Raw genomic sequence first — 46,344 nt, 5'->3', positions numbered from 1 at the left:
ATAGCCAGGGGTTTTCTAAACCATTAATAAAACCGGAGATACAATCCTTTTTACAAAGGTTGTATCTCCGGTTGACCGGTCAATACTAATATTCTTGCTCTGTTAAGTTAAATAGGATTATACATACTTATCAAAATCCTGTCAACAATTAAAAGAGAAACGTTTCAATATTTCATTCATAATATATAGGATATTTTGTTTGAAATCTCTACTGAAAGCCGCTCAATGTACGGAAGAAGTCTTTCAGGAATTTATGAAAAAGGAGCTCTGTCGGCATCAGCTTCCGATTGTTCGGAATGATCATTCCTACTGTCCGTGTGACATTCTGTTCGGCAAGCGGGATCTTGACTGTTGTACGCGGAAGACTGTCCACAAGAGTAATTTCCGGGAGTAAAGTGACCCCAAGACCTGCAGCGACCAGTCCTTTGATGGCATCAATGTCTTTTCCTTCAAAAGAGACTTGCGGCTCAAAACCGTATTGCCGGCAGGCATTTTCAACGATATTTTGCAGTATATATCCTTTAGGGGATAAAATGAACGGATCATTTCGGAGTTCATCCAACTGCAGGGACTTTCTTGAAGCAAGCGGATGTTTTGCGTAAAGCAGGGCTACGAGGTTTTCCACAAATAAAATTTCACTTGTCACCCTTGCATCATTTTTAGGGACCGGCCCGAGCAAAGCCAAATCAATATCGCCTATTACGACCTGTTCCACCAAATGGCGGTATGAGTCCTGGTGAAGCTGGATATTGACAAAGGGATGGCCTTTTCGAAAAGCGGAGATGACGGTTGGAAGCAACGATGCCGCCAGGCTGCTGGGAAATCCGATTCGGACTGTTCCACGTTCGGGGTCCAGCTGTTCCTCGATTTCTCTTTTTGCTTCATGAATCAAATCCATGGCGGTCTCCATCTTTTCCAAAAACATTTTTCCAATGTGAGTCAGGCGGATGTTCCGCCCTTCCCGAATAAACAGGTCGACCCCCAACTCCGCTTCCAGGTTGACGATTTGCCGGCTGACAGCAGACTGGGCAACGTGCAAGGCTTCTGCTGCTTCTGTCATATGCTCTCTATGGGCCACTTCGATAAAATACTGGATTTGTCTTAATTCCATCAGCGAATTCCCCCTTTTCCATCGATTGATATCAAAAAGGCATCAAATTTATCTCAAATCCATATTGTATAGATTAATTGTAAAGGATAGAATGAATTGTACCAAGTTTAAGGACGTGGAAATTTTTTGAAAATCAAATACAGGTGAATGGGAGTGATAATAAATGGCAATGATTATGGAAATGGAAGCTCATAAATTGCAAACAGCCAAAAAATATATTAAAAGTGTGTATGATACAGTAAAAGAACGCAATGCGAACGAACCTGAATTCCTCCAGGCTGTCCAAGAAATTTTCCACTCTCTTCTTCCCGTATTAGTGAAAAATCCAAAGTATATGGAAAACGGAATATTAGAAAGAATCGTAGAACCGGAACGCATGATTTCCTTCCGGGTACCTTGGGTGGACGATAAAGGGAAAGTGAGAGTTAACCGCGGATTCCGCGTTCAATTCAATGGTACTCTTGGACCTTACAAAGGCGGACTCAGATTTCATCCTTCCGTTAATGCGAGCATCATCAAGTTCTTGGGATTTGAACAAGTTTTTAAGAACGCTTTGACGAACCAGGCGATCGGCGGCGGCAAAGGCGGATCGGATTTTGACCCAAAAGGAAAATCAGATGCGGAAATCATGAGATTTACACAAAGCTTCATGACCGAATTAAGCAAATATATCGGCTCCGGCATTGACGTTCCTGCAGGTGATATCGGGGTAGGAGCTAGAGAAATCGGTTATCTGTTCGGTCAATACAGAAGAATTGCCGGGCATTACGATGCAGGAGTTCTTACCGGAAAAGGCATCGGTTACGGCGGAAGCCTCGGCAGAACCGAAGCAACAGGATATGGACTCATTTATTTTGTCGATGAAATGTTAAAAGACAAAGGCATGAGCTTTGAAGGCCAAACGGTCATCGTATCCGGATCCGGAAATGTATCCATCTATGCGATTGAAAAAGCACAGGAGTATGGGGCTAAGGTCGTTGCCTGCAGTGACTCCAACGGATACATCTATGATGAAAAAGGCATTTGCCTTGATACACTGAAACACTTGAAGGAAGTCGAGAGATCCAGAATTTCCGAGTATGTCAACGAACATCCTCATGCAAAATATATTGAGGGAAGCGAAGGCATCTGGACTATTCCTTGTGATATCGCACTTCCTTGCGCTACTCAAAATGAGCTTGACGAAAAAGCTGCAAAAACTCTTGTGGCTAACGGCGTAAAGGCAGTCGGAGAAGGAGCAAACATGCCGACAACTCATGATGCGGCTGAAGTCTTCCTTAAAAACGACATCCTCTATGCACCAGGAAAAGCATCCAATGCAGGCGGGGTAGCAGTTTCAGCCCTTGAAATGGCGCAAAACAGCTCCCGTATTGCATGGTCACTCGAAAAAGTCGATGCAGAACTTAAGAAAATCATGGTTGATATTTATCGAAACAGCGTCGAAGCCGCTGATAAATACGGAATGAGCGGCAACCTTGTTGCCGGAGCGAACATCGCCGGATTTACAAAAGTGGCTGATGCGATGATTGTCCAAGGAGTTATTTAATAATCACCGACTTTAATAAAAAGACTTTGAAAAGCGGTTCGATCGGATCTGATCAAACCGCTTTTTCCTATTCTTCCGGGAAAATTTTTCCCGGGTTCAATATTTGGTTGGGGTCCAATGTACGCTTTAATGCCAGCATGATTTCCATTGCTTCCCCGTGTTCTTCCCTTTGAAAATCAATTTTTCCAAGGCCGACACCATGCTCGCCGGTACATGTGCCTCCTGATTTCAGAGCAAGCTTAACCATTTGATGGTTGAACTCGACGGCCTTTTCAAACTCACCTTCCACTTTTGGATCATACATGATCATCGTATGGAAGTTGCCGTCCCCAACATGCCCGACAACCCCTCCCTTGAATCCGTACTCATCCAGCTTATTGCTTGCAAACTCAACGTTTTCCGCCAGCTTTGAAATAGGTACGCATACGTCTGTCGTCATGCAGGCCAATTGAGGATTTCCATGTCTATAGGCGTAATTCAATTCGTGGCGGGCCTTCCATAGAGCCGCCCGCTTAAGAGAATCGGTTTCAAACAAAAATTCAAGGCAGCCTGCTTCTTCCACTATGGCCCGGACAAATTCGATGTCTTCTTTGTTTCCCCCTTTATTGCCGTGGAATTCAAAAAACAATGATGGGGCTTCCACATAATCCGTGTCGGAGTATTCATTCGCCTGGCGGATGCTCCGGGCATCGACAAGCTCCATGCGCGCCATCGGGACACCCGCTGTCAAAATAGCGGTTGCGGCTTCCACACAGCTTTTTACGGAAGGGAATGAACATCTTGCAGCAACAATATCTTCCGGAATACCGTGCAATTTCAAGGCTATTTCCGTAAAGACGCCTAAAGTTCCCTCTGATCCCACAAATAAGCCATTCAGGTGAAGTCCCGATGAAGACTTTTTCGCCAAGCTGCCTGTTTCTATGATCCGGCCGTCCGCCAAAACAACTTTCAAATTCAAGACCTGGTCACGCATTCCCCCATAGCGGACAGTCATCGTACCGCTTGCATTCGTTGAGGCCATTCCGCCGATAGTAGCATCTGCCCCCGGATCTACCGGAAAAAATAACCCATGCCTCTTTAACTCTTCATTCAGTTGAATACGTGTGATGCCGGGCTGCACAATGACAACAAGGTCCTCGGGCCTCACTTCAATCACCTTATTCATTCTTTCAAAGTCAATGGAGATCCCTTTATTGACCGGGATGGCCTGCCCTTCCAATCCTGAGCCCGCCCCAAAGGGAACAACAGGGATTTTATGTTTATTTGCATATCGTAAAACTTTCTGTACGTCTTCGCTGGATTCGGGAAATACAACGACGTCAGGCTCACTCGCCGCATGATCGGACTCATCTTTACTATGGTTTCTGAGGATCGTTTCATTGACGGATGTTTGATCCGCCCCGATCAGCCTGCATAAATCTGTATATATGTCCATGTCATTTCTCTCCCCATTAATTTGATCTTTTGCTTAAATGATAACACAAACAGATAAAGAAAAGCGCAAGCGCCCGTTTAGCGACGTACAAACTGGAGCACTCCGCAATGAGATAAAGGAAACACGGCGAGGTACGAGCCGATGTTGACTTATCGTAGTGGAGGAGGGCGAAGTTTGCTAGTCGCTGGGCGCTGGAGCTGGACATATCCATATCATTCCATATAAAAATTTGGCCAAATTTTAAACTTAAACAGCAAAAAAGTAACCAAGGAAAATCCCTGGTCACTTTGGGTTACTCTTTTGCTTTTTCTGGATGCTGCATATAGTATTTTCGTCCAATGTAAGTCTGGATGATGAGGAAAATACCGCCAACCGCCCAATATAACGGCAAAGCTGCAGGAGCATTCAAGGAAATGAAGATAATCATAACGGGAGACATATATGAAAATAATCTCATTTGTTTTTTCTGTTCTTCCGGCACTGTCGCAAGCGAAACCTGCGCTTGAGCAAAATAGACTAAGCCGGCAAGGATTGTCATGATCATATCCGAATGACCGAGATTAAACCAAAGAAAAGTATGCGACGCTATCTCCTTTGAACTGCGGATCGCATAATACAGCCCCATTAATATAGGCATTTGAATGAGTATCGGCAAACATCCCATATTTAATGGGTTCACTCCGTGTTTTTTATAAAGCTCCATCATTTCCAGTTGGATTTTCTGCTGTTCCTCCTGGTTTTTTGCCTGCTTGGAACGTTTTTGAATTTCTTCCATTTCCGGTTTCAGTTTATCCATCTTCACTTTCATCAACTGCTGGTTTTTATACGTTTTCAGCATAAACGGCATCAAAACCAGACGAATCAACAATGTGATGATGATCAGCGCCAGGCCGAAGTTACCGCCAAGAGCGATTCCGATCTCATGAATAAGCCAGGCAAACGGCCGAACGAAGAAATCATAAAAGAATCCGGTCTGATTCGCAACTCCTGAACAGCCCCCAAGCATTGCGGCAGTGATAACAAGCATAAAAAAGAGAAATAACTTTTTCTTCAATTGCACTCACCCTTCTATTTAAATTTTTATTTAAATAGAAGGTGGACATGTTCATCCCCATCATCAGGACATACTTTCCTCCTGACAGTTTTAATGAACTGGAGACAGATACGTGGTATAAGTTCATCATAAACTCTGGTTATAAGAAAGATATTTTCTTTTTTGATATTTTGATAGTAATTTTGTTTATTCACAGGACGGGACAGGGAAATAATGCCCAAACTGAGAATCCACATAATGAGGATAGTCAGCGGTATAAACCATTCCGTGTAAGAATCCTGAAAAATTAGTTCAAGCATATTCAGCACCTAATTTCGATTCGTTATTTCCAGTATAACGATAAACGGCGGTAAATAAAAATGGTTTTTCAAAAAAATGAATAAAACCAGGCGGATTACCGCCCGGTTCGATTTTACGTCAAAGCTTTTGCTGTTTCGCGATTTAAAGGCTCCAAATCCACTTCAAAGCCCATGTCCTCAAGCATTTTCCAGTCCTTCGATCCCTCTTGTCCTCCCGTTGTCAAATAGTCGCCGATGAAAATGGAATTTGCCGGATACAATCCGAGCGGCTGCAGGCTCCGCAAATTGACCTCCCGTCCGCCCGAAATCCTGATTTCCTTTGTCGGATTGATAAAACGGAACAGACAAAGCACTTTCAAGCAATAGCGCGGATCCAGTTCGTTGGTCCCTTCGAGGGGAGTGCCGTCCACGGCATGAAGAAAGTTCACCGGAATGGAGTCAGCATCCAGCACCTTTAAACTGCGTGCCATATCAATGACATCTTCCTTCGATTCTTTCATGCCGATAATGACGCCGGAACAAGGAGAAATCCCCGATGCTTTTGCCGCTTCCACGGTGTTGACCCGGTCATCGTATGTATGGGAAGTCGTGATGTTCACATGATGATTGCTTGATGTGTTGATATTATGGTTGTAGCGGTCAACCCCCGCTTCCTTCAATCGCTCCGCCTGTCCCGGTTTCAAGATGCCGAGACAGGCACAAACGGTCATGCCTTTATGCTTGCCTTTGATTTCTTTTACCGCATCCACGACGATATCCAATTCCCTGTTCGCAGGTCCCCTTCCGCTCGCCACGATACAATATGTTCCGGCGTTCAGCTCCGCTGCGCGGGCTGCCCCTGCGACAATCTCATCCTTTTTCATCATGGAATATTTTTCAATCGGAGCCTTCGATACAATCGACTGCGCACAATAGCCGCAATTTTCGGGGCAAAGTCCCGATTTTGTATTGATGATCATATTCAGTTTCACTTTATTGCCGTAAAAGTTCTTTCTTACCCTATACGCAGCATGCAATAGGGGCAGCAATTCATCATCCGGACAGTCAAGCACTGCCATGGCCTGTTCATCCGTCAACTCTTTTCCCGCTAGAGAAGCTTCTGCAATCACATCATATAGATTCATCTTTTCCTCCCCTTTATCTAGACCTTTTTACAATTCCCTGCATCCGATGTGCAAATAACCCTGCCAAAATGGCGAGCAATATGTCTTTGGGAAGCGGAACTGCCATCCACATCCATGCTACTTTATAAGAAAAAGCATCCGGTGCCGCCGCCCATAATTTATAGGCTCCGTACATCCAGTTTGTCCCGAATAAATAGCTGAAAGCCGTCCCAAGCAAAGCTGCAATGACATATGAATGGACCTTGCTGTTTTTTTCAATGATTTTCCCTGTAATATATGCTGTAAAAATAAATGCAATGATAAATCCGAACGTTGGGCTGAGCAGCTGCCCGATCCCCCCGTGAAAACGGGCGAACACCGGCGCTCCCGCAAGGCCGATAAACGCATAGACCGCCATTGAAATGGCCCCAAGGCGGCTGCCAAGAAATGCTCCTGCCAAAACGGCAAAGAAAGCCTGGAGCGTAATGGGAACTCCCCCAATGACCATAAATGGAACAAAAGAAGTGATATTTGCTCCAATCATCATCAAAGCTGAAAATAAGCTGATATAAATCATATCCAAGGTCTTTAGCCTGCTTTTTGTCTTTATTGCTTCACTGCCCACTATTATCACCTCTGTTGTTTAATATATTTAGAGGATACTTGATAACAAACTAAATTGTCAACTTAATTTTTATTTTGGTTTACAATCAAGTTAAACTTTTTCTGCAACAACATGAATTCTCAATGAGAGCTTTGAATTCATTTTATCGTTCGCTATTTTGGGATTTGTTAGTGACAGGTCTGTTCAGTAATGAAAAATGGACAAATAAAAGGAGTCCAATGCTGCATTGGACCCCTTTATTATAGTAGAAAGCATAAATTTTTCATGGTTATTCATATAAAAGTGTCGTTGCTTTGTCCAGCTCCAGCGCCCAGCGACCTAGCAAACTTCGCACTCCTCCACTACAATAAGTCAACATCGGCTCCTCCGTCGCCGTGTTTCCTTTATCTCATTGCGGAGTGCTCCAGTTTGTACGTCGCTAAACGGGCGCTTGCGCTTTTCTTATAGTCTGTATTATTTAAATACCTTAAACCTTTCATCCATGCTTTGGAATTGTTTTTCCCCTGGAGCAGCCGTCGGTTTGCCAAATGGCATCTGCGCCAGCAATGTCCAGCTTTCAGGAACATTCCAAATTTCTTGGACAGCCTCATCAATCAGCGGCTGATAATGCTGCAAGGTAGCGCCGAAGCCTTCCAACTCCAATGCTGTCCAAACGATGTATTGAAGCATTCCGGATGATTGCAAGGCATAATCCGGGAATTTATCCGCATAGGTTGGGAATTGCTCCTGCAAACCTTTTACAACCTCTTGATCCTCGAAAAACAAGACAGTTCCATAACCGTTGCGGAAACCTTCCATTTTTTTCGCGGTTGGCTCGAATTGGTCTTCAGGAACTATCTCCCTTAATACCGCTTCCGTTATATTCCAGAGTTTATCATGGTTTTCCCCAAGAAGAAGCACCACTCTGGCACTTTGTGAGTTAAAAGAAGACGGCGCATGCTTGATGGCATATTCAATCAATTCTTCAATCTTTTCATCGGAAATCGGTGATTCCTTGCTGATTCCATAAATCGAACGTCTTTCCTTGACAGCAGTATAAAAATCCTGTTTTGTTTTAATCATGGTGAAATTCCCCTTTTCTTTATAGATTCCTGATGGATCTTTCATTTTTATTGTTCCACTTTCCTTGGAAATCCAAGCATTTTTTTGTGGGATCAAACCCCTCAACTTACTTTACGTAAGCAACTATAAATTAGTTTATTTTGTCTGTCAAGAAGAAACAATTAATGATATAATTTAATTATCGAGGTGAACAGTATGAACGGAAACACATGTCCTAGATTTGAAAAAGCCATGAGCATATTGGGACAGCGTTGGACCGGACTGATTATATACCAGCTGCTGAACGGCCCGCAGCGCTTTTGTACGGTGGAGGCGTCGATGCCGATCAGTGCGCGTGTCCTGTCTGAGCGTTTAAAAGATCTGGAAAAAGAGGGAATTGTCAAAAGACAGGTATACCCCGAAACACCGGTTAGAATTGAATACTCTTTGACCGAAAAAGGGATGGCACTCAAGCCGCTTATGAATGAAATTGCCTCATGGGCTGAAAAATGGGTTGAAATTCCTGCTGAATAAATGCCGATTGCTCAGAATGAGTCAATCGGCATCTTTATATTGTGTATTATCCCCCATTAAGATAAATAATAAAGGGAAAGGAGTTTTTCAAAGTGAAAAATGATATTATTGACAGGTTTACTTCGTATGTAAAAGTGGATACGCAATCCAATGAGAACAGTGACACATGCCCTTCCACACCTGGACAACTGACATTGGCCAATCAATTGGTAAAAGAATTGGAATCAATCGGCATGAAAGAAGTGACGATCGACGAAAACGGATACGTTATGGCGACCCTTCCGGCCAACACGGAAAAAGAAGTGCCGACCATCGGATTTTTGGCGCATATCGATACAGCGACAGATTTTACGGGAAAAAACGTAAATCCTCAAATCGTGGAAAACTATGACGGGAAAGATATCATATTGAATCAAGAAAAACAGATCGTCCTGTCGCCAAAAGCATTCCCTTCGCTTGCTGAGTGCAAAGGCCATACGCTTATCACAACGGACGGGACAACGCTGCTTGGCGCAGACAATAAAGCCGGAATCGCAGAAATCATAACGGCGATGGATTATTTGTTGAAGCATCCGGAAATCAAACATGGAAAGGTAAGAGTCGCTTTCACTCCGGATGAGGAAATCGGAAGAGGCCCGCACCGCTTTGATGTCCAAGCTTTCAATGCCTCATTCGCCTATACTGTTGACGGAGGAAAAATCGGACAGCTGGAATATGAAAGTTTCAATGCCGCAAGCGCCAAGCTGACTGTCAAAGGGACAAATATCCATCCGGGAACTGCGAAAGGGATCATGGTCAACTCTCAAGCCATCGCCATCCAATTCCATAACCGCCTCCCCGCCGATGAAGTCCCTGAATTAACTGAAGGATATGAAGGCTTTTACCACCTCCTTTCTTTTGAAGGCAATGTGGAAGAAACCGTGCTTCATTACATCATCCGGGATTTTGACAGGAAAAAGTTTGAGAAAAAGAAAGCATTCATGGAGCAGATTGCCGAGGAACTGGGAGAAAAGTATGGACAAGACAGGATCCGGTTAGAATTGAAAGACCAATATTACAATATGCGGGAGAAAATCGAGCCCGTAAAAGAAATTGTCGAAATTGCTTCAGATGCGATGAAAAAATTGGGCATCGAACCGGACATCTCACCAATTCGCGGCGGAACCGACGGATCCCAGCTCTCTTTTATGGGACTGCCCACTCCGAATATTTTTACCGGCGGAGAAAACTTCCACGGTCCTTATGAGTTTGTGTCAGTCGACGTGATGGAAAAATCGGTGCAGACGATTGTGGAAATCGTGAAGCTGTTTGAGGAACGTGCAGAAGAATTTAAATAGGAACGGACATATTTTGATATTTTTGACAAAAACGATTGACTTTCAATCGGACAGCTGACATAATATTTTTGATAATTATATCTAAAAATACCTTTAAACCAGTCCCGTGAGGCTGACAAGGTGCGCTACGCATGAGAAACTTTTCGCGCGTCAATTTTGCTGTGGAAATGTAGCCAAGCACCTTGCCTTTGAGGTAAGGTGCTTTTCATTTTCAAAAATAACATGAATTGGAGAGAAAAAGATGAGTCAAAGAGAAATCCAGGTGGATGAGCGTTTGCCCATCCTGCAGAGCCTTCCGCTCAGTTTCCAGCATTTATTTGCCATGTTCGGCTCCACTGTCCTGGTACCGCTCCTGTTTGAAGTGGACCCCGCGACGATCCTGCTGATGAACGGTCTTGGCACACTGCTTTATATTTTTATTACAAAAGGGAAAATCCCTGCTTATCTCGGATCAAGCTTTGCCTTTATCTCCCCTGTTTTTGCTGTATTGTCCAAATATGCAGGAGGGGAAGGATATGCTTATGCACTTGGAGGCTTCCTTGCGGTCGGAGTAACGCTCGTCATTATTGCATTGATAGTCAAACTTGTAGGAACCGCCTGGATTGACGTGATCTTCCCGCCAGCAGCCATGGGCGCCATCGTAGCCGTCATCGGATTGGAGCTTGTTCCTACCGCGGCTGACATGGCAGGACTGTTGAAACCCGCCGATGCCCCCGACACATGGGCAGCCGATCCGAAGGTAATTACCGTCTCGTTGCTGACATTGGCCATCACGATTATTTGCTGGGTGACCATGCGCGGCTTTTTGAAAATCATCCCGATTCTCATCGGCATTGTTTCAGGGTACATCATAGCTCTTGCCATGAACATGGTGGATTTGACGGCCGTTCGGGATGCAGCCTGGATTTCCGCTCCGACTTATTATGCGATGAAATTCAACTGGGCGGATGTCCTGCTGATTCTTCCAGCTGCCCTGGTGCTTGTTCCGGAACACATCGGCCACCTTGTTGTAACGGGCAATATTGTAAAAAAAGATTTGGTAAAAGATCCCGGTCTCGACCGGTCATTAATGAGTAACGGTATTTCAACGATCATCTCAAGCTTTGTCGGATCCACTCCGAATACGACATATGGGGAAAATATCGGCGTTCTGGCTATCACCCGAGTATACTCAACTTGGATTATCGGAATTGCCTCGGTTATTGCTGTCCTTCTATCTTTTTGCGGAAAATTGGCAGCTCTGATCTCTTCCATTCCGACTCCGGTCATGGGCGGCATCTCGCTGTTATTATTCGGAATCATTGCCGTCAGCGGCATCCGCATGCTTGTTGAGGCAAACGTAGATTACAACGTGTCTTACAACATGATTTTGACTTGTGTCGTCCTTGCCATCGGAATCAGCGGAGCATCCATCAAGATCGGAACCGTTCCGTTGTCGGGAATGGGACTTGCAACCGTTGTGGCGATCGTTTTGAGCCTGTTCTTTAAGCTGTTGGAAAAATTGAATTTGACGAATGAATAGGACCCCGGTTTTTACTATAAAATGCATTGTTACGGGATCTAAAACGGCGCAGGGAATTCCGCTTCCCTGCGCCGTTTTTTCATATCCCTCAGGCCCCTTTCTTGATCGCCGCATCAGGCTTCCCGCCTTCCACCACGACACATGCTGAGGCATCCCCCACAATATTTACCGAAGTTCTCAGCATATCAAGAATCCGGTCGATTCCCGCAATCAAGGCGATTCCTTCCAAAGGCAAATTGACGGCTGTCAGCACCATCGTCAGCATGATCAATCCTGCACCCGGCACACCCGCCGCTCCAATGGAAGCCAATGTTCCCATTAACGCCGCGATCAGAATTTGAGCCACTGTCAATTCCACACCAAAATATTGCGCGATGAACATGACGGCAATCCCCTGATAAATCGCTGTGCCGTCCATATTAATCGTTGCCCCGAGCGGCAAGACGAAACTGCTCGTTTCTTTTGAGACTCCTAAATTTTCTTGAGTGTTTTTCATCGTAACCGGCAGTGTGCCTGAGCTGCTGCAAGTAGCAAAAGCAACCGAGGCAGCGGGGAAGATCCCTTTAAAAAATTGATAAGGATCCATTTTTCCAAGTGCCTTGACTGCTGCCGAATAGACAAGTGCCACATGTACAATCACAGCAACTACCATGGCAATGATCACTTTGATCAACGGCATCAATACGGAAGCGCCGTACGTTCCAACAATAGGAGCAAGCAATCCGAAGATGCCAATCGGAACGAGCTTCATGACAATGCCCGTAATTTTATACATCACTTCGGACAATCCTTCAAAAAACCGCTGGACCGGAACGGCCTTTTCCCCGACAAGCGAAATGCCGATCCCGAGAAAAATCGCAAAGAAAATGATCTGCAGGACTGCTCCGGTTGTCAGCGCTTCGACCGGATTCTCAGGAATAATATTTAATAAAGTCTGAATGACACCCCCTGATTCAGGAGCTTCCACTTCAGCTCCCTGTACAGCAAGGTCCACACCGGCCCCCGGCTGAAAAACAAATCCGGCAAACAGGCCAAGGGCAATGGCAATAAAACTCGTCACCAGAAAGTACCCAATCGCTTTTCCACCCAAGCTGCCCAGTTTTTTCATACTTCCTGCGCTTGTCACACCGACCACAATGGTCGAGAGGATCAAAGGAACAATGATAAATTTAATAAGCCTTAAAAACAGATCGCCCAATGGCTGGACAACTGCCGCTTTTTCGCCGAAAATGATTCCGGCGATAATGGCAAGGATAAAGGCCGCAAAAATTTGAAGCATGAAGTTCTTTTTCATAGACAAGCCCTCCTCGTATTGCTGATGAGGGAAGAACGTTACGGCAATACTGGGAGACTGTCAATGGACTCATCAGGCTGCAGTACAGGAAGGTTTATCTCTTCATTGTCCATATATTTCAAGCCTATACCAGTATTGATGACAATCACTCTCTCATTCTCTTTTATCCAGCCAATTTTCCTAAGCTTTCGCGCTGCCAAAAACGCTGCCGCCCCTTCCGGACATATAAAGGCTCCTTCTTTCCTGATTATGTTTTTCTGTTCTTTTAAAATATCTTCATCTTTGACAGCCAATGCGCACCCGTTTGTTTCATAGATGGCCTGGAGAACCAGAAAATCGCCCAAAGCCTTCGGAACATTGATCCCGAACGCCACCGTGCGTGAATCAGGCCAAAATTCTGATTCTCTTTTTCCCTCTTTCCAGGCTTTGACGATGGGGGCACAGCCTTCCGCCTGCACTGCAACAAACCGGGGCATTTTTTTGCTGCCAACCCAACCAAGCTCTTGAAGCTCCTTAAATGCCTTATAAATGGCTATAAGTCCGACTCCACCGCCTGCCGGGTATAAAATGACATCAGGTGTTTCCCAGTGAAGCTGCTCCGCGATTTCAAACCCCATCGTTTTCTTCCCTTCGATCCGGTACGGCTCTTTTAACGTTGAGACATCATATAAATGGAAATCAGCGGCAGCCTTTGCAGCAATTTTTCCTGCATCACTGATCACTCCATTGACTAAATATAAATGGGAGCCCGCGGAAGCCACTTCGGACCGGATCATGGCCGGTGCACTCCCAGGCATGATAATCACCGCTTGAATACCGGCCTTGGAAGAATAAAGCGACCAGGCGGCACCTGCGTTTCCATTCGTCGGCATCACCAGTCCTTTAACGCCCAATTCCTTCGCTTTCGATACACCTACTGCAGCTCCCCGCGCCTTAAATGTGCCTGTTGGCGCAATCCCTTCATCCTTCATATACAAATGGGCGATGTCCATATCGGAGCCAAGCTTTTTCATCGTAATCAAGGGGGTCATCCCTTCTCCGAGCGATACGATGTTTTCGGGACTTTGAACAGGAAGCAGCTCATGGTAGCGCCAAAGATCATGATTTCTAATTAACAACTCATTTGGCTTAAAATCTTTTGCCAGTTTCTTTAAATCGTAGTTCACTAACAGCGGTGAACCGCACTCGCAAAGCTGTTGAACCGTATCCGGGTTGTATGTCCTCGAACATTTTGAGCAGGATAAATGTGTCATATAACTGAACATCATAACGTTTCCTCCCTCGTTCAATCATATGACTGCAAGTTATAATGATATGATGATGATGTGCAAAATTTACGAACGACTGGCAGAAGGCCCGGTATTTCAATGCCGGGATGAATGCCAGTAGCATAGATTTAAAAAAGAAATCGGCCCTTGCATTTATTTTTTAAATATTATATTATTAATACAGAACGTGAGTTCGAAAGATATAACCTTTGTCGTGATGAAACCCACGAAAGATAGGCATATCTCCTGTCGCAAGACAGTGGGTGCAAATGTCTATTGGTGTTGTATAGGTCAAACACCGGATGCGTACGTTAAGTTGTGAGAGCCGACCGCAAGGGAAGCCTCGAGCGAGTCCCCTCGTTCGACAGAACGATTTGTGCGCGAACGCCGTGTGGAAAAGCTCCAGTCCGCAGCCAGAACCTCATCCGGAAAGGGAAAAGCACAAAGTACACACGCGCCATTGCGATTTGTCGCAATGGAACCGTGACCCTTTAGGGTCCGGGAACCTCCCCATTTTAATGGGGAGAGGTTTCAGTTTTCCTTGTAATCTTTAACACCGATTTATCAGCACGTAAAAATAAGAGAGCTGATTGTTACAGCTCTCTTATTTTTACGTGTATTAAGATTTTACTTCATTTGCAGGGACTTCCAGTCCCAATCCCTCAGCGACTTTTGTTCCGTATTCCGGATCGGCTTTGTAGAAATGGCCGATCTGGCGAAGCTTGATTTCATCTTTTTCAACAGGCTTCATCGCCGCAACGATGTTGGCAACGAGGCGTTCACGCTCCTCTTTGCTCATTAAGCGGTACAAATCCCCTGCCTGTGTGTAATGGTCGTTGTGGTCATAACTTACACTTGCAGCTTCACCCGAAACCGGATATGGAGCCGGCCTGTCTACAGGAGATTCTTTCGGTCCGCCGTAGCTGTTAGGCTCGTAATATACAGAGCCGCCGCCGTTGTTGTCAAAACGCATTGCACCATCACGTTGATAATTCTTAATTTCATTGAGCGGGCGGTTGATCGGCAGCATATGATGGTTTGCCCCAACACGGTAGCGATGGGCATCATGGTAAGCGAACAAACGCCCCTGCAGCATTTTATCAGGGGAAACATCAATTCCCGGTACAAGCGTTCCAGGTGAGAATGTCGCCTGCTCAACCTCCGCAAAGTAATTTTCCGGATTGCGGTTTAATGTCATCCTGCCGACTTCAATCAGTGGATAATCTTTTTGCGACCATACTTTCGTGACATCAAATGGATCGAACCGGTACGTATCGGCATCTTCCAACGGCATGATCTGAACGTACAACGTCCATGATGGATAGTCACCATTCTTAATCGCATTGAACAAATCTTCTGTATGGTAATCGGGATTTTCCCCTGCAAGCTTGGCTGCAAGATTCACATCCAGGTTTTTAATGCCCTGGTCTGTCTTAAAATGATATTTTACCCAGACACTTTCTCCTTCTTCATTTGTCCATTTGAATGTATGGCTTCCAAAACCATGCATATGGCGGAATGTTGCCGGAATGCCCCTGTCGGACATTAAAATGGTAACCTGGTGCAGTGATTCAGGCGACAGTGACCAGAAATCCCATACGGCATTCGGATTTTTCAAATGCGTTTGCGGATCTCTTTTTTGTGTATGGATAAAGTCCGGGAATTTGATCGCATCCCGTATGAAAAAGACAGGCGTATTATTCCCGACTAAATCATAGTTTCCGTCTTCTGTGTAAAATTTCACCGCAAACCCGCGCGGATCCCTGACAGTATCCGCAGATCCCAATTCACCCGCTACCGTTGAAAATCGTACAAATGTCGGCGTACGTTTGCCCACTTCGGATAAAAACTTCGCTTTCGTATATTTAGTCACATCATTTGTCACTTCAAAATAGCCGTGTGCGCCGGCGCCTTTCGCATGCACGACCCGCTCCGGAACCCGTTCCCTGTTGAAATGGGCCAGCTTTTCCAAAAGGTGGACATCTTGAATAAGTGTCGGGCCGCGTGATCCGGCCGTCATGGAATTTTGATTGTCTCCTACCGGAGCTCCCCAGCTTGTCGTCAATTTATGATTGCTATTCGTCAATTTTATCCCCGCCTTATTTATAATAATTATAATGTAACTACATAGTAGCATGAGCAATAATTATTTTCAAGTTAAAATAATTATTATTTAAAATTGGATATAATTCCCTCATGACAAAAAAACAGCTATCCTAAGACAGCTGCTATTATCACTATATTCACCTTACATACTTAATATTTCTTTTATATCGTCTTCCGTTAAACTGGAGAGCATCGTTTCGCCCGGCTGGATGACCTGTTCGATCAGTTCCCGTTTTTTCTGCTGCAATTGATAAATCTTTTCTTCAATCGTCCCTTTCGTGATCAGCCGGATCACCTGGACGACATTTTTTTGCCCAAAGCGATGCGCTCTTCCAGCGGCCTGGTCTTCCACAGCAGGGTTCCACCATAAATCGTAAAGGATCACTGTATCGGCGGCCGTCAGATTCAAACCGGTCCCTCCCGCCTTCAGCGAAATGAGAAAAATGGCCTTCTCTCCGTTATTGAATTGCTCACTCATTCTCAGCCGCTCCTGTGAGGGCGTCTGCCCGTTCAAATAAAAATGAGGATACCCCGCTTTTACCAGTTCCTGTTGAATGATTTCCAGCATGCTCGTAAATTGGGAGAAAATCAGGAGCTTTTTCCCATTCTCAATGGAGGCTTCAACAGTTTCCATCAACTGTTCCAGCTTACCAGACTTGCCTTCATAATTTTCCAGGAAAAGCGATGGATGGCAGCAAAGCTGGCGAAGGCGTGTAATGCCTGCCAAAATTTTCATCCGGCTTTTTTGAAATCCCTCTCCCTGCAATGAAGCTGCGGTTTCTTCCTGAATCCGCTGCAAGTACCCCAAATACAGCTCCTTCTGCTCCTTTGACAGTTCGGTAATATGGGTGGATTCGATTTTTTCCGGCAGCTCCTTCAATACATCGGTTTTGAGCCTGCGTAAAATAAACGGCTTGATGATTTGCGAAATTTTTTCAGGTTCCAGCTTTTTAAAATCCTTCAGGCCGGGGAATAGCCCCGGCATAATCGCTTGGAAAATTCCCCACAGTTCATCGACTGAATTCTCAATTGGCGTTCCGCTTAAAGCGAATTTTCGCGATGCCCTGATGCTTCTGACGGCGGCAGCAGATTTCGTCGTGTAATTCTTGATAAACTGCGCTTCGTCCAAAATGAGCGTGTGGAACTGTTCGTTTTTATAAAGGTCGATGTCCTGTCTAAGTGTCGAGTAAGACGTAATATAAACATCGGCATCCTGCAGGGCCAGGGCTTTCTCCCTTTCCTCCCGCGTCCCGGACACAACAACAGCCCTTACCGATGGGGCAAACTTGTTCCATTCACTCTGCCAGTTATAGATCAATGACGCCGGTGCCACGATCAAATGCCGGTTCCCTTCCTGTTCCGATAAAAGATAAGCAATGCTTTGCAGTGTCTTACCCAATCCCATATCGTCTGCCAAAATTCCGCCGAGATGATATTCCGATAAAGAACGAAACCATTGGTATCCGGTTTTCTGGTATTCTCTCATAGAGGCTTTCAAACCTTCAGGCAATGGATAAATCTGCTCTTCCGGCTTTTTCAAATGATCAAGCAGTCTTTTAAAGGCAGGATCATACTGCTTTTTTGTCCGCAGCGCTTCATCTATTTGCACGCCGCGAAATATTGGAACATGGACACTCCCTTCTTCCAATTCCTCCTTGCTGACGCGCAGGTCCGTAAAAAGCTCCTGAAGCGATTGAAATTCATCCGTCTCAAGCGATAGAAAAGCCCCGTTTCTCATTCGGTAAAAACGCTTTTTCTCAATCGCGGTTCTCATAATATCAGCAATCTCTTCATCATCGATCCCTTCAAGCTGGAAGCTGATTTCCAGCAGACCCGCTGATTCTTCCGTTTCGACGTTCGTTTTAGGGACGGGCTGCTCCAAGGAAACAATCCGGCGGATATTGTTTGTCAGAAATAATTCGCACCGCTCTCCAAGCGCCGGCAGGATGAAAAACAGAAATTCATAGAGCTCTTCCTCTTCCAGTTGAAGATGCAGTTCTTTTCCGTTATATTTCATTCCGGCGTTTTCGATGATCGTCATGATTTCCTTCTCTTTTTCGACATCCCTGATTAAAATTTTTCCCGGCTCTTCATGCTGATAAAATGGGTCTACGGTTAAACCGCCATAATCATACTCCAGCTTTGCCTTGATAGTATCGCCGTCCAGGTCGATATATGCTTTTGCTGTCAGCGGAACCTGGATGATCTGTTCTTTCACCTTTTCTGCAACTCGGACAGTACCCAGCTTTTCCAACCGCGGCAAAACTTCGGACACAAAAGCATCCGCCTGATCCTTAGCGATGGATATTTTACTGTTTTTCGTTTGAATCTTTAAGATTTTTTCGATGAAAGGAAGAAGGTCAGGCTGCGGAAAATAAATGTCTCCATTTAAAAAGACCAGATCATACGGCCCCATATAAACGGCATTTTCGATATTGGGCAGCAACAGCTCAAGATCATTTTCCTTATTTTTTCCGAGTTCATATTGGAAGGGAAACTCTTCCTCGATGATCCTGATCCCGGCAAAAGTCCTGGAACCCAATTTGCCAACCGCATGTCTGTCCGTCCATTTTTCCAGTAATGGCCGGGCAAATAACGGAGGGATCATCACGGACCGCGAAGTCGAATAGATGGACGGATTCACATAGTAAGACTTGATGCCTTCGGCATACAGCTTTTCATTTTCGATGATCAGGTACAGCTCATCTAAAATGGCCATGTCCGCTGGATCTATTTCGTGCTCTTCCGGACTGTAAGTGAATTTCTTTGTAAACGGGTGTTCCTGGCCGCCCTTAATATGTTCAATAAACTCCCCAACATCACGGACAACATACGCATGATCCACGCCTGCCCTTAGCTCTGCGAAAAGAGCCTGGGGATTGGAAAAATCACAATGATACTCAATTTTTAACCGCTTTTTCCCGAAAGATGGAATGATTTGCTGGACGGAAGTGCCCCCATCAAGCAATTGGAGCAAATCTGCCGCGGCATGATACCTGTCATACGACCTGCCTCTTGCCTGCAGCAATTCATCTTGCTTTTCGCAGATTTCAAGCATGGCAGCCACTATATGCTTGCATTCATAGTACTGTTCAAACGCGGGACAGTCGCAATATACCGCCACATTCTCCGGAAGCTTGCTTACATTCACTTCCACCAGATAGGAATGGGTCCCTTCTACATATGTCCGGCAAATACCGCTTCCATGCTCAAAATTCAATTTTCCAACCCGGCCCTGGAAATAATATTCCCTTCCCCGCCTGTAAATGGTCGGATGAAACATATCTGCTACTTGGTTCTTCTGTATAAGTGCCAAATTGCAATAAACCCTTCTTTCTATCCGAATTGATTTATCGTTAAAGTTTTATTCTAAAAGTTTATCTTACCTATTTTATCATATTTTCAGACACATTCATATTCCCGAAAAACTGCCGTTTTTCCTTTATAAAACAGGGAAAGGGGGAAAGGAATAATCGTCTTGGGAGGTAGTCATGCTTGGGTGAGAATCAAATGATTCATGGCCTCGATTTCCTGAAAAATTTATCACTCAAAGGCATTCTTCTTTTCTTTGTATATGTTTTTATTATTTTTGCTGTAAAATGGACTGTCCTGTTTATTTTCAAAAAGGTATATACATCAGGAACGTCCAAAGGAAGTTTTATTCCAACTGTTGAAGCCGTTCTCAATTGGCTCGCGTTTTACGGAACCATCCTTTTATTCATCTTTTATTTTTCAAAAGAAAAATGGCTGTTCGCCCCTATTTATAAAGTAAAAGGGATCGATGTTTCCCTCTTCCTGATTCTGGTGGCCTTCATGATTATCACATTCGCAAACCGAATCGTAAAAGTATTTAACACCCATGTCATGCCGCTCGCTTACAAAAGGTTTCATGTAGATGCCGGTACCGGCTATACGATCAACCGCCTCATTTACTATACAGTGATGATGATTGCCATCATGATCAGCTTTGCCATTGTCGGCTTTAATTGGAAAGCGATTGCCGTCATAGTCAGTACACTTGGCATTGGTGTAGGATTCGGGCTTCGAAATGTGGCAGCGAATTTCATCTCAGGGCTGATCATTTTATTCGAAAAGCCGCTGGAGGTTGGTGAAGTAATTGAAGTCGACGGCAAGACAGGAGTAGTGACAAAAATAAAGTTGAGGTCCACTTCCATAAAGCTGTACAAAGAAGGGGCGCTTATTATTCCGAACCAATATCTCATTGAAAACTTGATCAGGAATCTGGAGGGCGAAAAACTTTATACGAATATTACTGTCGGCGTAGCTTATGGGACGGATACGAAAAAAGCGGAAGCTCTTTTGCAAGAAGCAGCTAATCGGGGGATTGAAGGTGAGGAAGGTGTATTCCCAGACCCTCCGCCATCGGTCCGGCTTACCGACATCCAAGAATCGACTTTGACATTTTCCGTTGCAATCCCGGTTAAAAATACCGAAAGCAAAGAAAAGTTGGAGGATAAACTCCGTCATTTGATCGTCTCTTCTTTTTATAAAAACGATATTCGGCCTGCAGATGTTCCGGATGAATCGGAAGAAGGCAATAAAGGTGATTGATGGAGAGATATTTGGGATAATAAGAAAAGTGGAAGGCTCGTTTAGCGACGGAAGGACTGAGCTTTTGCAGCCAGACACAAAAAGCGAAAAGCGCGGCGTCCAATGCTGGAAGTAAAGCCAGCTCTACAAACTTTAAAGTAATGAAAGGATGATCATCATGGCTGAATTAAAACAAATTACATCTGAAGCAGAATGGGAAGCCCTATTACAGGGTTCAAAAGAGAAACCTGCATTTTTGTTCAAACATAGCACTACATGCCCGGTCAGCGCCAATGCCTATAAAGAATATCAGGAGTTTGCAACTGACCTGGACAAGTATTATTTGATCGTGAGCGAAAGCCGCCCGGTTTCAAATCAAGTAGCGGAGGATTTGGGAATCAAACATGAATCGCCGCAGATTTTCCTTTTAAACGATGGAAAAGCCGCGTGGAACACTTCCCACTGGAATATTACGGAGAAAAATATGAAGGAAGCATTGGAAGAGAATATAAAATAATACTTAAGAGGGCGCGGAGGGCGCCCTTTAATCGTTAGCCAGCCGTTTCAACGCCTTTTTCATCACTTGGATTCCATTCACACAATCCGGCAAGGACGTCCATTCTTCAGGGGAGTGGCTTCTCCCGTTCAAGCTTGGAACAAAAATCATACCGGATGGCACATATTTTCCCATGATCATCGCGTCATGTCCTGCCCCGCTTGGAATGTCGATGGCCGTCAATCCGCTTGTTTCAGCAGCTTCACGGACCGCTTCCTGAATTGTATCCGGGACAACAACAGGCGGGATTTTGACTTCTTCTTTCACTTCTACAGACAGCCCCCGTTTTTGCGCGATTTCCTTCGCCGTATTTTTCAAAGCGGCAATCATTCGGTCTCTCGCATTTTCATCAATATCCCTTGCATCCACCATTAATTCCGTTTTTCCTGCAATCACGTTTGTTCCGTTAGGAAAAATATTCATTTTGCCGACAGTCGCGACAGCCGTTTCGCTAAACATTCTTGGCATTTGTTCAACCGCCAAGATAAACTCCCCGGCTGCAGCCACCGTATCTTTCCGATACTCCATCGGCGTGTTTCCCGCATGGTCTGTTTCACCATAAAATGTAAAGGAAGTCCAGACTGGTCCGGCGATCCCGTTTACGATCCCGATATTTTTCCCTTCCGCCTCCAGCCTTTTTCCCTGCTCAATATGCAATTCCAAAAAAGCATGGATTTCCTTCGGGTTCCGATAAGCGGATGAAATATTGTCGGGGTCGAAGCCGCTTTCCTTCATCGCATCATATAACACTTTTCCGTTCTGGTCCTTAAACTTCATCAGGTCTTCTTTTTTTACTTCTCCCATCAATGTCCTGCTCCCAAACAGGCTGTTGTTGAACCTTGCACCTTCTTCGTCGACAAATACGACGAGTTCAACCGACCTTTTCAAAGGGGCGCCGGACTGGATAAGCGCCTTGACGGCAAGCAGGCTGCTGACGCATCCGAGCGGGCCGTCAAAAGCGCCGCCGTTCGGGACACTGTCCAAATGGGAACCTGTCAACACTGCCGGGAGGCCAGGATTTTCCCCCTCCAGCCTTCCGAATAAGTTTCCAATCGCATCTTCTTTGACGTTCAGGCCTATTTCTTCCATCCATCCGCTGAACAATTGCTTAGCCTGCTTTTCTTCAACTGTATAAGGAAAACGGGAGACCCCCCCTTCCCTTGTTTTACCGATTTGTGCAAGCCCATTAAGCTTTTCCGCCAATTCAGCCGGATCTATCCATTCATACGAAGGACAATCGTTTAATTCTTTCAGCAAACGCTTTTTTGAAAAAACCTTTTCCATCACCCACACCACTTTCAAGGAAGTATTTATATCTTAAGAATAGCGGATGCTAGGAGCCTGGACAAAAGATATATATTCTCTTTTCGCTGGAGCTTGTGTACAATTGAAGTAAAAATTAGTCGGAATCTTTTAAGAAAGGCGGTATTTCATGATCACCCTGGATCCAAATGAACTGAAGGGCAAGGAAATGTACAAACTGTTATCTGGAGCCATCGTTCCTCGCCCTATCGCATTTGTCACAACCTCTTCAACTGTAAATGGAGTGGTCAACGCAGCTCCATTCAGCTTTTTCAATATAATCAGCAGCGACCCCCCGATTATTTCGCTGTCCATCGGAAGACGGAAAGGAAACACCATGAAGGATACGGCACGGAATGCCATTAAAAGTGGTGAGCTTGTCGTACATATAAGCACGGAAAATCTGATTGAAGATATTAACGAAACCGCCGCCTTGCTTCCCGCAGCTCGCAGTGAGCTGGAGTTGACAGGGCTTAACATTGTAGAGAGCACAAAAGTGAGCGTCCCCGGCATTTTGGAAGCAAAGGTCCGATTAGAGTGCCAGCTTGAGCAGCACCACGAAATCAAAAATGACCGCGGCGACACCGTAACTGATTTTCTCATGGCTCGAGTTATATACGTACATATGGATGAAGAAGTATATGACCCCCAAAAAGGCTATGTTTTTACCGAAGCTTTGCGCCCTGTTGCCCGGCTTGCCGGGAATGACTATGCGGAGCTCGGAAAGGTATACAGTTTGCTCCGGCCTGAATAATTTTTTACGAACAAAGGGGACAATAATGGCAAAAGGAGGTCCTCCGATGGAAAAAAATGACCAAAAACTGAATTTAAAAAGAAAACCCAAGGAAGAAGTGTTGGAATGGAGCCCGACCGGATATGGATTTATTGCGGCCGTTCAACAAGATGATGAAGAAACGGATTCTGATGACTATAGCTTGAAAGGATGAAAAAAATGGAGAAATTGAATGAAGAAGCAGCTCCAAACAACAATATGACAAGGGCTGATATTAAATATGCATGGAGGAAAAGCAAGGAGAACCATGAGTTTTCCGAAGAACTCGCCGACGGCGGGGAAAGAAATGAACGTTATAAAGGCCAAGAAAATACAAAAGGTTAAAAGCGGCAGACCGGGCTAACCCCCTGTCTGCCGCCTTTTGTTTAAATATCTCCAATCACAGCCTGCGCGATGTTAACTGCGTGGTCTCCGATACGCTCGAGATTGCTGACAATATCCACATAAACGATTCCGGCTGTACCCGTACACTTATTGTCATTAAGCCGCTGGATATGCTTTTTACGGAGATCCCGCTCCATTTTATTGATCAGCCTTTCATTGGCAAGCACCGCTCCCGCTTTGGATTCATTATCTTCCTGCAAAGCTTCAAGCGCCTGGTGAAGAGTGGAGGAAGTCAATTCGAACATCCTGTCCAAATCTTGGATGGCCGATTCAGAAAACTTCACTTTATTATGGATCTGGCTGTCGACAAGTTCCATGATATTTTCTATATGATCACCGATGCGTTCCAAATCCATCACTGTATTCAAGAGGGAACTGTGGGTTTTCAAGTCCTGATCGGATAAGGAATGGTATGAAATTTGAACCAAATAATCCGTAATGACCTTATCCAGATTGTTCAGGGCGTCTTCTATTTGCGGAAGCAGCTCCCGGTGTTTCTTTTCCCTTGTTTTATAAAAGCCACTTACCTCTTTTAGTCCTTGTTCTGCCAGCTCACCCATTCGAAGAACTTCCTTTTTGCCCTGTCCAAGGGCAACAGACGGGGATTGGCGGATAAAGTTTTCTCCCAAATGAACCGGCCTGAAGTCAATCATCTTATCCTCACCCGGTATGAGTTTCGTGACAATCCAGGCTAATACAGCGATGAAAGGAAATTGTAAAATCGTATTCGACACATTAAATGTTCCGTGGGCAAAAGCAATGGTCATCTTTGGATTCAAGTCCAAGGTTGCCTGCAAATATTCGATAAAATGGGTAAACGGAACGAATAGAATTAAAACAAGAACTGTGCCTATAATATTAAACAGGACATGAGTTAAAGCAGCTCGCTTTGCTGCAATCGAAGCACCAATGGATGCCAATACGGCTGTAATCGTCGTTCCGATATTATCACCGAACAAAATGGGCAAGGCCGCTTGCAAGGTAATGGTGCCTTGATCAAAAAGTGTTTGAAGAAGGGCAATAGATGCCGACGAGCTTTGAACGATAACAGTAAACAGAATACCGGCCAGGACGCCAAGCAGCGGATGATCACTGAGGCTTACTGTTAAATCAGTGAAAAATTGTGCTCCACGAAGTGGCTTCATCGCATCACCCATTAGACTTAAGCCGAAAAACAAAGCGCCAAATCCAAAAATCACTGTTCCAAAGTTATTGACTTTATGATTTTTGAAAAAGAAAATCAAGAAGGCACCAACTGCAATAATCGGCAAGGCATACTCAGAAATATTGATTCCGATAATAAAAGCCGTAACGGTCGTTCCAATATTGGCGCCCATAATGACCCCAATTGCCTGCCTTAACGTCATAAACCCTGCCGTGACCAATCCGATTGTCAAAACCGTCGTTCCGGAACTGGATTGGATTAGACCTGTAACAACAATACCGGTCAACACGCCCAGGACCGGCCTTGTAGTAAACCGGTCAAGCAAATCCCGAAGTCTGTCGCCAGCCGCTTTTTGAAGGCCGTCGCCCATCGTCTTAATCCCGTATAGGAAAATTCCCAGCCCTCCAAAAAACATGAAAAGCAATGTTTGCAGATCCATTTCTTCAGCCCTTTTTTCATATCTTTCGACATTATTTATCCTTAAATAATACTAATGAAGAAGCATCAAAAAGTAAACAGAACCCAATGTAAAGAATTTGTTACAAGAAAGGCGGAAGCGCTCGGTCAACGACGTACAGACCGGACGACGGGGTCTTCATTTTTCCTTCTGTTTGAAGTCATACGCCACATTGCCTACCGTGTTTTCTATTTTATCCTCTGCTCGGAAACATTGACCTCGTTTGCCTACTGTAGTTTCAATTTTACCCTCTACTCGGGAGGCATACACTTCGTTTGCCCACCATGTTTTCTATTTTGCCCTCTGCTTGGGAGGCATTGACCTCGTTTGCCTACTGTGTTTTCTATTTTATCCTCTACTCGGGAGGCATACACCTCAATTGCCTACCGTGTTTTCAGTTTTGTCCTCTGCTTGGGAAGCATTCAGGAAATCTTCGAAGCCAGCTACCCGGAGGCTGGGCTCAATTCTCTTTTCGTAAAATAAAAAGAGCATCCCAACAAATCAGAATGCTCTTCACCTAATTTTTCACCCCAACAGCTTAGACGCAACTGCCTTTGCCTTGACAATATCTTTCGTTCCATGCACCAGCATACGGCCGTCGCGGAATAAAACGATACGGTGTCCGTCAAATTGGCAGGCTACCAAATGCACGTTGGAGATCAAATCAGTTACTATTGGGCGAATGGATTCGGCGAGCGGCCTTAATTCCACATTCCTGTCACGCGACAAGGTCAACTGCACTGTATTCCGTCCGCACAAGACCGCCGTTTTCGTTTGATTTTCCCTTGATAAAAACGGGTAATCTGCTTTTTCAGAACAGCTCGGACAATTAGATCGCCGGAGCGTCATTACATCAATCGCCGCTTGGCCGCCTGTCCAAAGATCAAAGGATTTCAGTCTGGGATCGACTTTTTCCCCGACAATATATTTGAAAACATTCGTCACTTGGTGGGCAGCAACGACCTGGATAATCGGGCTGATGACCCCCGCCGTATCGCAGGTAAGTGTTTGCGGGGGAAGGGTTTCGAGCAAACAATGAAGACAGGGATGACCTCCCAGCCCAATGGGATAAGTCAGCCCATAGCTGGCAACAACCGCTCCCATAAAAAAAGGGATACCCACTTTCAGTGCCGCATCATTCATTAAAAGCCTTGTCTCAATATTGTCCGTAGCATCCACGATCAGCGATTTGCCTCTGGCCAGCTCTTCTGCATTTTCCGGCGTGACATCAGCCACAAAAGTTTCAACTTCAACTGTGCTATTAATATCCCCAAGCCGCTTTTTAGCCGCAACCGCCTTCGGAAGCTGATCCATCACATCCTGCTCGGTATAAAGCTGCTGCCGCTGCAAGTTGCTCCAGTCCAAAACGTCCCGGTCCACAATCGTGAGTTTTCCGACACCGGAGCGGGCAAGCATTTCTGCGCTTGCCGATCCAAGCGCCCCAGCTCCGATAATCAAAACATGGGCCTGCCTGATCTTTTTTTGGCCTTCTTCTCCTATCGGCTCAAACAGTTCCTGCCTGGAATATCGCCCGTTCAAGTCGGAAGCAGCCCTTCCGTCGGGCTGCTGGCCACAGCGTAATCACGCTCATCGATTCTTCCGGCTTCAAAACCAAGACGCCCGGCTTCAATCGCGAGCTTCATGGCTTCAGCCATTTTTACAGGATCTTTTGCACTTGAAACAGCTGTATTCAGCAGGACGGCATCCGCTCCAAGCTCCATGGCATATGCGGCATCTTTCGGGGAACCGATTCCTGCATCAATAATAACCGGCACTTTCGATTGTTCAATAATGAATTTCAGATTGAGCGGATTTAAAATCCCTTTACCTGAACCAATCGGCGAGGCACCCGGCATGACCGCATGAACACCGAGCTCTTCCAGCCTTCTGGCCAATACCACATCATCCGATGTATATGTAAGGACCGTGAAGCCTTCTTCCAATAGCATTTCCGAAGCTTTCAGCGTTTCAACCGGATCCGGCAGAAGCGAACGGTCACAGCCGATGATTTCCACCTTCACCATGTCGCACAACCCTGAAGCCTTGGCCAGCTTCGCTGTTCTGACGGCTTCCTCCGCGGTTTTTGCCCCGGCCGTATTGGGAAGCAGGGTGTATTTTGATAAATCCAGCATTTCCAGGAAATTCGGCTGCGAAGGTTCAAACACATTCATCCTTCTTACTGCAAAAGTAAGAATTTCTGCTTCCGATACACGGACCGCTTCCTTTTGGATCTCAAAGGACGGATATTTTCCTGTGCCAAGCAACAGTCTTGATTGAAAGGTTTTATCCCCTATTTTTAACATGCTCATTTTTTCATCCTCCCCCTACAAAATGGATCATTTCCACTTCATCCCGATCCCGGATCGGGCGATCGTAATCGTCTTTTTGAACAATTTCTTTATTTACTTCCACGATCACGATGCGCTCGGTAAGCTCCAAATGCTCAAGCAGCTGCTGAACATTTGAAACACCTTTTGGCAGCTCATATCGGTTTCCATTTAACGTGATATGCACAGCATTCAACCCCCTTCTAAAAATTGATAAGCTCGGCAGGCTTCATGGTATTCTTCCGCAGCCCTGGCCGGTTTGGCGCTGTCAAAAATTGAAGACATAACGGCAATCCCCCTTATGTTCATCTTGTTCAGTCCCACAACATGCTCAGGCTTGATTCCGCCAATCGCGTATATATTGGACTGCACATTTTCCGCAATCAATTTCAGTTCCTCAAGACCGCGGGCAGGTACACCTTTTTTGCAATCCGTATCATATACATGTCCATATAAAAGCCAGTCGGCTCCTGACCGGCTCGCCTCCCAGGCTTCTTCCGGCGAGTGGATTGACCTTCCGGTACGCAAATTCGGAAAATACGATTTCACTTGCTGCAACGTCAAGCCGTGGCCGGGAAGCTGTACTTTGTTGATGCCCGTCACAACCGCGACATCTACCCTATCATTGATGATCAGCTTTTCTTTCTTGACTTTTGCAGCGGACAGACGGCCGATCAATCGTATGTATTCGTTGGCTGTTTTTGTCCTCTCTCTGATGATAAAATAGTCGACGAACGGCTCAACCTTAACGATGATACGAGCAAGCATGTCGACATCAAACCGGTCATTTGTTACGGCAATCAGCTCCACCCCAAGCCACCTCCTTTGCAAATGCAAATAGCCACCTCCATTTATCCGGGAAGGTGGCATTATAGACTAAGACAAAATAATGTGGCACTTCCCTACGCAGGCACAAACCTGATCAGGTCATAAGGGTATCGGAGTTACACTCTTCTCTCAGTCCTTTTGAAGGATTCCCCTAGCGTTCTCAGTATAAAATTGTATATCTACAGACATGGTAACACGGAAAAGCAAATAATGGAAGTATATGAAATCTTCAAAAATTCATCTTCATTTCCAAGTAAAAACGATCGTAAGCCTCTGCCAGTTCAAAATCCAATTCCGTCAGGCCCTTTGCTCTCCAAGAGGAAATTTTCACCTTGATCAATTTGTACTCAATTGTTATGAATGGATGATGCTGAACCCTCTCTGACTCTTCTGCAATCTTTTGGACAAAGGAAATCCCTTGCAAATAATCCCTGAAACGATATTTGCGGACAATCCACTTTTCATCCGCCAGCCTCCACTCCTTCAACTCGGACAACCTTTCTTGAATAGCCTGTTCAGACAATTTTTCCAAAAAGTTCTCCTCCATTCAAAGTCACATAATTGGACGTTCGCTTATAAACATTCTATCATTCCTTTAAGAGATCTTTAAGGAGTGATCGTATTTGAATTCCCCATCCATAAAAAAATTTCACGGAATTCCATTGTCTGTTTTGGACTTGGCGCCAATCACCGAAGGTAGCAATGCCTCCGAATCATTTAAAAACAGCGCCCAGCTGGCACAGCATGTTGAAAAATGGGGGTTTAACCGTTACTGGCTTGCGGAACACCATAATATGCCCGGCATTGCCAGCTCGGCCACTTCAGTACTCATCGGCCATATAGCGGGTTCCACAAAAACTATTCGGGTCGGAGCCGGCGGCATCATGCTGCCCAATCATGCAACACTAGTTATAGCCGAGCAGTTCGGCACACTGGAATCGCTTTATCCGGGCCGCATCGATCTCGGACTGGGCCGTGCACCCGGCAGCGACCAGGCCACTGCTTTTGCTCTGCGCCGGACATTAAACAGGGGAGCTGAAGAGTTTCCTCAGCAATTGGAAGAGCTGCAAAATTATTTTAGTGAAAATCCGGTCGGCCGTGTCCATGCCTACCCGGGAAGAGGGCTAAATATTCCAATCTGGCTGCTTGGCTCCAGTGACTTTAGTGCAAGGCTGGCCGCCCTGAAGGGATTGCCTTTTTCTTTCGCAAGCCACTTTGCACCGCAATATACGCTGCCTGCACTAAGACTCTATCGCGACAATTTCCAGCCTTCGGATTTTCTGGAAAAACCGTATGCCATGGTGGGAGTGAACATCATCGCAGCCGACACGGAAGAGCGGGCCAAATGGCTTGCAACTTCACAACAGCAACAATTCTTGAGCCTGATCAGAAATATGCCATCCCAGCTAAAACCGCCAATTGATGATATTGAAAAAGCCTGGTCGCCTTTTGAGAGGGCATCAGTCGAACAAACCCTTGATACAGGCTATACATTTGTCGGAACTCCTGACCAAGTCAAGGAACAACTCGAAAAAGTAATTGAGAGCACCGAAGCGGATGAAGTCATTGTCAACTCACAAATTTTCTATCAGGAAGACCGCCTGCGTTCATATGAAATATTGGCGGAGATGATGGATTGATTTTTAGGAAAAACGAAACAGAGTCCGGCCCTGCATCAAAGCAGGGCAGGGCTCTGTTTTTTAATGGTTAAGGATTTAAAAAATTCTCTGGTTGTGAATAATTTACTTATAACATTCTGATTTGTCCAGCTCCAGCGCCTATCGACTAGCAGACTTCGCGCTTCCTCCTACGATAAGTCAACATCGGCTCCGACGCACAGGATGTGCTAGTGCAGGCGAAGCGACAGGACGTCGCTGCTTGAGCCTGCCTTCGTCGCCGTGTTTCCTTTATCTCGTCAGAAGCTCTCCAGTCTGTACGTCGATGAACAGGCGCTTGCGCTTTTCTTATTACCAAAGCGCAATCGCGCCATCTGTCCGGGATTCCGTTCCAGCCACCAGCACTCCCGTGTCCGGGTTCCTCCAAATGATCTGTCCCCGTCCAAAATTATTTGTTTCAAGGGCGATACGAATATCATGTCCCTGGAAAGCTAAGCTTTCCGCAAAATGGTGCGGGAAGCGATGCTCCACTTCCACCGTCTTCCCTTTGATCCACTGCCAGCGCGGTGCGTCAAGCGCTGCCTGTGGATGAAGGCCGAAATCGATTGAATTCATAATCACCTGAACATGCCCCTGCGGCTGCATGAACCCGCCCATGACACCGAACGGTCCGACAGCTTGGTCGCCTTTCGTCAAAAATCCCGGAATGATGGTATGGAATGTCTTCTTTCCGCCTTCAAGGGCATTCACATGGTTCGGATCCAAAGAAAAGTTCTTCCCACGGTTTTGCAGGGCGATGCCCGTGCCAGGAACTACTAAGCCTGAACCAAATCCCATATAGTTGCTCTGGATAAAGGAAACCATATTCCCTTCTTTATCGGCAGTCGCCAAATAAACAGTTCCACCGGCGGATGGCTTGCCCGGTTCAGGCATGCATGCTTCTGTCTTGATCAGCTTGCGCCTTTCCTCGGCATACGAATCACTTAATATTTCCTCTACTGTATACTTCATATGCTCCGGATCCGTAATATGCTTATACCCATCAACATAGGCCAGTTTCATCGCTTCGATTTGTTTATGATATGTATCAAGCGACTCTTTTCTCGTAAACTCGAAGCCTTTTAAAATATTCAAAGCCTGAAGCGCTACGATTCCCTGCCCATTCGGAGGGATTTCCCAAACGTCATATCCGCGGTAGTTGATGCTGATCGGGTCAACCCATTCCGCTTGATATTCCGCCAAATCCTCTTCTGTAATAAAACCGCCTGTTTCCCTTGAAAAAGCGGCTATTTTCTTTGCCAATTCTCCACGGTAAAAAGACTCTCCGTCCGATTCCGCTATCGCACGCAATGTATCGGCATGGCCCTGGGACTTCCAGACCTCCCCAACGGCAGGAGCATAGCCGTTCGGAGCAAACGTATCAAACCAGTGCTTAAATTCGTCACCCTTTAATTCATTGGAAAATTCCAGGTATGCTTTGCGCCAAAATCTGCTTAATGTCGGTGATACCGGATAGCCTTCTTCTGCATAGTTAATGGCATCCTTAAGAACCTCTTTCAATGGCAGCTTTCCGAATCTCCTGGAAAGCTCCGCCCAGGCACCCGGCGCACCCGGTACCGTAACCGGCAGCCATCCATATTTGGGCATCTCATCGTGGCCCATTTCTTTTACTTTCTCTATAGATATGTTTTTGGGTGCCCGTCCGCTTGCGTTCAGACCATGGAGCTTCCCTTTTGTCCAAACAAGTGCAAAAGCATCGCCGCCGATTCCGTTGGATGTCGGCTCACAAACTGTCAAGCAGGCTGCCGTGGCGATCGCCGCATCAATCGCATTCCCGCCTTTTTGTAAAATCTCGAGCCCCGCCTGTGCTGCAAGCGGCTGGGATGTTGCCACAACCCCGTTCATCGCGTAGGCCGAATTTCTTGTAATCGGGTATGGATGTGATAAGTGGTTGAAAGTGATCAATTGACTCTCTCCTCTATGAAAGAAATAATAATCGGTTGAATAATATGTAAATTTACTCTACCTACTGAAAGAAAGCGCATTCCATTTTATCCTACGAAATTTAAAAAATATTGTCAATAAACAAAGAGAAAATAATAAACTAATATACCCTTCAATAAATAACTAAATGTAATGTTATGCTTTCGCTTTGTTATATATGTAAGTCTAATTTATATCATTGCGTCCGAAACAATTTCATTTAGATTAATATATTAATTTTGAAATAAAAAGTCCCGTTATTTATTGATTTTGAATGATGAATAGATTATAGTTGATCATATCGAAAGTTATTTTCACAATAGCCAAACCATTTGTAATTAGACAAGATAAATCATAAAAGGAATGTGAACAATGAGAGCCAAAGATGATTCTGACGCAAATCATATGCCGGCCATGAAATTGAATGATACGGACAAAAAGATCATTGAAATACTGCTGGAAAATGCCCGGATTTCGTATACAGACCTTGCCAAGGAGATCGGGCTGTCCAGGGTAGCCGTGCAATCCCGCATCCAGTCATTGATTGAAGCCGGGGTGATTGAGCGCTTTACAGCTGTCGTCAATCCGATAAAAGTAGGTATTCAGGTATCTGCTTTTTTCAATGTGGATGTGGAACCGAAATATTTGGATGAAATTGCCGAGAAGCTTGCTTTACATCCTGCAGTGACGAGTCTTTATCATATGACAGGACCAAGCACCCTTCATATGCACGGCGTTTTTAAAAATATGAAGGAAATGGAAGAGTTTTTGCTTGAAACACTCTATTCCACAAAAGGAATCATGCGGGTGGACACCCAGATGCTGTTAAAGCGTTACAAGAGCAGAATGGGACTTAAACTTTAAAACTTTCATTCTGACAGGAGGGATTGGAAATGGACCTCAAAGGATATATGGCACTATCAGGCGCCATGCTAAGAGTCGGGATTTTCGGTTATGGAGGAGGACCTTCCGTCATTCCTCTGTTCCGTCATGAAGCCGTCATTCGCTATAAATGGATGACGGATAAAGAATTCGGTGAGCTGCTGGCTTTTGCCAATGCATTGCCCGGACCAATTGCCACAAAGCTGGCCGCACAGCTCGGTTATCAACAAAAAGGGGCGATGGGCGCAGTAGCGGCCATACTTGCTCATATTTTGCCTACAACCATTGCCATGGTTGCTTTATTGGGCGCCCTATATTCCATGAAGGAATCAGTGATCATAGCAGGAATGATTGCAGCTGTCAGGCCGGTCATTGCCGTCTTGCTCGGAATCACCGCCTATGAGTTTTGCGCAAAAACCTGGGGCGGGCTTGGAAAGGTGATTGGCGTCGGATTTGGGATCATCGCCTTTTTGCTGCTTGGTTTGTTGGATGTTCATCCTGCCATTGTCATTATTGCTTTTTTGGCTTACGGTACGGTCCATATCAAAGTGTATAATTGGGCTAAACAGAAGTGGGGAAGAAAAGAAGAAAGCATGCGCGAGAATAGCGGGGGAATGTCTTCATGATTTATTGGGATTTATTTTGGGCCTTTTTTGTCGCCAACATTTTGGGTTACGGTGGAGGCCCCGCAACCATACCGTTAACACAGCAGCAGGTAGTGGACCATTACGGCTGGATGACAAATACGGAATTCGTTGATATGCTGGCAGTCGCAAACGCCCTGCCCGGCCCGATTGCAACAAAAATCGCCGCTTTCGCGGGATACCAGGAAGCCGGCTGGCTCGGGCTCATTGTTGCTTCCATAGGCACAATAGCGCCCTCTGCTATCGCCATTATAGTGTTGCTGAAAATTTTGAATCAATTTAAACAATCGCCTGTCGTCAAAGGGATGACCATGTTGGTGCAGCCGGTCATCGCAGTCATGATGATCCAGCTCACTTGGCAATTCAGCTCCGTCTCCTTCGACTCCATCGGCATTTGGCAATCCGTTTTTATCGGCTTAATTGCACTGGTCGCCATGGTCTGGTGGAAAATCCACCCTGCGATTATGATCGTTGCTGCATTTATATACGGGGGCGTTGTGCTGCCTCATTTTATGGCTTAATGCATACAAAACCGACTGCTTCATGGGAAGCAGTCGGTTTTGTTATAGCCAAGTTGTTTTTACGGGTATGCCAGTCAATCTGATTTAATCATTCTCAGTATATGTCTTAGATTAGTCAGACTTTGTAGTGTTCCAAAAAACCGGTCCGTGGAACATCTCAAAGTTTTTAACATTGGTCCGAATCGCGGCAACACTATCTATATCCCCAAATTTAATGGCAGGCAGGTAGTTCCAAGATTCCTCTTGAAGTTTGCCAAATATCTCTTTCGCCTCTTCATCTGATGGAGCAACCATCAATTGGTCCAACAATTGATCAATTTCAGGACTATTCGACCAACCGGTATAGTTAGTCCTGGAGTCTAAAAAGTTAATTTGTGTTGGGTCAGTCGCCACTTGATAACTCATTGGCATTAAGTCATAAAATTTATCATCTTCCCTGACTTCCATCAGGGTTGCCCAATCATATATCTCTAATTTAGATTTAACTCCAATCTTTTTAAGGTTTTCCTGAATAACAACCGCTGTATGGTATTGTTCATTATAATCCTTTGTTGTTAATATTGTTAGTTCTTCTCCGTTATAACCAGCCTCTTTAAACAATTTTTTGGCAGCTTCCGGGTCATATTCGTCATACTTGTCTTTCCCCTTGTCACTGTACCAGCTTACAAACTCCTTAGCTAATAATCCATGTTCCTGGGTATAGAACTTTTCATCCGTGAATGCGGCCATCATTACTTCCTTTTTATCCACTGCCAAGTTTAACGCCTGTCTGGCTTTTTCATTGGAAAATAGCCCATTACGTTTATTAAATACAACTGTGTTAAATCCATTTGTATAGGTCATTGTTTCCAGGTTTCCGTCACTTTCCAATGCCGCAAAATTATCGTGGGGAATTTCAAGTGATACATCGTACTCTCCCGTTTGAATTCCGGCAGTTCTGGTTGATTCATCAGGAACGATATGGAAAACCAATTCATCAACCATCGGGTCCTTCTTGCCGACCAATCCATCCAGTTCATTACGCGGCGATTGGTAATCTTCATTTTTAACCATCTTAATATATTGATCCTGTTTCCATTCTTCAAGCTTGAACGGGCCTGTTCCAATATACTCTTTCACTCCGGCTTTTGGTGCATTTTCAATCACTTCTTTTGGCATAATAGCCGGAAAGTTTATATTAGTGGCTAATATATACTTCGCGATTGTAAATGGCTTATCCATTTTTAACACAACCGTATAATCATCTTCTTTTACAAATTCAGATTTGGAAAAATAGGTGTTTGCCTTTCCATTTAACTCTCTCCAGCGTTCCATAGAAGCTACGACATCATCTGCCGTCATTTCCTTCCCATTATGGAATTTAACGCCTTTTCTTAATTTAAAAGTGATGCTTTTAAGATCTTCACTAGATTCAAACGACTCCGCCAGCAATGGTGCAGCTTCGTTCCTTTCATTGAAGGCCAAGAGCGATTCGAAAATATTACGCCCAATTTCTGTCGTGGCCACCGAAACGGTAGCATGAGGATCTAAGGTAGGCGGTTGTGCCATATAAGCGACATTCAATGTACCGCCTTTTTCATTACTTTTTTGGCTTTTACCGGCTTCATCAGATGACGAAGCACAGCCAACCAACATAAAGACGATCAAAAAAGATATGAATATTTTTTTCATGGTCTTTCCTCCCTTGTGATTTTTATGATTTTCCACATATAAAACAATTACATTGTTACCGCTCTCATATTATTTATATCTTCAAGTGCTTCTTCCAGATCCCTACGCAACCCCTTCCTTCAGATAATTCTTTAATGATAGCCCTTTCATTTTCGAGTTTTATTCTTTTACAAAGCTTGTGTTACCTTTATCCTATTATCCCATTATAAAAAAAGTTCCGATAATAGATTTGCACTATTGTTGGGGCTTTTTGAACTTTATTGACATCATTTGACCCAATTTACTAATTCTATTTTTTGCGCTACCTTATTTTAAGCCTAAAAAGTGTCCCCCACTACTTTCTTAGCGGAGGACACCTTTTATAATTTAATGGCGGATCCTTTTTCCTGCATCTCTCTTCCATTTTCCACTGCTTTTAATTATTTTTCGATCTGATTTAGATCGGTCAATGGGTTAGATTAGTTAGACTTTGTCGTATTCCAAAAAGACGGACCTTGGAACCACTCAAAACCTTCAACATTGGTACGTATAGCGGTAACCCTATCATAATCACCAAATTTTATAGCAGGTAAGTAGTTCCAAGTTTCATCTTGCAGTTTGCCGAATATCTCTTTAGCCTCTTCATCAGAAGGAGCCACCATCAATTGATCCAACAATTGATCAATTTCCGGGCTATTCGACCAGCCTGTATAATTAATTCTAGAGTCTAAAAAGTTGATTTGCGTTGGGTCAGTGACTGGTATGTTACCCATTGTCAATAGATCATAAAATTTGTCATCTTCTCTGACTTCCATCAATGTAGCCCAGTCATACACTAGTAATTCAGTCTTAACTCCAATCTTTTTAAGGTTGTCCTGAATAACAACTGCAGTTTGATAGTGAGACTCATACTCCCTGGTAGTTAATATTTTCAGTTTTTCCCCGTTATAGCCAGCCTCTTTAAACAACTTTTTAGCCGCTTCCGGGTCATATGCATCATATTTTTCTTTACCCTGTTCGCTGTACCAGCTTACATATTCCTTCGTTAACAATCCGTGTTCCTGCGTATAGAACTTTTTATCGGTGTATGCAGCCATCATTACCTCTTTTTTATCCACTGCAAGGTTTAAAGCTTCTCGGGCTTTTTCATTCGAAAACAGCCCATTGCGCTTGTTAAATATAACCGAGCTGAATCCTTCCGGATGGGTAATCGCTTCTAAATTCGCATCACTTTCAATTACAGAAACATTATCGTAAGGGATATTAAGTGCCACATCGTACTCTCCCGTTTGTATCCCAGCGGTTCTCGTTGAAGCATCTGGGACCATATGGAAAACCAATTCGTCAACCATCGGATCCTTTTTACCGACCACCCCATCAGGTTCTTTTCGCGGCGATTGATAATCTTCATTTTTAACCAGCTTAATATACTGGTCCTGCTTCCATTCCTCAAGCTTGAATGGACCTGTTCCAATATACTCCTCAACTCCGGCTTTTGGTGCATTTTCAATCACTTCTTTTGGCATAATAGCAGGGAAATTGATATTAGTAGCTAAAATATACTTGGCGATTGTAAACGGCTTATCCATTTTTAAAACAACTGTATAATCATCTTCTTTTACAAATTCGGATTTTGAGAAATATGTGTTCGCCTTGCCATTTAATACTTTCCAGCGCTCCATAGAAGCTACTACATCATCTGCGGTCATTTCTTTCCCATTATGGAATTTAACGCCTTTTCTTAATTTGAAAGTGATACTTTTAAGATCTTCACTTGATTCAAATGACTCTGCCAGCAATGGGGCAGCTTCATTCCTTTCATTGAATCCAAGAAGTGTTTCGAAAATATTGCGGCCAATCTGAGCTGTAGGCACCGCAACAGTCACATGCGGGTCCAAGGTAGGCGGTTGTGCCATAAAAGCGACATTCAACGTGCCGCCTTTTTCATCACTTTTTCCACTTTTGTTTGTTTCATCGGAAGAAGAAGCACAGCCAACCAACATAAAGATTATCAAAAAAGATATGAATATTTTTTTCATGATCTTCCCTCCATTGTACTTTTATGATTTCCCACCTGTAAATAATTACATTGTTACCGCTCTAATATTATCTATTTCTTCGAATGTTCCTTCCTGACCTACACGTAATAATACTCTTCTTTCTGATAGATTCATAATAATAGAGAAAATTGTTTCTACTTTTCGATATTCTGGTGCGTTTTCATTTTCAAAATGATTAATGGAGCTTGGTTTATTCAACGTATCCGATAACCATCTCTCAAACGTTTGTTCATTAATAGGTTCTTTAGCAGCTATGCTTGCTTTAATAAGTTGATCAGCCCTTTTCTTTCGAAGGATTGAATCTTCAAACCGAACATCATTCACGTCATTTACATATTGCTTAATGACATTGGAGCAAATATGGTTTGTGTGAGTCAGCCAACCATCGTCGCCACCTACATAATCAATCCCAAAAGGAGAGACCTCCAGATTCACCGTCATTCCATTTCCATTGCCATCATCATAGCCAATTAAAAAATTTCCGGTAGCCGCAATTTGCCCATTTGAAATCTTAGAAATTGCTTCGGCTTGGGAATATGAGTTTAATACGGCTCGATATCCAAGATGCAGCGGTATTTTGTTTGTCCCTTTATCTGTAACTAAAGCATTTAAACAAAAGCCTACCCCTGCTGAGTTAAAACCAATCTTCCCTATGATCCCACCTTCGGTTACCATTGTGATACGCGGGGCATTCTGAGCTTCTATATCAAGTAATAGCAAACTGTTTTTTTGTGATGCCGTCCAATCCCAAGTTTGGCCGATGATCGTGTCTTTAATGATCGGGCTGGAAACCGCCATGGACGTACAGCCATCCGAAAAAACCTCCCCTATATTCGTTAGGGCTATTTCACTTCGGGCGTTTAACGTCAAAATATCCTCAAAATCTACTCCCGCTCCCTCTGCAATCCCTTCCATTTCTTCAATCATCTGCAAATCATATTTTTCAATCGCATTTAAATGAAGCAATGCTTGCTCCCTTGCTTCTTGCCAACTCATTTTTTTGGCTACATAAAATAGCCTTTCATACGCTTTCAGACTATTCATCACTTCTTGTTTCCCCTGGCTCCCATGCAGGAATCCTATTTCCTTTGCAGAGCCCTGGAGATGTAACTTCTTAATCATAAAATGCATTCTCCTCTGTGATTTTGTTTGAATCCTCTTCCAAACGTGATACTTGATTACAAACTAAACGTGCACCTTCAACAGATGTAAGAACAACTTTTTTTCTTCTTGGCAATATTGATCGTTTTTAAAAAAAGCGTCCCCCACTAAGCTTTCCTAGCGGAGGACGCCTTTTATAATTTAATGGCGGAACCTTTTTCCGGCATCTCGCTTCTATTTTCCTTGCACTTTTCACTTTTAATTACTTATTGATCTGATTTAGATACAATCGGTCAATGGGTTAGATTAATTAGACTTTGTCGTGTTCCATAATACCGGGCCATGGAACCACTCAAAACCTTCAATGTTTGTGCGTATAGCGGCAACTCCATCATAATCGCCAAATTTAATAGCAGGCAAGTAGCTCCAGGATTCACCTTGCAGTTTCCCGAATATCTCTTTAGCCGCTTCATCGGAAGGAGCAACCATTAATTGGTCTAATAGTTTATCAATTTCCGGGCTATTCGACCACCCCGTATACTTAGTCCTTGAATCTAAAAAGTTAATTTGCGTTGGGTCAGTGACCGGGTTGTATCCCATTGGCATAAGGTCATAAAATTTATCATCTTCTCTAACTTCCATTAACGTTGCCCAATCATAAACCTCTAGTTTAGATTTAACCCCAATCTTTTTGAGATTTTCCTGAATAACAACGCCAATTTGATATTGGTCCTCGTAATCTCTTGTAGTTAATATTGTTAGTTCTTCTCCATTATACCCAGCTTCTTTAAACAATTTTTTGGCCGCTTCCGGATCATATTCGTCATACTTGTCTTTCCCCTGTTCACTATACCAGCTTACAAACTCCTTTGATAACAATCCATGTTCCTGAGTATAAAACTTTTCATCTGTGAAAGCCGCCATCATTACTTCTTTTTTGTCCACTGCGAGATTTAACGCTTGTCGGGCTTTTTCATTAGAAAATATCCCATTTCGCTTGTTATATACCACGGTGCTAAATCCTTCCGGATGGGTAATTGCTTTTAGGTTTCCATCACTCTCTATTGCAGGAACATTATCGTAAGGAATTTGAAGCGCTGCGTCATACTCACCCGTTTGAATTCCAGCAGTCCTTGTTGATGCATCCGGAACCATGTGGAAATTTAACTCATCAACCATTGGCTCTTTTTTACCAACCAATCCATCAGGTTCACTACGCGGTGATTGATAATCTTCATTTTTTACAAGCTTAATATATTGATCCTGTTTCCATTCATCAAGCTTGAAAGGGCCTGTTCCAATATACTCTTTCACCCCGGCTTTTGGTGCATTTTCAATTACTTCTTTTGGCATAATAGCTGCGAAGTTTATATTGGTGGATAATATATACTTGGCGATTGTAAATGGCTTATCCATTTTTAAAACAACTGTATAATCATCTTCTTTTACGAATTCAGAGTTGGAAAAATAGGTGTTTGCCTTGCCATTTAATACTCTCCAGCGTTCCATAGAAGCTACTACATCGTCCGCCGTCATTTCTTTCCCATTGTGGAATTTAATGCCCTTTCTTAATTTGAAAGTGATGCTTTTAAGATCTTCACTTGATTCAAATGACTCTGCAAGCAATGGTGCAGCTTCGTTCCTTTCGTTAAAGGCCAAAAGTGTTTCAAAAATATTACGTCCAATATCAGTTGTAGCTACAGACACAGTAACGTGCGGATCCAAAGTAGGCGGTTGTGCCATATAAGCGATATTCAACGTGCCGCCTTTTTCACCGCTATTTCCGCTTTTTCCTGCATCGTCAGATGACGAACCACAGCCAACTAACAAAAAGACTATCAAAAAAGATATAAGTACTTTTTTCATGATGTTTCCCCCGTTGTATTTTTTCTCTTACAATTACAATGTTAGTTCGGTAATTGTATCTATTTCCTCAAACTCTCCTTCCTGACCTATACGCAATAATGCCCTCCTATTTGATAAATTGATAATAATGGAGAAAATTGTTTCCATTTTCCGATGTTCTGGAGCATTTTCATTTTGAAAATGATTAATAGAACTTGGTTTATTAAACGTATCTGACAGCCATCTCTCAAATGTTTTTTCATTAATCGGTTCCTTAGCGGCAACGCCTTCTTTTATGAGTTGGTCAGCTCTTTTCTTTCTAAGGATTGAGTCTTCGTACCTGAGGTCATTCAAATCTTTTAATTTGCTTTTAAGAGAACTAGAACAAATATGGTTTGTATGGGCCAGCCAGCCATCATCTCCACCTATATAATCAATACCGTAAGGAGAGACCTCGGGATTAACTGCCATACCGTTCCCATCGCCATCATCATACCCAATTAAAAAGCTGGCAGAGGCTGCCATTTGCCCGTTTGCAACTTTTGAAATTGCCTCAGCTTGGGAATATGAGTTTAGGACAGCCCTAGTCCCAAGATGAATCGGGATTTCGTTTGTCTTCTTATCGGTGATCAAAGCGTTAAAACATAGGCCGACCCCAGCTGAATTGTAACCAATTTTTCCTATGATGCCCCCTTCGGTAACCATTGTAATGCGTGGTTTGGATTTAGCTTGTATATCAAGTAATAGCAAACTGTTTTTTTGTAAGGCAGTCCAATCCCAAGTTTGACCGATGATCGTGTCATTAATAATGGGACTGGTAATAGCCATGGTCGTACAACCATCTGAAAAAATGTTCCCTTTATTAGTCAGGGCTATTTCACTTCGGGCGTTTAATGTCAAAATATCTTCAAAATCTACTCCCGCCCCCTTAGCAACCCCTTCCATTTCTTCGACCATCTGCAAGTCATATTTTTCAATTGCATTTAAGTGAAGTAAAGCGTACTCTTTGGCTTCGGACCAACTAATTTTCTTAAAACCGTAAAATAACTTTTCATACGTTTCCAGACTATTAATCACTTCTTGTTTTCCTTTGCTCCCGTGCTCAAATCCAATTTCCTTTGCGGATCCCTGAAGATGTAACTTCTTAATCATAAGGCGTGTTCCTCTCTCTTATTTTTATCTCACCCTTAAAAAACTAATTGTGCAGGTGACAAGCAACCTGATGACCATTTGCTCCTTGGGTTATCGACGGGGCCTCCGATTTACAGCGATCCATGGCATATGGACATCGAGTGTGGAAAACACAGCCTGTTGGCAGATTTGTCGGAGACGGCACATCTCCTTTAATGACAATTCTTTCTTTTTTTCTATGAGGATTGGCAATCGGGATTGCAGACAGCAAGGCCCGGGTATAAGGGTGCATTGGATTTTTAAAGAGTTCATCAGTTGGTGCCAATTCTACGATACTGCCCAAATACATCACTCCGATTCGATCGGAAATATGACGAACAACACTCAGATCATGGGCGATAAATAAATAGGCTTGTTCAAATTCCTCCTGTAATTCTTGCAACAAATTAATAACCTGGGATTGGATAGAAACATCCAAAGCAGAGACTGGTTCATCACATATAATGACTTTTGGGGTGACAGCCAGTGCCCGTGCAAGACCAATCCGTTGTCTTTGCCCCCCTGAAAACTCATGAGGATACCGGTAATATTGATCCCTGCGTAATCCGACCTTGTTTAATAGGTCCATGGCTTTTTCCATTCTTTCAGCCTTTGTACCGATACCTTGAATCTTCATGGGCTCCTCAATGCTATAGCCAATTCTTTTTTTAGGGTTCAGCGAAGAATGTGGATCTTGAAAAATCATTTGCATTTCTTTTCTAACTGGCATAAATGCCTTTTCTTTTAATTTAAAGATGTCTTTCCCCTTGTATAATGCCGTGCCGGAAGTAGGCTCTGTCAATCGTAAAATCGTTCTGCCTGTAGTACTTTTGCCACATCCCGATTCCCCGACAAGCCCTAATGTTTCTTTTTCGTATAAATCAAACGTTACATTATTGACCGCTTTCACATGGCCCGTTACTTTACCAAGCGGATTAGTGATTGGAAAATGTTTCTGTAGGTTTTTTACCTGCAGGAGAGGTTCTTGTTTCTCATATTGTTGCTGCATTGTGTTCATGACCCTCCTTTTTTAAAAGCTCATCTGCCTTCCAACATCTCACTTTTTGTCCATCGCCTATTTCTTCTAGGACCGGTGCTTTGCTAGTACAATGATCGTCGGCAAATGCACATCTTGGTGCAAAACGACAACCTGTCGGAACAGCGGTTAAAGGAGGAACCACTCCTTCAATAACATGCAATTTTTCCGTCCGGTCTCCGTCAAGCTGCGGAATTGACTTCAGTAATCCCCTTGTATATGGATGGAGAGGACGAGAAAATAATGTCCCTACCTCTCCTTCTTCAATCACTTGCCCTAAATACATAACTACCACCCGCTGACAAACTTCAGCTACAACACCAAGGTCGTGGGTGATCATAATCACTCCCATTTCCAGCTCTGATTTCAATTCATCAATCAGGTCTAAAATTTGAGCTTGAATCGTTACATCGAGAGCAGTGGTAGGCTCATCTGCAATAAGTACTTTAGGTCTGCAGGCTAAGGCCATGGCTATTAACACTCTTTGGCGCATTCCGCCGGATATTTCATGAGGATATTCATTGATCCTTTTTTCCGGTGCAGGTATGCCAGTAAGCCTCAACATTTCTTCAGCTTTTTTAAATGCCTCACCTTTACTCACTTTTTGATGGATAACAATCACTTCAGCTATTTGGTCCCCAATTGTTTGCACGGGGTTCAAAGAAGTCATAGGGTCCTGAAAAACCATGGAAATCTTATTTCCACGGATATCCCGCATGTCGGCCTTACTAAGTTGCAGTAAGTTCTTTCCTTCGAAAAGAACTTCACCTTCGTACTTTGTCGTCTTTTCATCTAGTAATCTCATAATTGATTCAGAGGTTACGCTTTTTCCACAACCAGACTCTCCTACAATTCCAATAGTTTCCCCTTTGTTTACTCCAAAAGTGACATCATCAACTGCCGTGACAGGCCCTTCTTCAGTAGCAAAGGTCGTTTTTAAATGATTAACTTCTAAAAGTGGCTGACTGGACATCTTTAACCTCCTCAAATATGATTCTATGCCTGTCCATTCATTATTTTTTTGCTTTATTCGACTGAGGATCAATCAAATCTCGTATACCGTCTCCAAGCAGGTTGGAACCTAAAACAGCCAGTAAAAGAAACATGCCAGGAAATACAGTCATCCACCAAGCTGTCTGAATGACACTTTTACCGTCATATAAAATGTTGCCCCAACTTGGTTCAGGGACCGGTATACCCGCGCCTAAGAAGCTTAACGATGCTTCTATAATCATCGAAACTGAAAATACATAAGTGATTTGTACAATCAGTGGCGTAAGAACATTCGGTGCAATATGCGACCAGATAATTTTCCATGAACTTGCCCCCTGTGCTCTTGCCGCCTCTATATAGGTCTGCTCTTTTACTACTAGTGCAGCCGAGCGAACAATCCGAGCCACACCGGGCGTTTCGACAATGACAATTGCTATGACTACATTGATTGGTTTAGGCCCCATAACAGCCATAATAGCGATAGCCAACAGAATGGAAGGAAAAGCCATTAACCCATCTGCAATTCTCATTAAAATATGGTCCAAAATTCGGTAAAAAGATGAATACATTCCGATCAGCAGTCCCAGGAAGCCTGTAATGATGGCTACTGAGAGACCAACAGCCAAGGAAACTCTGGCCCCGTAAACGACACGGCTGAATATATCTCTTCCGAAGTTATCAGTGCCAAACCAATGTGTTGCGTTTGGCGGCTTCAAACGATTTACAGCCTCCAAATCATAAGGAGTAAATTGGGTAATAAGCGGAGCTGCAAGCGCCAACAAAGTGATCAGGAAAATAATTACGCCGCCGACCACAACCATTTTATTCGCCCAAACCCGCCTTAAAAATAAAGCACGTCTTTCTTTTGCAATTTCTCGTTTTTGCCCTATTACATCCGTTCCCACAACTTTTCTGGTTTCCGCAAGCATTTCGTCACCACCTATTTTTTATTTAGTCTGACCCTCGGATCAACGACTCCATATAATAAGTCAACTATAAGGTTAATGAATACGTAGGTTCCGGCAATTAAAAGTACGGTTCCTTGAATTAAAACGTAATCTCTTCGTTGGATCGCATTGACAATTAATTGTCCTATTCCCGGTATATTAAAAACCGCCTCGGTGACTACTGCGCCAGCCACTAAGGTGCCAAAAGCCTGGCCAACAACAGTTAAGATAGGAATCAACGCATTTCTAAAAGCGTGTTTATATATGATCACTCTTTCTTTCAGACCTTTTGCATGGGCTGTTTTAATATAATTCATGCTTAATATATCCAGCATGGATGACCTGGTCATACGAGCAATCAATGCCGCTTGAATAGAACCAAGTGTGATGGCAGGCAATATAAGAAACTTCAAATGATTCCATAACCCTGCACTTAATGGCTGATATCCGGCAGCTGGAAGCCAATGCAGCTCTACTGCGAATAATAGAATCAGCAGAAGTCCCAGCAAAAAACTAGGTATGGAGATTCCAAGTAAAGCAAAAACCATGAAGAACTGATCTACTGCTGTTCCTCTTTTCGTAGCTGCAATAATCCCAAATGGGATAGCGATTACAATTGAGATGATTTGAGCCAGTATGGCCAATGATAAAGTTGGGCCCAAATGACTGGTAAATGCTGTCAAAACCGGCATGTCCAAATAAAGAGAATCCCCTAAATCGCCCACAAATATTCCACTGAACCAACTAAAAAATTGCTGATACAACGGTAAATCCAAGCCCAGTTCTGTACGCAACGCTTTTATATCTTCCGGCAGTGCATCCGGCCCTAGTATAATTGATGCCGGATCACCAGGTGTCAGGTGTATCAAGAAAAAGACCACAATGGCAACTACTAACATGACTGGTATGATAGATAGCAATCTTTGTAAAATATATAATCTCAATCTAATTCTCCTTCCTCTTATTTTATGATAGCTGTTTTGAAAAACACCAAATGATAGCCCTTTCATATTTTTAGCTTTCATGAATTCCTTCGTTATTTTTATTATAAGAAAAGTCCCAACAATAATATTGCATTATTGTTGGGACTTTTTTAACTTTGTTGACATCCTTGGACCATTGCGGATGACCTCAATAACTATTGCAGCTATCACTAATATACTAATAAGCAATCCAAAAAAGGCATAAATGACAAGAAGGCTGAAATGCTGAAAAACAGCTATTGTTATGATGTATTTTGCAAGAGAAAAATACACAA

Annotated in this window: 41 protein-coding genes and 1 riboswitch; of the genes, 13 read left to right on the top strand and 28 right to left on the bottom strand. The window is 43.9% G+C overall.

Annotated features, from left to right (window positions below):
* Nucleotides 1-208 precede the first annotated feature (208 nt).
* A complete protein-coding gene (gene gltC / locus D4N35_RS12935; protein WP_120074294.1) occupies nt 209-1,111 on the bottom strand; it encodes a glutamate biosynthesis transcriptional regulator GltC in 903 nt (300 codons plus the stop codon).
* Nucleotides 1,112-1,280: 169 nt separating this feature from the next.
* On the opposite strand from gltC, the gene gdhA reads away from it, so the two are divergent.
* Nucleotides 1,281-2,657: an NADP-specific glutamate dehydrogenase gene (gene gdhA / locus D4N35_RS12930; RefSeq protein WP_430722773.1), complete on the top strand. Its 1,377-nt coding sequence runs from the start codon at nt 1,281-1,283 to the stop codon at nt 2,655-2,657.
* A gap of 67 nt (nt 2,658-2,724) precedes the next feature.
* On the opposite strand, the gene D4N35_RS12925 is transcribed toward gdhA, so the two are convergent.
* From D4N35_RS12925 to D4N35_RS12905, 5 genes are all read right to left on the bottom strand, one after another.
* Nucleotides 2,725-4,092, bottom strand: a complete 1,368-nt coding sequence (locus tag D4N35_RS12925; RefSeq protein WP_120074292.1) for an FAD-binding oxidoreductase — start codon at nt 4,090-4,092, stop codon at nt 2,725-2,727.
* A gap of 292 nt (nt 4,093-4,384) precedes the next feature.
* Complete coding sequence (gene yidC, locus D4N35_RS12920; RefSeq protein WP_120074290.1) at nt 4,385-5,146, bottom strand: membrane protein insertase YidC; 762 nt, start codon at nt 5,144-5,146, stop codon at nt 4,385-4,387.
* Nucleotides 5,147-5,558: 412 nt separating this feature from the next.
* Entirely contained in the window at nt 5,559-6,569 is a 1,011-nt protein-coding gene (gene bioB, locus D4N35_RS12915) for a biotin synthase BioB (RefSeq protein ID WP_120074286.1), read from the bottom strand.
* Nucleotides 6,570-6,582: 13 nt separating this feature from the next.
* A complete protein-coding gene (locus D4N35_RS12910; RefSeq protein ID WP_488281375.1) occupies nt 6,583-7,131 on the bottom strand; it encodes a biotin transporter BioY in 549 nt (182 codons plus the stop codon).
* Between the two features lie 495 nt (nt 7,132-7,626).
* Complete coding sequence (locus D4N35_RS12905; protein WP_120074303.1) at nt 7,627-8,235, bottom strand: nitroreductase family protein; 609 nt, start codon at nt 8,233-8,235, stop codon at nt 7,627-7,629.
* Between the two features lie 195 nt (nt 8,236-8,430).
* On the opposite strand from D4N35_RS12905, the gene D4N35_RS12900 reads away from it, so the two are divergent.
* From D4N35_RS12900 to uraA, 3 genes are all read left to right on the top strand, one after another.
* Nucleotides 8,431-8,748 carry a winged helix-turn-helix transcriptional regulator gene (locus D4N35_RS12900; protein ID WP_120074284.1) on the top strand — a complete coding sequence of 106 codons (318 nt, stop codon included), beginning with the start codon at nt 8,431-8,433 and terminating at the stop codon, nt 8,746-8,748.
* A gap of 92 nt (nt 8,749-8,840) precedes the next feature.
* On the top strand, nt 8,841-10,085 hold the full coding sequence (pepT, locus tag D4N35_RS12895) for a peptidase T (protein ID WP_120074282.1): 1,245 nt from the start codon (nt 8,841-8,843) through the stop codon (nt 10,083-10,085).
* Nucleotides 10,086-10,326: 241 nt separating this feature from the next.
* On the top strand, nt 10,327-11,607 hold the full coding sequence (gene uraA, locus D4N35_RS12890; RefSeq protein WP_120074280.1) for a uracil permease: 1,281 nt from the start codon (nt 10,327-10,329) through the stop codon (nt 11,605-11,607).
* Nucleotides 11,608-11,695: 88 nt separating this feature from the next.
* Here uraA and D4N35_RS12885 read toward each other — a convergent pair whose 3' ends face one another.
* From D4N35_RS12885 to D4N35_RS12870, 4 genes are all read right to left on the bottom strand, one after another.
* Nucleotides 11,696-12,901, bottom strand: coding sequence for a dicarboxylate/amino acid:cation symporter (locus tag D4N35_RS12885; RefSeq protein ID WP_120074278.1), 1,206 nt, complete (start codon nt 12,899-12,901; stop codon nt 11,696-11,698).
* 38 nt (nt 12,902-12,939) lie between these two features.
* Complete coding sequence (locus D4N35_RS12880) at nt 12,940-14,169, bottom strand: threonine synthase (protein ID WP_120074276.1); 1,230 nt, start codon at nt 14,167-14,169, stop codon at nt 12,940-12,942.
* Between the two features lie 619 nt (nt 14,170-14,788).
* Nucleotides 14,789-16,255 (bottom strand): catalase KatA, encoded by a 1,467-nt coding sequence (gene katA, locus D4N35_RS12875; protein ID WP_430722745.1) that lies wholly within the window; start codon nt 16,253-16,255, stop codon nt 14,789-14,791.
* A gap of 162 nt (nt 16,256-16,417) precedes the next feature.
* Nucleotides 16,418-19,591: a DEAD/DEAH box helicase gene (locus D4N35_RS12870; protein WP_120074274.1), complete on the bottom strand. Its 3,174-nt coding sequence runs from the start codon at nt 19,589-19,591 to the stop codon at nt 16,418-16,420.
* Between the two features lie 179 nt (nt 19,592-19,770).
* Between D4N35_RS12870 and D4N35_RS12865 the strand changes: the two genes are divergently transcribed.
* Nucleotides 19,771-20,847: a mechanosensitive ion channel family protein gene (locus D4N35_RS12865; RefSeq protein WP_120074272.1), complete on the top strand. Its 1,077-nt coding sequence runs from the start codon at nt 19,771-19,773 to the stop codon at nt 20,845-20,847.
* 157 nt (nt 20,848-21,004) lie between these two features.
* Nucleotides 21,005-21,343, top strand: a complete 339-nt coding sequence (gene ytxJ, locus D4N35_RS12860) for a bacillithiol system redox-active protein YtxJ (protein ID WP_120074269.1) — start codon at nt 21,005-21,007, stop codon at nt 21,341-21,343.
* A gap of 27 nt (nt 21,344-21,370) precedes the next feature.
* On the opposite strand, the gene D4N35_RS12855 is transcribed toward ytxJ, so the two are convergent.
* Entirely contained in the window at nt 21,371-22,666 is a 1,296-nt protein-coding gene (locus tag D4N35_RS12855; protein ID WP_120074267.1) for a Zn-dependent hydrolase, read from the bottom strand.
* Between the two features lie 148 nt (nt 22,667-22,814).
* Here D4N35_RS12855 and D4N35_RS12850 point away from each other — a divergent pair, with 148 nt between their 5' ends.
* Genes D4N35_RS12850 through D4N35_RS18135 form a run of 3 tightly spaced genes read left to right on the top strand, consistent with a single transcriptional unit; the run spans nt 22,815 to nt 23,801 of the window.
* Entirely contained in the window at nt 22,815-23,438 is a 624-nt protein-coding gene (locus D4N35_RS12850; protein ID WP_120074265.1) for a flavin reductase family protein, read from the top strand.
* Nucleotides 23,439-23,484: 46 nt separating this feature from the next.
* The gene (locus D4N35_RS18140) at nt 23,485-23,631 is read left to right on the top strand and encodes a hypothetical protein (protein ID WP_164876366.1); all 147 of its coding nucleotides are present in this window, start codon (nt 23,485-23,487) and stop codon (nt 23,629-23,631) included.
* Nucleotides 23,632-23,636: 5 nt separating this feature from the next.
* On the top strand, nt 23,637-23,801 hold the full coding sequence (locus tag D4N35_RS18135; RefSeq protein WP_164876365.1) for a hypothetical protein: 165 nt from the start codon (nt 23,637-23,639) through the stop codon (nt 23,799-23,801).
* A gap of 41 nt (nt 23,802-23,842) precedes the next feature.
* Here D4N35_RS18135 and D4N35_RS12845 read toward each other — a convergent pair whose 3' ends face one another.
* The 6 genes from D4N35_RS12845 to D4N35_RS12820 form a co-directional block, all read right to left on the bottom strand.
* Nucleotides 23,843-25,465 carry a Na/Pi cotransporter family protein gene (locus D4N35_RS12845; RefSeq protein WP_120074263.1) on the bottom strand — a complete coding sequence of 541 codons (1,623 nt, stop codon included), beginning with the start codon at nt 25,463-25,465 and terminating at the stop codon, nt 23,843-23,845.
* A gap of 543 nt (nt 25,466-26,008) precedes the next feature.
* Nucleotides 26,009-27,022 (bottom strand): ThiF family adenylyltransferase, encoded by a 1,014-nt coding sequence (locus D4N35_RS12840; protein WP_120074260.1) that lies wholly within the window; start codon nt 27,020-27,022, stop codon nt 26,009-26,011.
* The gene (locus D4N35_RS12835) at nt 27,019-27,792 is read right to left on the bottom strand and encodes a thiazole synthase (protein WP_120074258.1); all 774 of its coding nucleotides are present in this window, start codon (nt 27,790-27,792) and stop codon (nt 27,019-27,021) included. The genes D4N35_RS12840 and D4N35_RS12835 overlap by 4 nt, the downstream gene beginning before the upstream one ends.
* A gap of 4 nt (nt 27,793-27,796) precedes the next feature.
* Entirely contained in the window at nt 27,797-27,997 is a 201-nt protein-coding gene (gene thiS / locus D4N35_RS12830) for a sulfur carrier protein ThiS (protein WP_120074256.1), read from the bottom strand.
* Nucleotides 27,998-28,002: 5 nt separating this feature from the next.
* Nucleotides 28,003-28,647: a thiamine phosphate synthase gene (locus D4N35_RS12825; protein WP_164876364.1), complete on the bottom strand. Its 645-nt coding sequence runs from the start codon at nt 28,645-28,647 to the stop codon at nt 28,003-28,005.
* A 45-nt stretch (nt 28,648-28,692) separates the two neighbouring features.
* Nucleotides 28,693-28,801: riboswitch (TPP riboswitch) on the bottom strand.
* Nucleotides 28,802-28,867: 66 nt separating this feature from the next.
* Nucleotides 28,868-29,170, bottom strand: a complete 303-nt coding sequence (locus D4N35_RS12820; RefSeq protein WP_235870385.1) for a 4a-hydroxytetrahydrobiopterin dehydratase — start codon at nt 29,168-29,170, stop codon at nt 28,868-28,870.
* A gap of 91 nt (nt 29,171-29,261) precedes the next feature.
* On the opposite strand from D4N35_RS12820, the gene D4N35_RS12815 reads away from it, so the two are divergent.
* On the top strand, nt 29,262-30,278 hold the full coding sequence (locus D4N35_RS12815; RefSeq protein WP_120074250.1) for an LLM class flavin-dependent oxidoreductase: 1,017 nt from the start codon (nt 29,262-29,264) through the stop codon (nt 30,276-30,278).
* Nucleotides 30,279-30,605: 327 nt separating this feature from the next.
* Here D4N35_RS12815 and D4N35_RS12810 read toward each other — a convergent pair whose 3' ends face one another.
* On the bottom strand, nt 30,606-32,159 hold the full coding sequence (locus tag D4N35_RS12810) for a gamma-glutamyltransferase family protein (RefSeq protein WP_120074298.1): 1,554 nt from the start codon (nt 32,157-32,159) through the stop codon (nt 30,606-30,608).
* Nucleotides 32,160-32,609: 450 nt separating this feature from the next.
* Here D4N35_RS12810 and chrS point away from each other — a divergent pair, with 450 nt between their 5' ends.
* Genes chrS through chrA form a run of 3 tightly spaced genes read left to right on the top strand, consistent with a single transcriptional unit; the run spans nt 32,610 to nt 34,284 of the window.
* On the top strand, nt 32,610-33,101 hold the full coding sequence (gene chrS / locus D4N35_RS12805; RefSeq protein ID WP_120074248.1) for a chromate efflux transcriptional regulator ChrS: 492 nt from the start codon (nt 32,610-32,612) through the stop codon (nt 33,099-33,101).
* A 29-nt stretch (nt 33,102-33,130) separates the two neighbouring features.
* Nucleotides 33,131-33,745 (top strand): chromate efflux transporter ChrB, encoded by a 615-nt coding sequence (gene chrB / locus D4N35_RS12800; RefSeq protein ID WP_208646301.1) that lies wholly within the window; start codon nt 33,131-33,133, stop codon nt 33,743-33,745.
* Nucleotides 33,742-34,284 carry a chromate efflux transporter ChrA gene (gene chrA, locus D4N35_RS12795; protein WP_120074245.1) on the top strand — a complete coding sequence of 181 codons (543 nt, stop codon included), beginning with the start codon at nt 33,742-33,744 and terminating at the stop codon, nt 34,282-34,284. The genes chrB and chrA overlap by 4 nt, the downstream gene beginning before the upstream one ends.
* A 111-nt stretch (nt 34,285-34,395) precedes the next feature.
* Here the strand turns inward: chrA and D4N35_RS12790 are convergent, their stop codons facing one another.
* The 10 genes from D4N35_RS12790 to D4N35_RS18295 form a co-directional block, all read right to left on the bottom strand.
* On the bottom strand, nt 34,396-35,955 hold the full coding sequence (locus tag D4N35_RS12790; RefSeq protein WP_120074243.1) for an ABC transporter substrate-binding protein: 1,560 nt from the start codon (nt 35,953-35,955) through the stop codon (nt 34,396-34,398).
* Between the two features lie 458 nt (nt 35,956-36,413).
* Nucleotides 36,414-37,973: an ABC transporter substrate-binding protein gene (locus tag D4N35_RS12785; protein WP_120074241.1), complete on the bottom strand. Its 1,560-nt coding sequence runs from the start codon at nt 37,971-37,973 to the stop codon at nt 36,414-36,416.
* Between the two features lie 45 nt (nt 37,974-38,018).
* Entirely contained in the window at nt 38,019-39,116 is a 1,098-nt protein-coding gene (locus tag D4N35_RS12780) for a C45 family autoproteolytic acyltransferase/hydrolase (protein ID WP_120074239.1), read from the bottom strand.
* A 285-nt stretch (nt 39,117-39,401) separates the two neighbouring features.
* Nucleotides 39,402-40,961 carry an ABC transporter substrate-binding protein gene (locus D4N35_RS12775; RefSeq protein WP_120074237.1) on the bottom strand — a complete coding sequence of 520 codons (1,560 nt, stop codon included), beginning with the start codon at nt 40,959-40,961 and terminating at the stop codon, nt 39,402-39,404.
* Between the two features lie 33 nt (nt 40,962-40,994).
* Nucleotides 40,995-42,092 (bottom strand): C45 family autoproteolytic acyltransferase/hydrolase, encoded by a 1,098-nt coding sequence (locus tag D4N35_RS12770; RefSeq protein ID WP_120074235.1) that lies wholly within the window; start codon nt 42,090-42,092, stop codon nt 40,995-40,997.
* Nucleotides 42,093-42,135: 43 nt separating this feature from the next.
* Nucleotides 42,136-43,119, bottom strand: a complete 984-nt coding sequence (locus D4N35_RS12765; RefSeq protein WP_120074233.1) for an ABC transporter ATP-binding protein — start codon at nt 43,117-43,119, stop codon at nt 42,136-42,138.
* The gene (locus tag D4N35_RS12760; RefSeq protein WP_120074231.1) at nt 43,103-44,119 is read right to left on the bottom strand and encodes an ABC transporter ATP-binding protein; all 1,017 of its coding nucleotides are present in this window, start codon (nt 44,117-44,119) and stop codon (nt 43,103-43,105) included. Before D4N35_RS12760 ends, D4N35_RS12765 begins: the two co-directional genes overlap by 17 nt.
* Nucleotides 44,120-44,159: 40 nt before the next feature.
* The gene (locus D4N35_RS12755) at nt 44,160-45,068 is read right to left on the bottom strand and encodes an ABC transporter permease (RefSeq protein WP_120074229.1); all 909 of its coding nucleotides are present in this window, start codon (nt 45,066-45,068) and stop codon (nt 44,160-44,162) included.
* An 11-nt stretch (nt 45,069-45,079) separates the two neighbouring features.
* Nucleotides 45,080-46,030 carry an ABC transporter permease gene (locus D4N35_RS12750; RefSeq protein ID WP_120074227.1) on the bottom strand — a complete coding sequence of 317 codons (951 nt, stop codon included), beginning with the start codon at nt 46,028-46,030 and terminating at the stop codon, nt 45,080-45,082.
* A gap of 132 nt (nt 46,031-46,162) precedes the next feature.
* The coding region (locus tag D4N35_RS18295; protein ID WP_208646300.1) for a hypothetical protein at nt 46,163-46,344 on the bottom strand (182 nt) is incomplete at its 5' end.

It is taken from the genome of Siminovitchia fortis, assembly GCF_003605365.2.
Classification (GTDB): Bacteria; Bacillota; Bacilli; order Bacillales; family Bacillaceae_C; genus Siminovitchia; species Siminovitchia fortis.
The sequence above is the reverse complement of the archived record's forward strand: the minus strand, read 5'-3'. Positions and strand labels throughout refer to the sequence as shown.

Excerpts from the sequence above, each read along its gene's own strand:
- D4N35_RS12905 (WP_120074303.1), bottom strand. The coding sequence starts at position 8,235 with ATGATTAAAACAAAACAGGATTTTTATACTGCTGTCAAGGAAAGACGT.
- D4N35_RS12780 (WP_120074239.1), bottom strand. The coding sequence starts at position 39,116 with ATGATTAAGAAGTTACATCTCCAGGGCTCTGCAAAGGAAATAGGATTC.
- D4N35_RS12810 (WP_120074298.1), bottom strand. The coding sequence starts at position 32,159 with ATGAACGGGGTTGTGGCAACATCCCAGCCGCTTGCAGCACAGGCGGGG.
- D4N35_RS18135 (WP_164876365.1), top strand. The coding sequence starts at position 23,637 with ATGGAGAAATTGAATGAAGAAGCAGCTCCAAACAACAATATGACAAGG.
- bioB (WP_120074286.1), bottom strand. The coding sequence starts at position 6,569 with ATGAATCTATATGATGTGATTGCAGAAGCTTCTCTAGCGGGAAAAGAG.
- D4N35_RS12755 (WP_120074229.1), bottom strand. The coding sequence starts at position 45,068 with ATGCTTGCGGAAACCAGAAAAGTTGTGGGAACGGATGTAATAGGGCAA.
- D4N35_RS12925 (WP_120074292.1), bottom strand. The coding sequence starts at position 4,092 with ATGGACATATATACAGATTTATGCAGGCTGATCGGGGCGGATCAAACA.
- ytxJ (WP_120074269.1), top strand. The coding sequence starts at position 21,005 with ATGGCTGAATTAAAACAAATTACATCTGAAGCAGAATGGGAAGCCCTA.
- D4N35_RS12845 (WP_120074263.1), bottom strand. The coding sequence starts at position 25,465 with ATGGATCTGCAAACATTGCTTTTCATGTTTTTTGGAGGGCTGGGAATT.
- D4N35_RS12760 (WP_120074231.1), bottom strand. The coding sequence starts at position 44,119 with ATGTCCAGTCAGCCACTTTTAGAAGTTAATCATTTAAAAACGACCTTT.
- D4N35_RS12765 (WP_120074233.1), bottom strand. The coding sequence starts at position 43,119 with ATGCAGCAACAATATGAGAAACAAGAACCTCTCCTGCAGGTAAAAAAC.
- D4N35_RS12855 (WP_120074267.1), bottom strand. The coding sequence starts at position 22,666 with ATGGAAAAGGTTTTTTCAAAAAAGCGTTTGCTGAAAGAATTAAACGAT.
- gltC (WP_120074294.1), bottom strand. The coding sequence starts at position 1,111 with ATGGAATTAAGACAAATCCAGTATTTTATCGAAGTGGCCCATAGAGAG.
- chrA (WP_120074245.1), top strand. The coding sequence starts at position 33,742 with ATGATTTATTGGGATTTATTTTGGGCCTTTTTTGTCGCCAACATTTTG.
- D4N35_RS12850 (WP_120074265.1), top strand. The coding sequence starts at position 22,815 with ATGATCACCCTGGATCCAAATGAACTGAAGGGCAAGGAAATGTACAAA.
- D4N35_RS18140 (WP_164876366.1), top strand. The coding sequence starts at position 23,485 with ATGGAAAAAAATGACCAAAAACTGAATTTAAAAAGAAAACCCAAGGAA.
- D4N35_RS12900 (WP_120074284.1), top strand. The coding sequence starts at position 8,431 with ATGAACGGAAACACATGTCCTAGATTTGAAAAAGCCATGAGCATATTG.
- D4N35_RS12880 (WP_120074276.1), bottom strand. The coding sequence starts at position 14,169 with ATGATGTTCAGTTATATGACACATTTATCCTGCTCAAAATGTTCGAGG.
- chrB (WP_208646301.1), top strand. The coding sequence starts at position 33,131 with ATGGACCTCAAAGGATATATGGCACTATCAGGCGCCATGCTAAGAGTC.
- D4N35_RS12885 (WP_120074278.1), bottom strand. The coding sequence starts at position 12,901 with ATGAAAAAGAACTTCATGCTTCAAATTTTTGCGGCCTTTATCCTTGCC.
- gdhA (WP_430722773.1), top strand. The coding sequence starts at position 1,281 with ATGATTATGGAAATGGAAGCTCATAAATTGCAAACAGCCAAAAAATAT.
- D4N35_RS12785 (WP_120074241.1), bottom strand. The coding sequence starts at position 37,973 with ATGAAAAAAATATTCATATCTTTTTTGATAATCTTTATGTTGGTTGGC.
- D4N35_RS12775 (WP_120074237.1), bottom strand. The coding sequence starts at position 40,961 with ATGAAAAAAGTACTTATATCTTTTTTGATAGTCTTTTTGTTAGTTGGC.
- D4N35_RS12790 (WP_120074243.1), bottom strand. The coding sequence starts at position 35,955 with ATGAAAAAAATATTCATATCTTTTTTGATCGTCTTTATGTTGGTTGGC.
- chrS (WP_120074248.1), top strand. The coding sequence starts at position 32,610 with ATGAGAGCCAAAGATGATTCTGACGCAAATCATATGCCGGCCATGAAA.
- D4N35_RS12770 (WP_120074235.1), bottom strand. The coding sequence starts at position 42,092 with ATGATTAAGAAGTTACATCTTCAGGGATCCGCAAAGGAAATTGGATTT.
- uraA (WP_120074280.1), top strand. The coding sequence starts at position 10,327 with ATGAGTCAAAGAGAAATCCAGGTGGATGAGCGTTTGCCCATCCTGCAG.
- D4N35_RS12835 (WP_120074258.1), bottom strand. The coding sequence starts at position 27,792 with ATGAGCATGTTAAAAATAGGGGATAAAACCTTTCAATCAAGACTGTTG.